The organism is Paenibacillus sp. NPDC058177, assembly GCF_042883835.1.
Classification (GTDB): domain Bacteria; phylum Bacillota; class Bacilli; order Paenibacillales; family Paenibacillaceae; genus Paenibacillus_AQ; species Paenibacillus_AQ agri.
Genome location: NZ_JBHVVB010000007.1, coordinates 39,131 through 96,801, shown reverse-complemented (window position 1 = coordinate 96,801; position 57,671 = coordinate 39,131). Strand labels below are relative to the sequence as shown.

Below are 57,671 nucleotides of genomic sequence, written 5' to 3'. Positions count from 1 at the left end.
TGGGAGGTTCCAAGTTCCAGATTGGCGGTCCGACAGGAGCATTTATTCCAATTTTGTTCGCTATCGGGATGCAGTATGGATATGAGAACCTGCTGATTGCCGGGATGATGGCAGGCGTTATTCTTGTTCTTATGGGAATCCTCCGGCTAGGCGTTCTGATCAAGTTTATTCCGAAGCCGGTAACGATAGGTTTTACGGCAGGCATTGCTGTCATTATCTTCAGCGGGCAGATTGGCAGCTTCCTAGGGCTGCAAGGCATGAAGAGGCACGAAGGCTTTGTAGACAACATGAGAGAGATCGGCCAGCACCTCTCGACGGCTAACATGTACAGTATCTTGACTGCAGTCGTATGTCTTGCAGCGGTTCTTCTGACTCTCCATTTTGCTCCGAAGGTTCCGGGCTCTTTGATCGGCCTCCTGTGCGCAACGGTTATGGCTGTTCTTTTTTTCAACGGCAAGGTGGCAACTATCGGCTCGGCGTACGGGGAGATCCCAGGTACATTACCGAGCTTCCACATCCCCCTTATAACCTGGGAGCGCATCAAGTCGCTTATCCGTCCAGCGTTCGTTATCGCCATGCTTGGCGCCATCGAATCGCTGCTATCAGCGGTGGTAGCGGATGGCATGACGGGGGAACGCCATAATAGTAACCGTGAGTTGATTGGACAGGGGATTGCGAATATCGCAGCGCCGCTGTTCGGAGGCATCCCAGCAACAGGGGCCATTGCCAGAACGGCAACCAATATTAAGAATGGCGCCGTCTCTCCTGTGTCGGGTATTGTCCACGGTGTGGTCGTATTTCTGATTCTGCTGCTGCTGGCGCCATATGCTTCAACCATTCCGCTTGCAGCCATGGCTCCGATCCTGATGGTTGTGGCCTGGAACATGAGTGAGCGCAAAGAATTCCTGCATTTGCTGAAGACCAGAACGGGGGACTCCCTCGTTCTGGTCACTACCTTTCTATTGACCGTGTTTGCTGACTTGACCCTTGCCGTAGAGGTGGGGCTGGTGCTGGCTGTGGTTCTCTTCGTGAAGCGGATGGGTGAGGTTCATCGGGTCTCCAAGGTATTACCTGACCCGTCTTCGGTAAAGGTAGAAGCTCATATGGTATCGGAGCACCATGACTGTCCGCAGATCGGCATCTACAATGTGGAAGGGCCGTTGTTTTTTGGCGCAGCATACCGATTTGACAATACCCTGCCGGAACCCGGTGCGGGACAGCCCGGGATTATTCTGCTGCGGATGGGCAAGGTTCCTTTGATGGACACTACAGGAGAAGCGAACCTCGTGACGCTAGTGAAACAGCTTCACGCTTCGGGAGGAACCCTAATGATTTCCGGCATCCAGTCCCAGCCTCTCGAGTTGCTGAAGCGAACCGGACTTTATGATCAGATCGGTGAGGAACAGTTCTACGAACATACAGGAGAAGCCATCAATCAAGCACTTGGGGCGATCGATTATGGCAAATGCGCCGGCTGTCGGCATGCAGCTTTCAGGGAATGCAGCGCATTCTCCCTTCCGATAGAAATTCGGCAGCAGCGGGTAGTCGCCGGACAAATAAAGCGCGGCGGGCTTGAAGTCTGACAGGGAAGAATGTCCCCATTAACATACAAAAAGGACTGTTTCAAGCCACTTTGGCCTCGGGAGCAGTCCTTTTTGGCATAGACTACCCCGTGCCAAATCTGTACAATGTAGGGTAATTGAACATTCGATCTAGAAGATAAGGAGATTGTGCCTTATGAAGGAACTGAATTATTCAAAAGTATTCTTGCTGTTGGCAGGTCTGTCAGTGGCTACACTTGGGGTATACCGTGTGGTATCGCTTCAGACCGACTCGTTCTATGCTTTTCTGATCTGGAATCTGTTCCTGGCCTGGATTCCCTTCTTGTTCTCGATGACTGCCCATGAGCTGGATAAGCGGAGGATCGGGGGAATATTGCTGCTTCCGCTGGGAGTGGCCTGGCTGCTGTTTTTCCCGAATGCGCCTTATTTGATGACTGATCTTGTACACTTGACGGCCCAGAAGGGAAGATATATTGTCCACGGAGTGATTCAGAATCGGTATTGGTATGATATGGTCATGCTGCTGCTGTTCACCTGGAGTGGCTGGCTGACAGGCTTCTTCTCACTATATCAATTCCAGGCGGTAATCTACCGCAAAAGCAATTTGCTGATGTCCTGGATATTCGTTCTCGCGGCCTGTGTGCTGGGCGGATACGGAGTTCTGCTCGGCAGGGTGTACCGGCTCAACAGCTGGGATGTGCTTACCGATAGGCACCAGCTTTATCAACTCGTGCTCGATAGCCTGAACCGACAATCGGTCTTTTTCAGTCTGTTCATAGCGCTGGCGCTACTGGTGATTTATGCGACAATGTATTGTTTGCTGAATGTGCTAGGGAATGGGGCAGGACAGCAGCGTTCCAGAGGCCGGGGTTAATCCTGAATCTCCACAGGCTGGTATTGAAACTGCTCAAGGTTGATGACACCTTTAATGTCGAACAGGATGCCTTCATCCTCCAGATAAAGTCGCTGCATCGTGCCAGCCTCATCTTCGGTGAGGGCAATCATACCCTTGGCATTAACCACTCGATGCCAGGGTAGCTTATATTTGCGGCTCATGGAATGGAGGATGCGGACGACCTGTCTCGCAGCTCTAGGGCTGCCAGCAGCGCGAGCTACCCCTCCATAGGTCATGACCTTGCCCTCAGGGATGGACTGTATAACTTCTATGACCTGTTTGGTGAATGGTGTCATTATCAAAACTCCTTCAATGTAATAATACATAATTAATATTTATTATATTTTATTAGATCATATTGCTATGGTCGAGGGGTCGCTGCGGCGGCTTTTTTTTGTGGAAATCCGGGTTTGGCTGTTCTATGAAAGTATAATTTTGGTGCATAGGATAAAGAGCCTCAGGGGATAATTTCAACAAAAGCACACTGACAGGAGTGACTGGCGTGAAGAGCTCGAAATCCGATGACAACTGTAACTCAGCGTTGCCCCATTCTTCGACTACTGCTGTGTCCGAACAGGAACTAGGCCAGTCGCTCGACGAGACATTGGCTCGGCTGCGGCAGATATTCAGCAATGACGGAACCCTCCGTATCAGAGTGATGGAGAACAAGCAATTTGGAAGAGTCCGATTCGGACTTGTATATATTGACGGTATGATTGACCGTGAACTGATTCAGGATGGAATTATCAGACCCGTAACAGAAGCGCTTTTTACTGGGGCTGAGCATTATAGTCCGGAGCATCTGATGGAGAATATCCGAACACAGGTTATACAGATCAGTGATGTAGTTGTTGCATTGAAGCTGGATGAGCTAATTAGTGCAATTGTAGCAGGCAAGACGCTTTTTCTGTTGGATGGTTGTGCAGGTGCACTTAATATTAATGCTCAAGGGTGGGAGACCCGGGCGATTACCGAGCCGCTGACGGAGAAGGGGGTAAGGGGGCCGCGGGAAGGCTTTACAGAGTCGCTGCTGGTGAACCTGACACTGATTCGAAGAAGGGTGCAGAATGCGGATTTGAAATTTATATTTTGTGAGATCGGAACACGCTCCAAAACACAGACCTGTCTCTGCTATATGGAAAGTCTGGCTTCGCCAGATATTCTTAAGGAGCTTCAAGAGAGGCTTGCCCGTGTAGAGATTGACCATATCCTGGACACAGGCTATCTCGCAGAGTTAATCAGGGATGAGCCGTATTCTCCATTCGAGATGCTTGGCAGCACCGAACGCCCGGATGCCGTAGTCAGCAAAATTATGGAGGGACGGTTCGCGATAATGATAGAGGGCAGCCCGTTCGCCCTGACCCTGCCCTATGTATTTGTAGAGAACTTTCAGGCAAGTGAGGATTATTATCTCAATTATTATTTCACCTCGTTTAACCGGATTCTGCGGATATTGGGTGCTTTTATGTCCATCAGTATCCCGGCAGTATATGTAGCTTTGGTTACGTTCAGTCAGGAGATGCTGCCCACACAATTGCTTCTTAGTATTGCTACTGCACGATTGTCCGTTCCTTTTCCCAGCATTGTTGAGGCGCTGATTATGTTGACGATATTCGAGATTCTGCGTGAGGCAGGAGCCAGAATTCCCACTTCCATTGGACAGGCAGTCAGCATTGTAGGAGCGCTGGTGCTGGGTCAGGCAGCGGTAGATGCCCGAATTGTGAGTGCACCGATGGTTATTGTAGTGGGTCTGACCGGCATAACGACACTATTGAATCCCAGGCTCACCGGGCCGCTAATCGTGGTCAGAGTAGTGCTGCTGCTGATGTCCTTTTTTCTGGGGATATACGGTTATTTCTTCGGGTTGCTTGGTCTTGTGATCCACCTAATGAGCATGCGTTCCTTCGGAGTGTCCTATATGCTCGGGGTAGGCTCGATCCGGGCGCAAGACATTAAAGATACCATTATTCGGGCGCCGTGGTGGGATATGTACCTGCGTCCGGCTATGATCGGGGCACGTAATATGCGCAGAAAGCCAATGGACAAAAAAGGAAAAAGGTCATGATCAGACTTGGACGTGTGCTGTTTATTCTGTTGTCGCTCTTGCCTCTTCTCAGTCTCTTCGGCTGCTGGAACTACAAGGAAGTGGATGACATGTCTATCGTTGCGGGCGTAGCTCTGGACAAGGATGAGAAGAGCGGAAAACTGCTGCTTACAGTAGAGATGGTGGACACAAAGGGCGGACTTCAACAGACACAGGCAGGTTTCAAAATTCTTACGCTTGCCGGAGATACGATGTTCGACATTGTCAGGAATATGATCAGCATGACTGGTAAAAAGCTGTTCTGGAGCCATGCCAAGGTCATTATTCTCAGTGAGGAGATTGCCCGGGAAGGGATGGTCAAGGTGATTGACTGGTACAGCAGAGATACGGGAACAAGGTCTGATGTATACATATTCGTCTCGAAAGAGAAGACAGCCCGGGAAATTCTGATGATGAATAGTACCTCGGAGTCGATCATGTCGTTCGAGCTTGCGCAGATGATGCTGGATGAGCGAAACAGCAGTACAGCTCCAGTAGTTGAAATTTGGGACTTCATCGACAAGTTGGAGTCCTCCGGGAAAAGTGCGATGGCACCGCTCATCTATGTTCACAGGGCGGATGGGCGGGAAAATGAGCGAGTCAGCGGAACAGCTGTGTTTTCCAAGGACAAGATGGTAGGCATGCTTAGTGGAACGGAGAGCAAATACATGCTGTTTGCCCAGGACAAGGTGAAGGGTGGTGTTCTCCCGGTAGATGCCGGTGATGGACATCCGGTTTACTCTCTTGAGATTCAGTCCAGCAGAACGAAGGTCCGCCCCTCCTGGATTCATGACAAACTGCAGATACAGGTCGACATGGAGACCCAAATGAATTTGGATGAAGTGATGACTTCAAATGGATTCACCCATTTTGACGCCAAGAAAGCTATTGAAGAACGTGCGGAGGAGATCCTGCAGGAGAACATTACGAATCTAATTCACAAAGTTCAGAAAGAATATCATGCCGATGTGTTTGGTTTCGGGGAGAAAATCCATGAGAATATGCCTTCCACCTGGAAAAAGATAAATAAGGATTGGAGCAATGAATTCAGTAAGCTTGCGGTCGTTGTCCGGTCTCAGGTTACCATCAACAGCAGCGCCAAAACTACAAGATCTATAAAGATAGGGGATTAATATGGGGGCTTTTGTTGTATTAGCGTATGCGGTTATTGTGCTACTCGATCCATATGGACTCTTGAAGCGGGGGATGAAACGTGATTTCTATGTGTGCTCTGCCTTATGTCTGGTATCCTTCTGCATTGCGTTTGCGCTGTCCATGCACTGGAAGGTTCCTAGTCCTTCCCCTGTGATTGTGAACTTGGTCAGTCATTTTTATTAATTGAATTGCCGGGAAAAAGGAGGGGGGCGATAGGTATGAATAAAGAGATTTTGCCGTCAGGACAGTCTATCAGTATCGCGGTTCTGTTTATTATCGGCAGCTCATTATTTATGGGGGTGACGGGGAGATCGGGTAACAGTGCCTGGATTTCCCTGTTGATCGCTATGAGCCTATCAGTCCCTCTAATGTTTGTGTATGCAAGGCTCCATGTTCTTTTTCCGGGTAAGAATCTGTTCGACATGCTGATTGCCATGTTTGGCGGCATTACCGGGCGAATTATTTCCTGTACATATATATGGTATGCTCTGCATTTGGGATCGCTGGTGCTGCGGAATTTTGGCGAATTCAGTGAGACGGTGGCCCTGACAGAAACTCCGATGATTGCACCGATGCTCTGTATCGGACTACTGTGCGTCTGGACGGTTTATTCGGGGATTGAGGTGTTGGGACGAAGTGCCAAGTTTCTGCTGCTATTTACAATTATGATCCTTTTACTTCTGCAAATTCTGGCCATACCTAAATTCGAATATCACCATCTGAAGCCTGTCCTTGATTCGGGTTGGAGTCCAATCCTGGCTGATGCTATGGGCCTGTTCACGTTTCCGTTCGGTGAGATTGTGATTTTTCTCGGTGTATTGCGGGCACTGCCGGGAAAGGGTTCGGCGAAAAAAGTGTTTTTCAGCGGACTGCTCATGGGCGGAGGAGTTATCATGGTGGTCATCTTCCGTAATCTTCTGATACTGGGTCCGGATATTTTATCCAGCCTGTATTTTCCGGCTTACGTGGCGGTCAGCCGGATCAATGTGGGTGATTTCCTGACCCGGATCGAGGGCTCCTCAGCGATTCTCTTTGTCACGGCGCTGTATATCAAAGTGAGTCTGTGCCTTTATGTAGCCAGTGTAGGCGTTGCCAAAGTGTTCAAGCTGAAGAGCTATCGGTCTGTTGTGCTGCAATTGGGACTTCTTATGGTCTATCTGGCTGATTTCATCTATCAGGATATTATGCAGATGCAGAATTTTGCCTACCATACTTATAAAATATACGCGCTCCCGTTCCAGGTTTTCTTTCCCCTTCTATTATGGATTGTTGCTGAGATCGTCGCCAGTAAAGGCAAGCAGAAGGAATCAGCACCATAGTAAAAGAACTCAGCATAGGAGTAGTAAGGAAGGTGAATAGCGACCACAGGATCACCCCACTTCCTTTGGTTTTGACGAATCGCAAATAGTGAACAACAGTATAGAGAGCATTGACTTTGGTCATGTTCGATTGAAAAAGAGGATTCTTTTTTCGTATTTCCAATGTTTATGTAAAATAGCTATACTTATAGACAAGTATGATGTGAAAGATTTCTATACAGTGGAAAGGAGTCTTTATATATTGAATACATATATTCTTATCTATGACAGCTACGTGCAGTTTGAGATTGTGCTGGCTGCTTATTTTATGAAAACGCAAGGTGAGGTTTACACGTTAGGTCTTGGGTCTTCACCAGTGAATTCCTGCGAGGGCTTCTCCGTGAATCCGGCAAAGACGCTTCAAGAGGTAAACGTCCAAGATATTGATCTTTTGATTATCCCTGGTGGCGAGACAGAGGAGATTGTCAAAGAAGAAACCTTACTTAAACTGCTCCGTGATCTGGACGCGGCCGGGAAGGCCATTGGCGGCATTTGCGGTGGTGTATCGGTACTCAAGGCCGCAGGCATTTTGAACAACAGGTCATTTGTTACGAATGCTGGTGTGGAAGAGGAAAACTCTGGAGCGACTTCGGGAGCGAATGTAATGGTAGATAGGAATATAGTGACAGCCCTGCCTAATGGATATGTGGATTTTGCCCTTGAACTGGGTAAGCTCATGAACATCTACAAGGATAAGGCGGATTATAAGGAGACGATAGATTTCTTCAAATATTTCAAAACCGTGTGAGCGTATTGCTGACAGGAGGGAGCGTCATCTATGAGTGTTAACAGCGTTGTAATGCCCTCATATTGGGGCAGGGAGGTACGGCACAAGCATATTACGCGAGGGTCTAAGGTACTGGCGGTTATTTTTCCCGGCAAAAATTATTCGGCAGAACGCCCGCTGCTGGAATATGCCGCCAAGGTAGCTGCGGAGTATAACTGTGACATCCTTCAGCTCGAATATGGCTATCAGAGCGCCAGAGTAGAGATGAAGCGGGAGGATATTGGCATCATTGTGGAAGAGTGTACGAATGCCATCACCTCTGTGCCTAAGTATGAGAAGATATTGTTCATCAGTAAAAGTATTGGTACGGTCATTGCCGGCAAAACCGCCGCTACTCTGAAGGCCAGCCAACAGATTGAGCATCTGTATCTAACCCCGATCCCGGATGCACTGCCATTAATTGAACAAAGCCGGGGGAGTGTGATCTACGGCAGCGCCGATCCATTGTTCAGTGAGCCACATTCCCGTGAACTGGCCGGACTGCGTAATATTAAGGTATACCGGATTGACGATGCCAATCACTCTCTGGAAGTTGGGAACGTCAAAGAGTCATTGGCCATACTTATTGTCATTATTAATATGTATCATGAATTTTTCCAGCGTTGTCTAAAGCAGTAATCCATAGTCACGTGCTGAACCATTAGGAAATGGGGGAAACGGCATGAAGAGAAAGCTGGTTGGAGAGGGCAGAACAGCGGAGATTTGGGAGTATGGGGATCGTAAGGTGCTGAAATTGTACCGGGAAGGGATTCCGGCAGATCAGGTAACGAGGGAATATAGTATCAGCGTGTACGCACATACCCAAGGGATTCGGACTCCACAGCCCTTCGAGCTGACAGAGGCCGAGGGGCGGAGCGGCATTGTGTTTCAGCAGATTGAGGGTTCGTCAGTATTGACCTTACTTGGCAAAAGCCCATGGAAGGTTGGTCAATATGCCCGCAAGCTGGCAAAGCTGCATTATGATCTACATACGCTAGATGCAGGTGAAGACCTCGGAGTGCAAAAGGAGAGGCTGAAGTGGAGCATACACGAAGCACCCCTGCTAAATGAATCGGAGAAGCAAGCCATTCTCTCCTATCTGGATACTCTTCCGGTGGGCGGCAAGCTGTGTCATGGCGATTTTCACCCGGATAATATACTTATGGATGGGCAGGTATGGATTATCGATTGGATGAACGGTCTTGCCGGAGATCCAGCCGGAGATGCTGCAAGGTCTGTTGTCATGTTCAGCATGGGGGTAGTGCCTGAGGGGACACCCGCCATTGCCAAATTGGTGATCGGCTTTATTAGAAAACGCCTGACAAAGGAGTATTTACGGGAATATCTGAAGCTCTCGGGGCAAACTAGAGAAGAGATCGAGCGCTGGATTCTTCCAGTCGCCGCAGCTAGGTTAACAGAGTGGCTTCCAGCGGCTGAGAAAGAGCAATTGGTACAGGAAATCCGTAGACGTCTGGCAACGCTCACCGCTGGTTAACTTCAAATTCAGTAAGGAAGTGTACGAGATGCCAATCTATATTGCGTTGCTCCGGGGGATTAATGTCGGGGGTAACAAAATCATTAAGATGCAGGATTTGAAGGCGATGTTCCAATCCCTAGGCTATGAGGATGTCAGGACGTATATTCAGAGCGGCAACGTTGTTTTCGAGAGCAGCGAAACGTCATATAGTGCAGTGGGCGAAGATATCGAGCGGCAGATCGAGAGTGTATTTGGCTTTGAGGTCTCAGTTATTATACGGACACAGGAGGAATTGGAGCGGGTTATCACAGATAACCCGTTTGATCTGAGCGAGCCGGAGGACTTCAAGCGGCTGTACGTTTCTTTTCTGGCAGCGGAGCCTTCGGCGGAGGCGTTGGAGAAGCTGCTTCCTTATGGAGATGGCCCAGACAAAATCCGTTTTGTCGGCAGGGAGATGTACACATTGTATGAGATCAGTGTGAGCAAGTCGGCGCTTTTTAAAGTCCCTGTGGATAAAATCCTTGGCATGCCTATCACGGCGCGCAACTGGAATACAGTCAACAAGCTGGCTGCTCTGTGTAGGGCTTGAGATGTTTTAAATAGAATTTCAAGAAAAATTGTTCCTCTCTCTGAGTATGAATCATTAACATTGATCGTGGATCCAAACTGCATGTTAGCCAAGGAAAATACTATATCGAGCGCATTTAAAATAACAAACATAGCCAGGAAAAAAGAAGGTTTATATAAGAAGTGTAATTAACGGCATTTTCGTACCTTAAATCCTCTTTAGCTAAGGGTTCGTGGAGATTAAGTGCAATATTGTACCTTAAATCTTCCAGAATACCCCGTCTGGCGTGCTTTTTCGGAAAATAAGATACAATAATGCCCTTATTTCCTTGTTTTGCCCAAATAAAAGAAAAATAAGGTACAAAAATGCCGTTAGTTAGGAGGTGCCCCCTCTTTTTCATTGTTAAGACGATCGAAGGTGAAGGGGATACACTGCTTCTAGTGGTTTAAATTTGTCGACAGTATATGTTCTGGTACTAGCTTACCTATGGAAAGCTTTCAGGCGGACGCTTTGCGCCTTATTGTGCTGGGATCGTTCAAACGGAGTTTGCGACAGTTCTTATAAAAAGCTTTCAGGCGGGCGCTTTGCGCCTACAGTTCCAAACTTACCTCTTCGCTAATCTTCGCTTTTTGTTAATTTCTTTTGCTTGGCTTATAGAGGAATAAAAATATTAGAAGGAAGCTCCGCTCGCCCGGAAAAGGGCAGGGGGGCTTTTTGCGTTGTGCTATTGAAACGACTGAAACGACTGAAACGACTGAAACGACTGAAACCATTGCAACTATTGTAGTCATTGCAGTGTGCAGCCAATATAGTCATTCAGATAGTTGCCACCGTTGCAACGTCCCTGAAAATGTTATTCAGCAAACATTCAGCGGGCACTCATTGTCCATTAAGGTACGGATGCGATACTACATCTGCGGAACATGGATCATCGAAACGAAGTAGCGGCATACCGCAAAATAAGTTCAAGAGAGATGGGAGTGTGGGGGACGTATGTCAACGATCAAAAAGCAGGGGCCGGATCTTATTTTACCTTTTATTCTGCTCCTTGCAGCATTTCTGTATGGCTATGGCATTTGGAATGACCACTATGTTAATACCTATTACACAACAGCTGTAGGGAGTATGCTGCAGAGCTTTCATAATTTCTTTTTTGCTTCCCTGGATTCGGCAGGTTCGGTAACGGTGGATAAGCCGCCGGTAACGTTCTGGATTCAGAGCCTCTTTGCCCTGATTTTCGGGCTACATGGCTGGAGTGTGATTTTACCGCAGGCGCTGGCTGGAGTGGGTTCAGTTTTGCTAGTATATCTGCTGGTTAAACCAACCTACGGTAGAAGCGCTGCACGCATTGCCGCACTGGTGATGGCTTCGACTCCGGTAGCTGCGGCGGTTAGCCGCACGAATAACATTGATGCGATGCTGGTATTCACGTTGCTGCTGGCAGTCTGGTTTCTTTTTAGAGGGACTAAGAGTAATCGTATAGGCAGTCTGCTTGCCGGCTTCGCACTGATTGGAGTCGGGTTCAATGAAAAGATGCTGCAGGCTTACATGGTGCTTCCGGCATTCTATCTGTTTTATATCCTGGCAGCCAAGGTGGGCTGGAAGCGAAAAGCAGCTGTACTGGCAGCAAGCACAGCAGTCATGCTGGTAGTTTCATTGTCATGGGCGGTAGTTGTCGACTCTATACCGGCGGATAAGCGTCCCTTTATAGGAAGCAGTGGCACCAATTCAGTGCTCAATCTGGCTTTTGGGTATAACGGAGTCTCACGGTTAACGGGAGACCGCAGCACGGGTGCCGAGTTTGGCGGTGGTGGCATGCCTAATATGAACGGGATGCCTGCATGGAATGGCGAAGCACCGGATGGAGGCAATGGTAACGCGTCCGGAATGGACGGAGTAAATAGCAACGCGTCCGGGATAGATGGCGGCAGATCCGGGATGGGAGGAATGGCTGGACGGGGCGCAAATGGCGCCCGAGGCATGGGCGGCAGAAGCAGCGGCATGGCTGCGGGCACTGGTGCTGCGGACGGTCAGCAAGGCGTAGTCAACGACGGGCAAGGAGCGGGGCAGGGAGGACGGCAAGGCGCAGTAAACGACGGGCAAGGAGCAGGACAGGGAGGACAGCCAGGCGGAGGTTCTACCGGTGGCCAGATGAACGGAGGGGTACAGGGATTTCCTCCGGGGAATGGCATGAACTCCGATGGGCGACAACGGGACTGGGGCCAGGGAGGTCAAGGCGGATTCGGCGGTGCTGGTGGAATGTTCCACACAGGCACACCCGGACCGCTGCGGCTCTTTCAGTCCGACCTGTCTGGTCAGGCTAGCTGGCTGCTACCACTCGTAGCTTTTGCTTGCATCGGGCTGTTCGCCAGTCTGCGCAGAAGAAACTTCACGCAGAAGCATAAAGAGGCAATATTCTGGTTGGCATGGCTGGTTCCGGTAATGGGCTTCTTTAGCATCGCCGGGTTCTTCCACCAGTATTATCTAATCATGATGGCTCCACCGATTGCCGCGCTGGCTGGTGCAGGCTGGATACAGTTGTGGAGTCAGTATCGTGAGCGCTCCGGCTGGCGTTCCTGGCTGCTCCCGGCAGCTATATTGGCCACGGTGGTCTTGCAGTGGTATATTTTACACCCTTATAACAGCACTATTGGCAGCGGATGGTCCATCGGGATTTTGGCTGCGGGCATTGCAGCGACCCTGCTGCTCGTTATTTTCAAGGGTAAAGAGCAATCATTCGTGCATGTAACGGCGGTTGCCGGGCTGCTGGTGTTATTGATCGGCCCCCTCTACTGGGCGGTAACGCCGATTGCCTATGGTTCCAACAGTATGACCCCGGCTGCGGGACCTGACAGCAACACTGGCCCGGGCGGCGGTCTGCGCATGAATACTGGTCTCAATGCCAGTGGCAAAGATCCAAATGCACTAGGCGGCGGGGCTAACTTTGGTGGTGGCACTGGTAACTTCGGTGGAGGTGCGGGCAACTCTGGTGGCAGTGCGGGCAACTCTGGTGGCAACGCGGATGACTTGGGAGACAGTACGGGCAGCTTTGGTGGTGGCACTGGTAACTTCGGTGGAGGTGCAGGCAACTTTGCTGGCGGTAGGGGCGGCTTCGGCGGGCGCGGCAGCGAAGGGGTTAACGAAGCTCTACTGACTTATCTGGAGGAGCATAATTCCGGCGAACAATACTTGTTCGCAGCCATGGATTATGGGACTGCCGGACCTTATATCATCGACAACAATGCGTCCGTAGTGATTCTTAACGGATTTAATGCTTCTGACCGGGTATACACGCCTGACTCTCTGAAAGCATTGGTGGAGAGTGGAAAAGTGAAATATTTCCTCATTTCCGGCGGTGGAATGGGCGGTGGTCGCGGTGGAAACAGTGAACTGACAACCTGGATTACCGAGAATGGAACCGAAATTCCGGCGGCAGATTGGCAGGGAGCAGGTACAACTGCCAACAGCGGCACCCTATATGAGGTTACTTTGAAATAACGGATGACTTTGACCGTAACAAGCAAGCACGCTGCGGCCCGAGAGGTGCCGGGCGTGCTTGATCATTCCCTTTAAAGGAGGTAGCGACCATGAGTACAACCATACGCTATTCCATTATCATACCGATGTTCAACGAGGAAGCAGTCATTCAGGAGACATACCGGCGGATCAAAAAAGTAATGGGCACAACAGGCGAGCCGTACGAGCTTCTTTTCGTCAATGACGGCAGCACCGACCATTGCGCAGAGATGATCGAGGAGTACAGCCACTGGGATGAGAGTGTCCGCTTGATCGACCTCTCCCGTAACTTCGGGCATCAGGTGGCGATCACGGCAGGCATGGATTATGCCCAAGGCGATGCGATTGTCATTATTGACGCCGATCTTCAAGACCCGCCTGAGCTGATTCTGGAAATGATAGAAGAGTGGAAAGTAGGCTTTGAAGTGGTATATGCCAAACGGGTGAAGCGACGCGGGGAATCGTTGTTCAAAAAATGGACGGCAAGCCTCTTTTACCGGGTACTGCGCTATTCCACGGATATATCAATCCCGGTAGATACGGGCGATTTCCGTCTTATCGACCGTAAAGTTTGTGACCAGCTAAAGCGCCTGCCTGAGAAAAACCGCTTTGTACGCGGGCTCGTCAGCTGGGTTGGTTTTCGGCAAAAAGCCATTGAATATGAACGCGACGAACGCCTCGCTGGTGAGACCAAATATCCGCTGAAGCGCATGATCAAACTTTCTCTGGATGGTATCACATCTTTCTCGTACAAGCCGTTGAAGCTGGCAGGGTATCTTGGCGGGGTACTGTCAGCTGCTGGTTTTCTCTACCTGATGTATGTGCTGTATCTGGCTATTTTCACGGATTCTGTGGTAAAAGGCTGGGCATCGATGATCGGCATCACCCTGACATTCAACGGATTCGTGCTGGTCATGCTCGGCATTCTCGGAGAGTATGTCGGCCGTATTTACGACGAGACCAAAGGACGTCCGCTGTATATCGTGCAGGAGGTATACGGAGGCCAGCCGCAGGTGGTTCAGGAGAAGCGCAAGATTCAGCTGAACAAATAACGGTAAAGAAGGAAAGAAGTAAGTAAAGAAGTGAGGGAAGAAGTGAAGAAAGAAGGAAGTACGTAAGGAAGTGCGTGAGGAAGTACGTAAGGAAGTACGTAAGGAAGTAGGTAAGGAAGTAGGTAAGGAAGTGCGTGAGGAAGGGACCAAGAAAGCAAGTAAGGGACTAAGGAAGGAAGCGAGTAGTGAAGCGATTAAGGAAGTATATAGAAGTATATATATGTAAGTAAGTATTTATGCGAAAAAGCTTCGCCCGGGGTGTTGGATTAGAAGAGCTTTGTTGCTCTTTGTTCGTTTTACTAAAATAGGAGATGCCTTTGCAGCGAATGTTTGCGCTGCGAGCATCTCCGTTTCAGTAACAGGATTTTCTCCAGTTAATCCGGAGGAAAATCCTGTTTTTTATTATTTAGCTGGAAATTCTCCCGTTAATCATCTGTAATTTAGCAGATATAACCTCTTAAGGCCATAATAACTGGAGAAATTCCGGTTATTGCAGTGAGCTTTCGGGTATGAGGTGGAATTAGCGGGAGAAAATCCAGTTATAGGCGGTGAATCAGACTAAACCTTGAGTGCAGCCAGTCACTAGTCAGTCTCAAGCAGTACTCAACCGGTCTTCAGTAGTCTCAAACGAGTCTCAAACGAGTCTCAAACGAGTCTCAAACGAGTCTCAAACGAGTCTCAAACGAGTCTCAAACCAGTCCAACCAGTCCCAAACCGTTCCCTAGCCAGTCTTCGACCGGCCTCCAACTGCCCCCCAACCGTAAGACCAGTTTGTTTATAACAGTTTTTGAAACGCAACGTTGTCAAACCGATCTCCTTGCACAAGCCATTTGCCATCCACAAGCAATAAAGTCAAAATCCCTTCTAACGGAACCCGCACACTCTCCTTATTCTCTTGATCCAATAAGACAAGGTCAGCCGTATACTTTAAATCGGTCCAATCATCCGTCTGATCTAATACTGTGAATTTAAGATTCTCTGATGTAACCGACGCCTGATGGGTATGAGCTACACTTACGGGTAAGGTTGTATAGCGGGTAGCAATTGCTTTTTCAGAAAAGTTTTCTGTAAAAAAGGGCTTCATTTCCTCATTCCGCTTTTCAATGGATTCGATAGAGAGCAGGTTATCTGAGGCTGCCACGTTGTATTCTTTATTTTTGTAGGTTTCAGCAGCTTGAATCGCTGCATTCTCCGCTTTATTGGTATTGCATCCCGTGATTAAGATAGTCGCCAGTGCTGTTAAACATAATATCCATAGAAGCTTCTTCATACTGTGAATTCACCTCTCTTAAGAATAACCTTTAGTGTTAACCCCTGCCTAATCACCCCGAACCTTCAACGCAGTAAAACAGCTCCGAGAGCATATGCTAAGTTTGACGAAGCTTAAACGCCTTGAACCCTCAACGCAGTAAAACTACATCGAAGCATGTGCCTATATTTACAAATCCTAGCTGTGCGTAAAATATACCGGTGGCTCCCAGCTCTTTCTATAACCTTGCCCAGGCAACAAAAATAGCAAGCTCCGGCGTATCTCCGTTACTTGCTATTATAACTTGAATAGTCATTATTTGGCTATTACTTCCAGACAAGGGAGGGATATCTTGAAGACTGTTTCTACACCAGGAATGCTGGTGACGCTGATGTCCCCGCCGTGGGCTTCGACGATCGACTTCGAGATCGACAGGCCCAGCCCGGACCCTCCGTATTTGCGGGTCCGGGAGGAGTCGCTGCGGTAGAAGCGGTCAAAGACGCGGGGCAGATGCTCGGCAGTGATGCCGGAGCCATTGTCGCTCACGGTCAGCTCCGCCCGCGGCCCCCGGGCATGCAGCGCGATGCGGATGACGCCCTCCCGGTCATCCGTGTGCTGCACTGCATTGTGGAACAGGTTCAGAATCACCTGTTTGATTTTGTCGGCATCATAGAGACCATGGATGCCGTAGGCAATATCGAAGCTGATCCGGCGGTTCCCGGCCAGCAGCAACAGACCTGGCGTCATCTCTTTCAGGATGCCGCCGAGTTCAAGATCGGCCAGGCGCAGCTGCGGTGCGCCGTCCATACGGGCCAACAGCAGCAGGTCCTCCACCAGCTTGTTGATCCGCTTCGATTCGCCGTGCATGCTGTTAAGGGCGCTGTATAGCTGCTCGCTGTTGTCGGCAGCACCGCGAAGCAGGACCTCCAGAAAGCCGTGGATGGAGGTCAAGGGAGTCCGCAGCTCATGAGATGCATCAGCGGCGAAGCGCCGCATCTGCTCTTTGGCTTCCCGCTCGTTGCGGAAAGAGACCTCCAGACGCTCAAGCATCGCGTTGAACGATTGGGACAGCTTGTCGATCTCCATCTGTCCTTGAAACACCGGGAACCGCACATCCAGGTTGCCGGCATCAATACGCTGGGCGGCGTCCCCCATATTGGACAGGGGGACGAGCGTCTTTCGCAGTGCAGGCAGATACAAGAACAAGCCTGCGAGAAGGGCTGCCAGGGACAAGGCAGCGAAGATGAGCAGCTGCTGCAGGATGATATCCTTCAGCGGACCGGTTTCCACCGTCATTTGCAGCAGCAGCCTTGAATTTCCCGGCCTGCCCAGATTCATGAAGACAGCAAGATGCTCGCTACCGTCTTCGGCGGTGATCAGCTTATATTTACCTGTGGCCCGATCGGGTGTCCGCTTCATCAGTTCCTGATATTCTTCATTGGTTAATCTGGGAGCAGCCGTCGTAGACAGCGTATCCTGCTGAAAATCCTTGAAGGTGCCATCCGAGCTGTAAATGGCAAGGGTCGCGTGAGCGTCCAGCAATAGTGGCCGTCCTGTACCGTTGCGGAAGTTGCCGGGCACTATGCTTCCGGCCGGATTATCGAAGCGGCTACCGTTCCCGCCGCTGCCTAGATTCTCATTAGGTTTGCTTGTACCTGCATCATCCCTCAAGGAATAATTTAAGAAGTTAAAGAAGAACTCACGAGGAACAGACCGCAGTTGAGCTTCCATAGCCTCCGCTCTGTTCGTATAGGTGAAGTTGCGCATCAGGATATATTGCAATATACCAATGAGCAGCAGCAGCATGGACAGGATCAGCAGCGAGATGGACAACAGCTGTTTGCGGAGGGAGCGGGGAGCAAAACGATCCCATACCGTGCGAAGTCTATTTCGTCTACTCGCCGTCACTCCAATGTTGCCCTCCTTACGCGATGGCCCGGTCATTCCAGATCCACCCGGTAGCCGGCACCGCGCAGAGTCCGGATAATACGATGTTCTTTATCGCCCAGCTTTTCGCGCAGGGAACGGATATACACCTCTACGATATTTTCCTCTCCGCCGAAATCATAGCCCCATACCTTGTCCAGAATCATGGGTTTGCTAAGAACGAGACCATGGTTCATTACAAGATACTGGAGCAGCTCATATTCGGTGGGCGACAGCTCCAGCACCTCACCCCGGAAACGGATTTCCTTGCCTCTCCCGTCAATGCGGAAGGGACCGAGGCGTACCTCGCCCAGCAGACCGGGGAACTGGTTGCGCAGCCGTGCTTGTATTCTTGCCAGCAGCTCTTCAAAGCTGAACGGCTTGATCATATAGTCGTCTGCACCAATTGACAGACCTTTGACCCGGTCATCGACCTCGTCTTTGGCGGTCAGCATAATCACTGCGATATCGTTCTCTTCTGAACGGAGATAATGACACACTTCGAAACCGTCCATTCCTGGCATCATGACATCCAAAATGGCGACATGCGGCTTGAAATCGGCGGCCTCGGCAATAGCGGTCAGCCCGTCGGGAGCCGTTCTTACTTCAAAACCTTCATTGACCAAACCCAGTTCCAGAAACTGCAGAATATGCGGCTCATCATCAACAAGCAGCAGCCTGACGCCTTGGGTAGCTTTCATTCCGATCCCTCCAAAGTTCTGATACCCTATTATGCCACAACTTTTTGAACGTTTGCTGAAGATCGGCATGCACTGCTGTGCCCTGGAAAAACGACTTTCTTCAACATGCTGCGCAGTGGTTAATCAATAGGATAAGAGATTCATGTGCTTAATAGGCAATAGGGTTATATTTTCTTATTTTTCATTCCTGTGAGAAAGGGTTTTGACGGCGGCTAGCGAACAATTTACAATAAGAATAACTTACCCGGTATGGAGAGCCCTCTCCAGTCAAGGTAGGTCATTAGAACGACCCCGTTTCCCCGTTTGTAACCTTGTCTAAGTTTCCTATCTCAACTCATTTCTTTGCGTTTCACTTCTTTCTGGAATTTTGATTTCAGGCGTCATTCTATCCATTCCACTTCTTAATCACTCAACCTTATTTACTGCAGAAGCTTTGATACCCATAAGTCAAGGGAGGCTCTTCCATGAAGAAAAAAGAAATGGTAGCCATGCTATTGGCAGGAGGCCAAGGGAAAAGGTTGAAGGGATTGACCAAATCACTTGCCAAGCCAGCTGTTTATTTTGGGGGGACCTATCGCATTATTGATTTTCCTTTGAGTAACTGCTCCAATTCGGGAATTGACACGGTGGGGGTACTCACGCAATATGAACCGCTTGTACTGCACTCATACATTGGCGTAGGCAGTGATTGGGATTTGAACCGCAAGAACGGTGGGGTATTCGTGCTGCCGCCGCATGAGCGGGAGAACGGAAGCAGTTGGTACAGGGGAACGGCGGATGCGATTTACCGCAATCTCAAATTTGTGGATCAATTTGACCCGGAACACGTGCTGATTCTCTCGGGTGACCATATTTATAAAATGGACTACAACGCTATGCTTCAATATCACAAGGAGCGGGGGGCCGATTGCACGATCTCGGTGATCGACGTTCCGCTGGAGGAAGCCAGCCGTTTTGGCATACTTAACACGGAGGACGACTTTAAGATTTACGAGTTTGAGGAAAAGCCTGCGAAGCCCAAAAGCACACTTGCTTCAATGGGCGTATATATTTTCAAATGGGAAGTGCTTCGGCGGCATCTGCTGGAGGATGGGGAGAACGCTGATTCCTCTCATGATTTCGGCAAGGATATCATCCCCCTGATGCTGGCGGACGGCCAATCGCTCTACGCGTATCCGTTTGAAGGCTACTGGCGGGATGTGGGCACAGTGACCAGTCTCTGGGAAGCAAACATGGACCTGCTCAGCGACGAGCCGCCGCTCAATCTCAATGATCCCGGCTGGCGCATCTTTACCCGTAATCCGAACCAACCTGCCCAATATGTAGCTCCCGGAGCTAATGTCTCCGGCAGCATTATTAACGAGGGCTGCATCGTCTCCGGTGAGGTTAAGCACTCGGTGCTCTTTTACGGCGTGGAGATCGGTGAGGGCAGTCTAATCACGGATTCGGTGATCATGCCCAAGGTCAAGATCGGCAAGAATGTACGGATACACAAGGCAATCATCAGCGAGAACACGGTGATTGAGGATTATATGGAGATTGGCACCCAGCGGGAGAATGAGGAAGAAATTCTGCTGGTCGACGATAGAAGCAAAAAGCGTATTTCCGTTGCAGCCAAAACCATATAACCATGTAGAGGACGGTGGAATCCGATGAAGCAACTGATGGGTGTAATCAATTTGGATCATGAACTCGACAAGCTGAATGAGCTAACCTATTTCCGCTGCGGCGCAGCCGTGCCTTTTGCCAGCCGTTACCGCCTGATTGACTTTGTGCTCTCCAATATGATGCGTGCAGATCTGGAGAGTGTGGGGCTATTCGTCCGCCGCAAATACCGGTCGCTGATGGACCATCTGGGAGACGGGAAGTCATGGGATATGAACCGCAAGCATGGCGGACTGTTTATTTTGCCTCCGGACTGGAACGACCCGACCGACACCTCACAAGGAGACCTCCAGCACTACCACAACAATCTCGATTTCTTTAAGCGGGCTTCCGCCAAATACATCGTGTTCTCGGGCAGCCAGCACGTCAATACGATCGACCTTCAGGATCTCTATCGCTATCACCTCGACAAGGGCGCCGATGTTACGCTCGTCTATAAGAAAATCGAGCATCTCCAGCCGGAGCATGATCTGTGCCGGCGCATCGAATGCGATGAAGATCAACAGGTCACCGAAATTCACCACGAGAAGGACCACCCCAACCTCTATCTTGATATTTTTATTATGGAAAAAGAACTGTTTCTGGAGAAGGTCGAATACTGCATCGCCCATGGGGAGAGTTATTTCTTCCGGGATGTCATCCAGAAGCAGCGCCACAAGCTCAAAATTGCCGCCTATGAATACCATGGTTATCATGCTGTTATCAATTCTTTGGAGAGCTATTATAAGAACAGCCTGGAATTGCTCCGGCAGGACAATTACTTCAGCCTGTTCCGGGAGAATCCGGTGCAGACGAAGATCAAATATGAAGCGCCAACCCGTTATCTGGAGAGCGCGAATGTCAGCAACTCGCTGGTGGCCAACGGCTGCATTATCGGCGGCACGGTGGAGAATAGCATTATTTTCCGCGGAGTACAGGTCCGAAAGGGTGCAAGGATTATCAACTCGGTCATTATGCAGAAATGTGTGATTGAAGAGGATGCTGTCATCGAGAATGTCATTATGGATAAGGACGTCCATCTCAGCAGGGAACGCATCCTTGTCGGAGATCATAAACGTCCATTCGTCATCGCCAAGAGCAGCAAGATTTAGCAGGAGGAACCCGGGTAATCCGGTTGTTGTCTGTCGGTTGTTTTACTAAAAAAGCATTGTTAGGAGGAACCATCTGTTGTTTAACGATAAAGAAACCTTCAAACAAGTGTTCCGCGAGAGACTCATCGGAAATTTGGGTAAACCGCTCGCAGAAGCTTCGAACGCCGATGTCTACAATATTTTGGGAAGCATGATCCGCGAACGCGCTGGAAGTAATTGGGCGGATACGAACCAGAAGTACAAGGCTGATAAGGATAAGCAGGTATACTATTTTTCAATGGAGTTTCTGATCGGCAGGCTTCTCGGCAATAACCTGTTGAATATGGGTGTGCTGGAACTTGTGCGTGAGGGACTGACTGACCTTGGCTTTACCCTTCAGGATGTTGAAGAGGAGGAAGCGGATGCGGGACTCGGCAATGGCGGTCTCGGGCGTCTGGCGGCTTGCTTCCTGGACTCGCTGGCTTCCTTGCAATATGCGGGACATGGGTGCGGGATACGATACAAATACGGTCTGTTCGAGCAGAAGATTGTTGACGGGTATCAGGTGGAGCTGCCTGATTACTGGCTGCAGAAGGATAACGTATGGGAAGTACGCCGTGAAGACAAGGCCGTGGAGGTGCGTTTCTGGGGACGGGTGGAGACGGATGCCAAGGATGGAGAATTGATCTTTACGCATAAAGATTACGAGGCTGTGCGGGCGGTGCCTTACGACATTCCCATTATTGGGGCTGATCACAGGCATGTGAACACGCTGCGTAACTGGAGCGCGGAGTCGATTACGCAGCCGTCCCGGACGCTTGGCGTGTTGGGCGGAACAGATTATCACAAATATTTGGAATACAAACGATCCGTTGAATCCATCTCGGAGTTCCTCTACCCGGATGATACAGAGTATGAAGGCAAGCTGCTGCGGCTGAAGCAGCAATACTTCCTGTGCAGCGCAGGGCTGCAAAGTATTTTGCGAACCTTCGGGAAGCTGGGTCTGCCCTATGAGGAGCTGCCGAATAAAGTAGCCCTGCATATAAACGATACACATCCTACGCTGGTAATCCCTGAGCTGATGCGGATTCTGATGGATGAGAAGGGATTTGGCTGGGATCAGGCCTGGGATATCACGACCCGGATGGTTTCTTATACGAACCATACCATTCTGAGCGAGGCATTGGAGAAGTGGCCGCTGCAGATGGTAAAAGAATTGCTGCCGCGTATCTTCCTTATTATTGAGGAGATCAATGCCCGCTTCTGTGGTGAGCTGATGAGCCGTTATCCTGGCGATCAGGACCGCATCGCGCAGATGGCGATTATTCATGACGATCAAGTGCGGATGGCGCATCTGGCGATTGTCGCCAGCCACAGTGTGAACGGAGTGGCGGCGCTGCACACGGATATTTTGAAAAAGCGTGAGATGCGGCTGTTCAACGAGATGTACCCGCATCGTTTTAACAATAAGACGAACGGAATTACTCACCGGCGTTGGCTGCTGCACGCTAATCCTGAATTGGCTGGCTTGATCAATGACTCCATCGGCACCCGTTGGAAGCATCATCCGCAAGAGATGATCGGGCTGATCAAATACTGTGAAGATGCGTCTTTTCAGGAGCAAATCGCTGGTATCAAACGCCGCAACAAGCTCCGGCTGGCTGAATATATCAACAGCAAGCATGGGGTATGGGTAGATCCAGATTCCATCTTTGACGTTCAGGTCAAGCGGCTGCATGCCTATAAACGTCAACTGCTGAATATCTTGCATATCATCCATCTCTACAATCAGATCAAAGATAATCCGTCGATGGATATGGTGCCGCGTACCTTCATCTTCGGGGCCAAGGCTGCGCCTAGCTATCATCTGGCGAAGCGGATCATCAAGCTCATTAATACCGTGGCCGATGTCGTCAACAATGATCCTGATATCAAAGGCAAGGTGAAGATTTTCTTTCTGGAAAATTACTCGGTTTCCCTGGCTGAGAAGATCATTCCCGCTGCGGATGTCAGCGAGCAGATTTCTACAGCAAGTAAAGAAGCGTCCGGCACCGGCAACATGAAATTCATGATGAATGGTGCGTTAACGATCGGTACGATGGACGGGGCCAACGTGGAGATGCATGAAATGGTGGGCGACAACAACATGTTCCTGTTCGGCCTGCGGGCGGAGCAGGTGCTCGATTATTACCAGCATGGCGGTTATAACGCCCGGGATGTCTATAATGGTGACGGCAGGGTTAAAGAGGTGCTGGACCAGTTGATTACACCAGGGCCAATCTGTAGTCACACTCAGGAATTTGAGACTATCTATCACTCGCTGCTGGATAACAATGATGAGTTCTTCGTCCTCAAGGATTTTGCCAGTTATGTCGAGACCCAGGTCGAGATTGATCTCGCTTACCGCAATCGTAAGGAGTGGATCAAGAAATCAATTATCAACATCGGTCATTCCGGCAAATTCTCCAGTGACAATACCATTAGCCGTTATGCGTCCGAGATTTGGAACATCCACCCTGTGCTGCTCTAGTGGCAATAGATAAGTACACAAAAGAACGGCTGCGCCTCTCACTATAGAGAGGGCAGCCGTTCTTTTGTGTTTTTAATGAGACGATAGAACTTAGATAGCTTCCACGATAATCGCTGCGAAGCGTTCCAGAAAACGGCGCTCTTCGTCGTCAAAACGATCCTTGAGCGGACTGTCGATATCCAGAACGCCGAGCAGTTCCCCACCTCTGATCAGTGGAACCACAATCTCGCTGTTAGAAGCGGCGTCACAGGCGATATGCCCTGGGAAGGTATGGACATCGTCCACGACCAGTGTGCGGCGCTCAGTTGCAGCTGTACCGCATACCCCGCGGCCCAGTGGAATACGGATGCAGGCGGGCAAGCCCTGGAAGGGTCCCAATACCAGCTCGTTGCCATCGAATAAGTAGAAACCGGCCCAATTCGTGTCCGGCAGAGCGTGTTTAAGCAGTGCTGAGGCATTGGCCAGATTGGCCATTGCGCTCGGTTCGTCCTTGATGAGTGCCACGAGCTGAGTCAGAACCGTCTCGAATCGCTCGCTGCGTGTTCCATCATAAGGCATAGCCTGAAACATAAAGTATCACCTTCCTGTACCTTTGAGTCAGTATAATTCCTTAACTGTATCTACCAACATAGTACAGCCCGGAAGGTACGTCAAGCCTTAAGCGGATGAAGCATGAAAACTTGATCAAGCCGGTATCCATAGACTGGAAAATGCAGGTCAATGTTTCCGCTGGCAGACCTAAGGGTAATGCATTAATAAATACCGAAGGCTCATGGCCGGAAGGAGTGGAATATGCGCGCCGATGTACAGAACTTGTTCATAGGAATTCACATGCTCTATTTTGCACATGAGAAGGATCTAACGATTGCGGGGATGCAGCCTGAACTGGAGAAACTAGGGTACCGGGTGGCTGAACGCGAAGTGAAGCAGGAACTGGAAAGGCTGACCCAGGAGAATTTCCTGACCGCCCATGATGATGCCTACAGCCTCACGGGCACAGGCATTGAAGAATTCAAGGCTATACAGGACAAGCTGGGGGTTCTCTGCACGGAAGTGCTGAAGCCGGTCAAGGCGGCAGGAACTACAGGGTAATCTGGTAAAGATAAATAAACATAAGCGTCTATAGTCGGGCATTAGTTGCAGCCCGATTACAGACGCTGTTTTTGTGTGCAGAACAGCATTTTCATGGATATGCCCTCTCTTCTGCAAGAGAAGTCTGCAAATTGATGTATAATAAGTAAAGTTGAGGAGGCGAGAGCGTGGAGTCACACAATGAGGATATGCCTGAGCTTGTAGGAACCCGAGTGAGGCTGCGGGCGTTATCGATGGATGACACGGCTGCACTGCATATCATCTGGAGTGATCACAGTGTTGCCCGCTGGCTGGGGGCTCCACCGCTGGTCTCCGTGGAGGAGACTCAGGAACTGGTGGCGCTCCTTCTGCAAATGGCGCTGGAGGAAGAGAGCAAGCGCTGGAGCATCGTGTTGCCCGGCGGACAGCTTATCGGTAGCTGCGGCTTCAATTACTGGCAATTTGACGGTGCGTACCGCGGTGAGATCGGCTGTGAACTGGCGCCTGCCTTTTGGGGACAAGGTTATATGACAGAAGCGCTAAAGCTGCTGCTGGATTACGGGTTCGGGCAGATGGGGCTGAACCGGATTGAGGCACTGTGTCATCCGGTCAACACGAGAGCTGCACGTCTGATGTCTTCGCTTGGCTTCGAACGCGAGGGCCTGCTGCGGCAGTACCGTCAAACCCCCTCAGGTTATGAAGATTCCGTTCTGTACGCCTTGCTCCGTCAAGACTTTCGGAGAGATTACTTAGAGAGAGAAGGTTCGGATTAAATTGAGCAACATGGGAGAGAAAGAACGCCGGCTTATTTTGATTGGTGTCCTGCTGGCTACCTTTTTGGCTGCGATTGAGGGTACTGTAACTGGCCCGGCCGGCCCGGCGATCGTCGGTGATTTTCAGGGCATTCAATGGCTGAGCTGGATATTCACTGCTTATCTGCTGGCTATGGCCGTCAGCACGCCAATCTTCGGCAAAATCAGCGACCTGTTCGGCCGCAAGCCTGTCTTTATCGGCGGTACCGCGGTCTTTTTGCTGGGCTCGTTGTTATGCGGGATTTCGCAAAGTATGGAACAACTGATTGTGTTCAGGGCCATTCAGGGGATTGGCGCTGGGGCGCTGATTCCGATGACCTTTACGATTATGGGCGATATCTACAACCTTGAAGAGCGAGCCAAGAAACAAGGACTACTAAGTTCTGTCTGGGGGATTTCCTCGTTGATTGGCCCGCTCCTTGGCGGGTATGTCGTCGATTATTTAAGCTGGCGCTGGGTATTTGTATTCAATCTGCCCTTTGGCCTGCTATCTATTGTATTCATCGCGCGTTATCTGAAGGAAGGAAAAGTGCGCCGGAAAGCACATATTGATGTCGCAGGCGTGTTGCTGTTTGCCGCCGGGATGAGTGCGCTGCTCTTTGGGCTTACTGTCGGCGGTCAAAATCTGCCTTGGTCTTCGCCGCTGCTGCTCTCCATCTTAGGGGCATCTATAATCCTGCTATTTGTGTTCGTCATGGTAGAACGACGTGTGGCTGAGCCGATGCTTCCGCTGGAGCTATTCCGGATCCGGAACATTTCCGTATCCACAGTGGCTAATGTACTGGTCAGTATGCTTATTATCGGGCTCTCTACGTATATCCCGCTTTGGGTACAGGGTGTGAAGGGCCAAAGTGCAACGATTTCGGGGGTAGTGCTGGCACCTCTGTCCGTAGCCTGGGTATTTGGTTCTTTCGCAGGCGGTCGAATGATTCTCCGCGCGGGTGCCCGCCGAGCAGGTCTCATCGGCACCTTTTTCATAGCTGTAGGCGTAGTTGGGTTAATCTTCCTTGCGGGGCATTCATCGCAGGCACTGCTATTAATTCTGATGACGGTAGCCGGGGTTGGTTTCGGCTTTGCTTCGATCGTGTTCACTATCATTGCCCAGTCCTCAGTAGGGCATGAACAGCGCGGAGCTTCTACAGCCTTGAACACATTTACCCGTTCGTTGGGTCAGACGGTCGGTGTGGCGATTTTTGGTTCGTGGCTTAATTTGAAGATTAACGGCCTGCTGTCGAAACAGCCGGGTGGGGAGAACGCCGGAGGCGATATTAACCAATTACTGAACCCTCATGGCGGGAGCTCCCTATCAGGAGAAGCCTGGACTACTCTCCGTGGCGCACTTGAAGGGGGTCTTCACTCCCTGTTTATCGTGATGGCCGTGATTTCCGTCTTATCCTTGATCTTCAGCTTTGGGCTCCGCAGCGGGGTGCCTTCTGCTTCAGAGGAAGATCTGTCTTTGAAGAAGGCGTAAGGTGTCATGCGTAAAGCTTGTCCCGATAGTTTATTTGAGACAGATGGTGCAAAACGTGAAGTTACCGTGGTTTTGTAATCAAAGGTGATAAGGTATCTTATAGTTCCAAAGATCCGCTCATTTGGAGATCAAATACGGGATCGTACATTAATTTTCATGGGAAGAGCTAATTAGGGTCAGGGGTGCAATTAACGACATTTTTGTATCTTAATTATCCTTCAGTCAAGGGGAAGTGGGGATTAGAGGCAAAAATGTATCTTAATTCTTCCGAAATAGTACTTTCAGCGTAGTTTTTCGAAAATAAGATACAATAATGACCTTATTCTCCTATTTAATCTATATTTTGAGAATATAAGGTACAAAAATGCTCTTAGTTGAGGAAATTGATCATTTTCTCACTGTTAAGAAGACAGTTCAAGGGTGAGATTGTACCCTACAGTGCTAACTTCACCAGAATCACGCCAGGTCTTCTATTTGAATTTACATTCGATTAATATAGTGCCCTTATTAACTATACACAGCTGAATGATGGAAGCGGAGCGGAATTCATACTTAATTCATCCTTGTTTATTACCCTTAAAAACTAACTTTAAAGCTTGGCAAAAGGCTCTCATCCTTCGCAAACGGTGGAAGGATGAGAGCCTTTTGTTCTGTACTCGGAGGTACATTTTATTTAGTACACTTTGACGAGAATCCCATCGTGGCCGAGTGCAGCTATACTGCTCAATTCCCTTACTTGCGAGGGAGTGGAGACAGTTTCTCAGCCTGTAGGCCCATCTTCTTGAGCAGCACAATCATCTGCTCCTTCTCTTCGTCGCTCAGCCCGCTGAACGCAAGATGCAGTCTCTCCGAATACTTCGGATACATCTCGTTCATCAGGCGTTCGCCTTCCGCCGTTAACTCGGCAAAGATCACCCGCCGGTCACTTGGGCAAGGCTTGCGCTGCAGATAGCCACGCTCCTCTAGCTTGTCGATGACGTAGGTGACGTTGCCGCTTTGCAGCAGAAGCTTGGCCCCGATCTGCTGGATTGGCTGCGGCCCTTTATAGTACAGAACCTCCATAACAGCGAAGGCTGTCGGATTGAAGCCTTCGATCTTGCTACCAGTAACGGCGTGCTCGTTGATGCTCTTGAAAGACTTGGCGAATACCCGGTACAAATGCAGTGTTAATTGAGTATCACGTTCATAAGATTGTATCATGTCTCTCCACCCTCTATAAGTTAATCGTGTGAACGCGTCGCACGGTTCGATGTCAATGCCTGTATTGCTAGGGTCACCTGTGCAGCGATCCTGAGATAACTTTACAATACGTTAAAGAAACGCAGAAGAACATGTGATTTGTCACAATGAGCACACTTTTAATTATTAAAAATCAAACAATTTTTTGAACCGGTCCATTTTCGCTTCTTTTTCCGCAATGAAGCAAAGATTTTTTGGTTGTTCTGCAGGCTTCGGACGGTATAATGGAGGGGATATACGGAAGTTTCACTTGTGACACACTTGAGTCATCAGCTTGGCTTGCGGGCAGAAAAAGGGAGTGTTGTCTTGCTTCGTTCAAACCGAACCTATTTCAATTTCCGGTCGCTGCGGGGACGGCTGGCCTTCGTGCTGGTACTGGCGGCCATCTTTCCGATTGTCGTCATTGGTTTTATTTCTTACCGCTGGATTTACACCGTACAGACGCAGAAGATCGATCAGGATTTGCAGAATAGCGTGATATGGCAAAAAGAAGAGCTGGAACGGAAAATCGAGGAAATGGAACGGGTATCCCAGCTCCTCGACATAGAGGGCGGTATTGGCCGTGATGTCGTACGCTTTTTGGATAGCACGGCCCCTTATGAACGTTCTACGCTATATAGGAATATCTCATCGTCCATGGCCAATGTAAACTTCTCTAATCCCAATCTGGGTGCCATGTTCTTTTATTCTCCGGATTCCAGTCAGAAAGTGATGTTTCCGAATTCACCTGATCTTGCCGGATTCGAACCAGAGCGCTTGAAATTGTTATTTCAGCAGCGTAATTTCTCCTATTATGGGCCTGACCGCACGCTTACCCGAACGGATAACAATCTTGTATTTTCATTGATGCGAAAGCTGGAGAATTCTCCGAGGCCGCCGCTCTATGTATATATTGAGATTAAGGTGGTTGGCTTCAGCGATCAATTTGCCGATACCTCTGGCCGTTCTCCCGGGGATCATCTCTATTACACACTGATGAATGACAGCGGCGAATTGTTATTCAGCAACTTGCCGGAAATCTCATCAGCGGCCATTAACGGGGCGCATCCGCTGCCCGCTGGCTATAAAGCTTTTGAAGCGAAGGGACAACATGGGTGGAAGCTGTATCAGTTCGTGCCTATGAAGGATTACAAGCATGAAATCAACAAATGGATTTCGCAGTTTATTCTGTTCTCGCTTTTGTCGCTTTTGTTTGGGGTGTCTCTGGCTTGGGGCGTCTGGCGCATGGTCTATCGGCCGCTGCGTATGGTAAATCATGAGATTTTGAATTTCAGGCAGCAGCGCGTTGCTGAGCCTCCTACCGATACCGGGCTGGTTGAATTTAACCATATTCTTTACAATATTACAGAGATGCGAAACCGCATACATGAGCTGATTACAGACGTAGAGGAAAAAGAGAAACGGCGCGGCAAGCTCGAGGTGGAGAAATTGCTGGTGCAGATCAACCCGCATTTTTTGCATAACACCTTGAATACGATTCAATGGCTAGCCCGTATGCAGGGTCAGACCAACATAGCGCAGCTAGTGACGATTTTTACAAGAGTGCTGCATTATAATCTCGGCAAACAGAATATTATAGTCGAATTAAGGGCGGAAATTGTCGCCTTGAAAGATTATATTGAATTGCAAAATATACGCTATGACCATATATTTAACGTGGACATTCAAGTTCCGGATGAGCTTCTGGACATACAGGTGCCGAGATTTATTCTGCAGCCCCTTGTTGAAAACGCTCTATATCATGCTTTTAATCAAGATGAGGGTGAGATTACCGTGCTTGCTGTGCTGGAAAATTCGGATACGCTTATGATTGAGGTGTGCGATAACGGCTCCGGGATACCGGCGGCGAAGCTGACGGAGATGTTAAGTGAAGAACGAATTGATCAAGGGTCCGGCTTAGGGATCGGTCTGCGATATGTACGTAAAATGCTTGAGGTTTACTACGGTGATTCTGCAGAATGGATTGTGGAAAGTCATCCTGATGCGGGGACCTCTATTGTAATGAAGCTGCCTACTGTGATCAGGGAGGAGAGGGTACAGAATGATTGAAGCTCTCATAGTCGATGATGAAGGTCTGGTCCGTAAAGGCTTGCGGGTTATGCTTCCCTGGGAGCAGCATGGCATTCGAATTGTCGGGGAAGCAGCCAGTGCCGAGAAGGCTTTGGAGTTCATGCACACCCATTCTATTCGCCTGCTGGTAACGGATATTACGATGCCGGGGATGTCGGGACTTGAACTCATCGAACATCTGAATGAGATCCATTCGCCAGTCAAGGCGGTTATTCTAACCTGCCACCAGGATTTTAACTATATTCAGCAAGCACTCCGCCTCGGCGCTATCGATTATATTGTCAAAACACAGCTGGAGGACCAAGACCTGAATGCTCTACTGGGCCGGATTGCTGCAGCTGTCAATCAGGCAGAGGTGGAACCAGCGGCTTCAGGAGCAGCGCCTGAGATGACGACGGCGATGTTGGATCAAGAAATGCACAAACTTGCATGGGTGTTTCCAGATGAGGAATTTGAGCGTCTAATGGATTTCATGCAAGCGAAGAATAATGGACTTGACCTGCAGACGGTGATCGGGAATTGGTATGATTTTGTCCATCAGGCATTCCCCCGATTTGAAAAGAACGATCTTTTACCGGAGAGTGGTTCAGGTAACCACAACGTATCCCGGTTAGTGATCCAGCGCCAACGCTTGCAAAAGTGGCTGCGGGCTTCCGGCTACAATGAGGAGGTTCTGGTATCGATTATCCGTGCCATCAGTCTGATCCTGGAAGACCGGGAGGAACCGCTGAAGCAGTCCGGTCTGGCCAGAGAAGTGAACTTAAGCCAGAGCTATTTTAGTATATCCTTTAAAGAAGTCATGCGGATGTCATTCACGTCCTATATGCAATGGGTCAGCATTGAGCGAGCCAAGCAACTGCTCCGTTACACGAACCAGCCCATTTACTGGATTGCTGAACAATGCGGGTTTACGGATCAGCGGTACTTCAGCCGGATTTTTAAAGACGCGACAGGGATGCTGCCCAGTGAGTTCAAACAAACATCTACTTCGTAAACTTATTATTTCAGCCTATATTTTGCACATCTCATCAAAACCATGGTCTCTTACGTGGTTTTTTTCTTTTTTTAGGTGGATGATTTTTAGGAGGAATGTGTAGAGTTTATTGCACAAAAAATTCATACAAGTCGAGAATGATAACCTGTCACTCATTTTTGTAAACGCTTGCTATAATCACAGTGTACTTATCATAAACAAAAAGGGGATGTCCGTGTGGGGAAAGCAAAACTGCTTGTAACCGGAATTACAGTGATGGCATTAATGTTCGGGGCTACGGCATGTGCGGGCAATAATAACGAAGCCAAAAGCATTAACAATGCGCCCGAAGAGTCAAAGCCGCAAGCCGGGAATATGGATCCAATGGGTAAATATGATCCTGCTATTACCGTTACAGCTGTCCGCGCAATCTCGGATGGCATGACCTTTAGTGAAGGGGAGTCGCTTCAGAACAACGTTTGGAGCCGTGCCTATGAGAAGGAACTGGGGATCAAAATCAACTATGACTGGACAACGCCGACAGCCCAATATGATCAAAAGCTGAATATCGCCATCGCATCAGACCAGCTGCCCGATATTATGAAAGTGAATGCGGCCCAGCTAAAGCGCCTGGTAGAAGATGAACAAATAGAAGAATTGACTTCATTCTATTCCAGTACCGCTTCTGAATTTACCCAGAAGATTCTCTCGGAGGACGGAGGCAATGCGCTGAAATCAGCTACCTTCCAAGATAAGCTGTATGCCCTTCCGATGATGGGTTCAGGTCTTGGTCAAGCTGATGTGCTGTGGATTCGGGCCGATTGGCTGAAGAATCTTGGACTCGATGTACCGAAGACGATGGACGATCTGATGTCTGTGGCGAAAGCCTTCACATTTAACGATCCTGATCAGAACGGTAAGCAGGATACGTACGGGCTTGGACTTAACAAGGATATCGCTGATAAGGATGCCGGGGCTTATTATGCCGCAGCAGAAGGATTCTTTAACGGGTACGGTGCTTATCCGAATATTTGGGTCGACAAGGATGGAGAGCTTGCTTATGGCAGCATTCAGCCGGAGATCAAGATTGCACTGGCAGCCCTTCAGAGCATGTACAAGGATGGCTTGCTCGATAAGGAGTTCGGTACCAAGGATCCTAGCAAAGTAAATCAGGATGCCGTGGCAGGCAAGGTCGGCATGCTGTACGGTTACTTCTGGAATACAGGAGCCGGTTGGCTTCAGGATAGCAAAATCGCCGATCCGAAAGCGGATTGGATTGCCGTACCGCTTCCGTCTGCGACGGGGGAGCCGGCGAAAGCACAGGTGCCTTTTGCGATTAATTCGTACTACGTCGTGAAGAAGGGTGCGGAGCATCCGGAAGCTGCGGTCAAACTGTTGAATCTGGCACTTGAGAAACTCTGGGGTGAAACTGCAGAGCCGGATATCTACAACACGGATGCTGAGAAAGGGACTGCATTGTTCAACTACGCCCTGTTATACGGAGAAGCCCCGCGCAAGAATCTGGATGCCTATCTACATGTCACTGACGCCTTGAAGACCAAGGATCCTTCCAAGCTGAACCCGGAGGAGAAGGGATACTACGATAGCTCGGTTAAGGCGCTTGACGGTGACAATAATTACTTTGGTGTTCTGAATATGTATGGTGAGAAGGGCTCGCTCTCTGTACTCGAAGGTTATTCGAAGAATAACACGCTGCAAAACGATCTGTTCTTCGGCGCACCTACGGACGGGATGACTGAGCATAATGCTACCCTGCAAAAGCAGCAGCTCGAAACCTTCACGCAAATTGTCATGGGTGGAGACCTCAATCAATTTGACCGCTTTGCGGAGAACTGGAAGGCTCTTGGCGGCAGCGCCATTACAAAAGAGGTGAATGAATGGAACAAGTCGCGGTAGGAAAAACCGGGAAACCGCAAGTACCGGGATCTAAATTACGTAGGTCCAACTGGCGAGAGCTACCCTATCATCTGATGATTCTCCCAGGATTTCTGCTGGTGTTCATTTACAGCTATATTCCGATGGCCGGGATTATGATGGCTTTTCAACGCTATCGTCCGGCCAAAGGGATTCTTCATTCGCCTTGGGTGGGCTGGAGCAATTTTGAATACATGCTGAATATTCCTGGCATTTATCAGGTGCTATGGAACACGGTATTTATCGCGTTAATGAAGATTATTGCGGGAATCTTGGTACCGGTAATAGTAACGCTGTTGCTGAACGAGGTGAGGGTCCGCTGGTTTCAGCGCGGCATTCAGACGATCATCTATTTCCCTCACTTTCTGAGCTGGATCATTCTGAGCGGTATTCTGATTGATATTTTGTCGCCTTCAACAGGAGTAATCAACAGCCTGCTTAGCTTCTTTCACATCAAGCCTGTGTTCTTTCTGGGCGATGTAAAATGGTTCCCGTACACCATGGTGCTGACGGATACCTGGAAGGAATTCGGTTATGGAACGATCGTGTTCCTTGCGGCACTAACGGGTATTAATCCGGCTTTATACGAAGCCGCCTCGATAGATGGGGCTGGCCGCTGGAAGCAGACGCTTTATGTGACGCTACCTGGTATGCTCCCGATCATTATTCTGATGACTGTGCTGAGCCTTGGCAACGTGCTGAATGCGGGGTTTGACCAAATCTTCAATCTGTACAGCGCCCAAGTGTACCCTAGCGGAGACATCATTGATACGCTGGTGTTCAGAATCGGGATGCAGGATGCCAATTATGGTGTCGCTACTGCAGTGGGACTGTTCAAATCCGTTGTGTCACTGATCATGATAGGAGCCTCCTATCTGCTGGCCTATCGCTTTGCCGGGTACAAGATTTTTTAAAGAAGGAGGAGACCTGTGAATAGACATAATAGCCCTGGACGGCGCGTCTTTCTCATTCTGAATTACACTTTTCTGATTCTGCTTGGGCTGGCCTGTCTGCTGCCACTAATTAATGTGCTGGCGATTTCGTTCAGTTCAAGCACGGCGGTAAATGCCGGAAAGGTTAGTCTGTGGCCGGTGGAGTTCAATTTGGATTCGTATCGGTTTGTGGTCGGGAAGCCGGAATTCGTAGAGTCCTTTCTGGTTTCGGTGAAAAGAGTGCTGGTCGGCGTCCCGGTCAATATGGTGCTGACCATACTCGTCGCCTACCCGTTGTCCAAGGAGCGCGGCACATTCCGCTTCCGCAATTATTACGTATGGTATTTCATTATCACGATGCTGTTCAGCGGGGGATTGATTCCCTGGTATATGACGATTCGGGCGACAGGTATCCTGGATACGTTCTGGGCACTTATATTGCCTGCGGCAGTGCCAATTTTCAACGTCATACTGCTGCTCAACTTCTTCAAGAACATCCCGCCGGAGATTGAAGAAGCCGCGCGGATTGACGGTAGTGGAGTGTGGCAGTCGCTTTGGAGAATAGCGGTGCCATTATCTGCCCCGGCGATTGCAACATTAACCCTATTTTGCATCGTAACACATTGGAACTCCTGGTTCGACGGTCTGATCCTCATGAACAATCCTGCACATTATCCGCTGCAGACGTATCTGCAGACGATTATCGTCAATCGGGATATGAGCCTGATTAATGTGGCTGATTTGACCCAATGGGCAGCCATTTCAGACCGGACCTCGCGGGCGGCCCAAGTATTTGTAGCGATGCTGCCTGTCATGCTCGTCTATCCTTTCCTGCAGAAATATTTCAGCCAGGGCATTGTGATGGGAAGCGTGAAGGGGTAGCAGTGAACTAAGTTTACTCTTATAAAAATCAGATTTACTCAAATTTATAAACAGAAAGTAGAGGAAGACCTCATGACTAAAATTGCCTTCATTGGTGCAGGAAGCACTATTTTTAGCAAAAACGTACTGGGTGACTGTATGACTACGCCGGCTCTAGCTGATGCGGAAATTGCCTTGCATGATATTGACCATGAGAAGCTGTTCAATTCCGAGAAAATGCTGAAGAACCTCAGCCGCAATCTGGGCGGACGCGCTCAAGTGACTGCTTATACAGACCGTAGAGAAGCGCTGCGGGGGGCAGACTATGTCATTAATGCGATCTCTGTTGGGCAGTATGAGCCTACGATTAAGAGTGATTTTGAGATTCCGCATAAATATGGACTGAAGCAGACCGTTGCGGATACGCTTGGGGTGGGTGGAATTCTTCGCGGTCTGCGGGCTGCATACGCTATGCTGGAATTCACACGGGATATGGAGGAGCTGTGTCCGAACGCCTGGTTCCTTAACTATACGAACCCAATGGCTATCGTAACGGGAGCGGTACTGCGTGGTTCGAAGATCAAGAGTGTAGGATTATGCCACAGTGTACAGGTATGTGCCAAAGAGCTGCTGGAAGGACTAGACTTGCCTACGGACAATGTCCGCTACCGAATTGCCGGGATCAACCACCAGGCCTGGCTGCTGGAAATTACGCGTAATGGTGAGGATTTGTATCCCGAGATTCGCCGCCGTGCTGCAGAGCGTCCAGTCCCGCATGATGATATGGTGCGATATGAGATCATGAAATCCTTTGGTTACTATGTGACGGAATCCAGCATGCACAGTGCGGAATACATGCCGTACTTTATCAAAAGTGGCCAGCCGGAGCTGCTTGAACAGTACAATATCACGACAGACTGGTATCTGACGTGGGGAGACAGCAAGACGGAGTATTGGCAGGAGGTTATGGATTCCCTCGTTAATAACCCGGATGTATCCCATTCACGGACCCATGAGTACGCTTCTTATATTATCGAGGCTATGGAGACCGATGTGCCGTTTAAAATCGCTGGTAATGTGCTCAACACTGGAGGCCTGATCGGCAATCTTCCTCAAGATGCGGTTGTAGAGGTGCCTTGCCTGGTGGATAGCCAAGGCGTCACTCCTTGCAAAGTAGAGGATCTGCCGCCGCAATGCGCTGGCCTCAACCGGACCAATGTCAATATGCAATTGCTGGCCGTTGAAGCGATCCTGACCCGTAAACGCGAACATATTTACCACGCGGCGATGCTTGACCCGCATACTGCCGCCGAGCTCTCGCTGGATCAGATTCGGTCGCTGATTGATGAAATGCTGGAAGCAAGCGCAGAATTCCTTCCGGAATTCATATAGAAAGCAATTCTTCATCAAGCTGTGATTAATTATTGAAGTGAAAGGCCTTCTTCTGCAGATGTTCTGCGGGGGAAGGCTTTTTTTACTTATTCATGAAACGTTAAATGGAAATTTCCGTAAGTCTAAGATGATAGGAATAAAAGTTAAGAAATGGCAGGGGAGCTATGAACCTAAAATCAGAATTGAAAAAAATAATGGAGAATGATTACCGGGTGCCAGAGCACTACAACTATATGCTAATCTCGGAGCTGATGCTGGAGAACATAGGCTCGGCAGACAGTGAATTAAGGGATACGTTGATTTACTCTACGTTCTCACGATGGATATTGCAGAATACCTTTACGCCAGTTCAACTGCGTACTCTGCTTTACAGCGCCTGGGATGAACAGCATATGTTTTACAAGATTGGTGAAACAGGAACAGATTCTGTGTTTACACGTTCTTTTTCTGTATTATTACTTCCTTTAATTTTGACGGCCAACCGGACCTCATCTTTCCTGACTACAACTGAAATCAAAACGATCCAAGAGAAGCTGGTCCAATTTCTAAATGATGAAAAAGATTACCGGGGTTATGTAGCAGGCAAGGGCTGGGCTCATGCGGTAGCTCATGCTGCTGATGCCATAGAAGAAATCTCTCAGCAAGTCTTATCTACCGATGATATGATTGCATTACTAGTTTCTATCCGAAATGTGCTATGTACCAAGGCTACAGTCTTCACGAATATGGAGGAGGAGCGTCTTACTTCTGCGGTTGTGACTCTTGTGGAATATCAAGAGCTGGAAGGGGCTGTGTTCGAGGAGTGGCTGACCGGTTTCCTGCAATGGGTTAGAACGAAAGAACTGCAGGAAGAGTATAAGATCATCTCTAATGTTAAAAATTTTCTCGCCGCGCTTTATTTCCGTTTGGAAGTGCGTTCCTCTCCAATCTTTGCTGAAGCGGTCAGACGGGTCAGACAAGAGCTTATGAAGCCATATGTTTAAGAAATGAATTTTAGTTGCAGAGGGATTTAGAGTTCAATAACCCAAATGTAGGAGATGGGCAGGATGGAAGAGATCGGGGCTGCACAGGTAAGGGAAACGAAGGACATTACAGAGACAGACGACATTGTATTGGACGTTGACATCGTAGAGGCAGGTTATGAGGCAGGCGATCCCCGGATCTTCGATATTTCCTTTCAGGTCCGGCGTGGGCAGCTACTGGGTCTGATTGGGCCGAACGGGGCGGGTAAAAGTACAACTATCAAGACACTGCTCGGCCTGTTGAAGCATGCCAAGTCCAAGGTTGAGATCGGCGGAGCGAACAAATCGTATGCCTACGTGCCGGAGCAGCCGGTTTTCTATGAGGATCTGACACTGTGGGAGCATCTGGATTTGGCTGCCGCTGCCTACGGACTGGAATACGGGCAGTTTCAGGAGACGGCGGAAAGACTGCTAAAGCAGTTCGGCATGGAGCCTGTGCGCAATGACTTGCCGGCGGGATTCTCTAAGGGGATGAAGCAGAAAATGATGCTAATGCTCGGGTTCCTGGTACAGCCGGACATCTATATTGTGGACGAGCCGTTCATCGGGCTGGACCCAAGGGCTACGAAAGACTTTCTGCGGCTACTGGAAGCGGAGCGGGTACGTGGTGCGGGAGTGTTAATGTCTACGCATGTCCTGGATACTGCGGAGAAAATCTGCGATGATTTCGTGCTGATCTCCGGCGGTAAAATAGCAGCAACCGGAACACTGGAGGACATCCGCGCTCAGGCCGGATTACCGGAGGCGTCGTTGTTTGATTGCTTCGACGAATTGGCATGAGTGGGCAAAGTCGTTCCGCCTACGCTTTCCCGACGGCACAGCGGATCTTCCGCAGAAGGCTGCTCTCGCATTGGCGGGAGCAATGGACGATTATTCGTACCGCTGCTGATTGGACGGTACTGCTCTATATCATTATTCCCGGCCTCTTACTTGGAGGGCGGATCTATTACGGGTATTGGGTCGAGCCTCTTCCCGCTTGGAGTACAGCAATGCCTTATCTATTCGTGCCTGCGCTACTGGCGATATTGATTAGCCAGGGGGGCTTGCTGCTGTTTCTGCAGGAGGGCGATCTGCTATTTCTGCGTCAGCGTCAGCGTTGGGTCAACGCCATAATGTGGCGCGGCCTGCTGTATAGTCTAGGTGTGACCACACTGAAGATAGGAGCAGTTTATCTGGTCATGCTGCCCTTTATCATACGCAGTTATCATGTGCCTGTATCAGCAGCTGTTGTACTACTGATCCTGACGGTAGTCACGAGTTGGTGCGTCAAGCTGCTGGGACATCTGGTCCGGGTGCAGCGGCAAGGGTGGCGGAAATGGCTGTGGCAGATTCCGGCTATTATCATTCCCTGCGGATTCTACCTGCGGATGGCTATTCTGTGGTACGACAGTCCAGGCCTCCTGCTGACGGTTGCCGGAGTTTTTGCGGCTGCCACGACTACAGCCATCCAGCGGCGCTTCCTGTTGCGTGGCACGTTCATGAACGATGTGCGCGAGGATTACAAGCAGCGTATGAATATAGCGAGCTTGCTGCTGCGCGGTGTGGTGGATAAGCCGCGCCCGACCCGGCACAAGCCGTGGATCTTCCGCAGGTCTCAGCCGCTGCTGCGATCAAAGCAGGCTGAGAGCCGCTTCGCAGCCGCTGCGGTTAAAGCACTGGTACGGAATCCGGCGCATATGAAGCTGTACCTGTCGTTCGCCGGGGTAACAGGAGTGGCCATATTTATCGTCCCCTCTATTCTGAAGTGGCTGGTATTTATCGTGCTGAATTCGCTGATGGCCTATTGGCTGCATTCCTTCTGGTCTTTATTTTCGGGTGATGATTTTGTAGGGATATTACCCTTTACCAAGGAGCAGAAGAATAGAGCCGGTGCAAAGGCAGTTCCTATTCTGCTCATTCCATTTTCCGTATTCTGTGCGGGTGTGATCTGCTTGCAGCTCTATGCGTGGTGGGGGCTGCTGCTATTCATCCCTGTTGGCTGCCTGGGTGGTATCATGATTGCAAGAATATTCAGCACCTTTCGACTCAGTTCGTGAGAAGGAATGGACGCTAGAACATAACTGAGATGCTAAAGCATTAGTAAGAGCAGAAGCATTAGCAAAAAGCAGAAACAGAGTGAAAGTAGAGCAACTGCAAATCAAAAAGCTCGTACAATAAAACCAGCGTAACGGATATTGCTCCGTTACGCTGGTTTTGTGGTAGCAGCCCTATAATTTAGGTTCTACAGTTTAAGCTTGATAGTTTAGGATCTCTAGTCCATGTCCTTATTATCACCATAGAGGTGCTGCTTGTAGCTCTACTTGTGGTCGGCCAGCTTTAGTTATTGCGGGCCTCAGCGGCATGCTTCCCGGCTGTATAGCCCGTTGAGAACGCAGCAGTAATATTATAGCCGCCTGTATAACCGTGGATATCCAGTACTTCGCCGCAGAAGAACAAGCCCGGCATTACCCGGGATTCCATCGTTTTGGGTTCAATCTCCTTCAGATTGACGCCGCCTCCGGTCACGAAGGCTTCCTCTATGGAACGAGTGCCATGTACCAAGATTGGCACCCGTTTTAGGAGGGAGGCCAATGACAGCAGGCCATTCTTAGGCAGGCTGTGGCCGGTAATATCCTCATCCAGTCCCGCTTTGGACAGCAGCAGCGGAATCATGCGCTCAGGCAGTAATCCCTTGAGCGAATTGCGGATCGCTTTTTTCGGCTCTTGTTCCAGCTTGTCCTGAATCAGAGATTCCAGTTCCTGCGGGTGAAGATCCGGGAACAGATCGATGGACAATTCCACCGCATCCACCCCGAATTTGTTCTTCACCTGGCGCAGAAACTGGCTGCAGCGCAGGGCAATGGGGCCGGACAGACCAAAATGGGTGAAGATCATATCCCCGCGATGGGCGATAACCTTCTTCCCTTTGGGATTCCAGACCGTCAGGTTTACATCACGCAGGGACAAGCCCTGTAGGTCACCGGATTTGATCCATTCCTCCCGTGAGAGGATCGGCACCTCTGTCGGAAATAGCTCCGTAATGGTGTGTCCGGCTGCTATAGCCCAGGGATATCCGTCCCCGGTGGAACCTGTCTGGGGCACGGACTTACCGCCGGTAGCGACGATCACAGCTGAAGAATGATGCACTGCGCCGGACATCAGACGGACGCCTTTAACCGTCCCGTTCTCATATAGCACCTCACGAACCGGGCTGTCGGTCAGGATCTGTACACCGAGGCTCTTGACCTTGCTGATTAGCGCCGAGACAACGCTTGAAGCTTTATCGGAAACGGGGAACATTCGCCCGTTGTCTTCTTCTTTTAAAGGAATGCCAAGGCCTTCAAAGAAAGCGATGATATCCCGGTTGTTAAAATGATCGAAGGCGCTGTACAGAAAACGTCCGTTACCCGGAATATGGGCGATCAGATCAGCATTCTCCTTAATATTGGTCACGTTGCAGCGCCCACCGCCTGAAATACCAAGCTTTCGGCCCAGTTTGGAGCCTTTATCAACCAGCAGGACGGATGCTCCGTGCTCGGCTGCAGCCACGCTGGCCATCAGCCCGGAAGAGCCGCCACCAATCACTATTACATCGTAGTTACGCATGAATTTACTCCTTTACATGTCAAAGCAGAGGTTGTGTCTACCGTTCTTCTATCGGCATCATACCATTTTCGACTCTGAAGTCACAGTCCTGACATCATTTGTCGATTTACAATTGTCAGAAAAGCGCGGGTATGCTTTAATCTAAGGGTGAAGGATTATTTGTCCAACTTGGGGAGTGATTTCAATTACTGGTGCGGTTAAGGATATTTTATTGCAAATATCGGCTGCGAGCTCCTTTTTGTTTCTCTTTCAATGGTGGCTGGATCAGAACCATTGCAAACGCAGGAACAGCAAATTGGATAACCAGTCCTTTTTGATGATAGCATGTGCGCTGAGTGTTACGCTATGCTCGTTAATGTCCACGTCCTTATTCGGAATTACCTATCTCAATCTAGGAATTTTACCAGCCTTTATTGGTATATTATACGGCAGCTTCCGTTCAGGATTTTGTCTGTCCCTCATATTCCTCTTCTGCAACATTCTCTTCTCCAAGACGGAAGGTCTGAGTACGCTATTGCTGAATTCGTCTGTATTGCTCTACCCGTTGTTGTTTGGTATGTCCAACCGTTTTAAGAAGGGTACGGTCGTAGAGAAAATCGGCCTGCTCTGGATGGTGCTGCTCCCAAGCATGTTATTCGTGGCACTAGTACCGATTTTGGGCGGACAAGACAAATATGAGCGGCACTTTGGCAATTCAGGAGATGCTATGGAAGCGCTTATTCTTACCCTATATGTGTTTATTGCCATCGTTCTTGGGGCGGTATTCATTTATTTTGTAGAAGTGACTTGGGGGAGAGTTCATCTCAAAGAACGAATGAAGGATTTCACCGAAAAGTTTCAGTGGGAATCGGAGAAGCTTCAGCAGATTACCGACATCATGCCGCTCAGCATTATGTCGCTGGATGAGAATGGAGCGATCACGGGGATCAACGATTATATGCTGGAACTGATCCGCAGCCATTATCCTAATGTCACTAAAGTCGATATTATGTCGCAACCTGTCTGTCGTTTGTTCAGGGAGGATGTAGACGAAGAGATTTTCACACGCATGCGTGCCAGCATCAGGACCAAAGAGCGTTCCAGTGAGAAAGTCATTCATAAAGCAAGGGTGTATCACATATTCATAGCCCCACTCCCTCCCCGGATGCCGGGACTGTCCGGCGGATCCCTGCTGATCGTCCAGGATTTGACCGAGGAAGAGAAAATGCGGAGTGAACTGGACAATGTAGAGCGGCTTACCCTGGTAGGTCAAATGGCAGCGGGCATCACCCATGAAATCCGCAATCCCATGGCAGTGGTGCGTGGTTTTCTCCAGCTTATGAGGGAGAAGAGCGGACCAGATCTAGAATCCTATTATCATATCGTGATGGAGGAGTTGGACCGTGCTAACAGTATCATCAATGACTTTCTGTCGCTTGCCCAGAGTCGTATTTCGCACAAGGAGAATGTCCTCCTGCATGAAATTATTGATGATCTCAGTCCCTTGCTATGGGCAGATGCCAATCTGCGTGGGCAAAGCGTTGAAGTGAAGCTGAGTTCCTCACTGCCTTCGCTGGATTTGAATGTCCGGGAGATCAAGCAATTGATCCTCAACCTTGGTCGTAACGGGATGGAGGCCATGGGTCCCAAGGGGGTATTGACACTGGAAACGCGAACCGTGAAGGATCATGTGGAACTGATCATACGAGATACAGGGAGTGGAATTTCGGAAAGCCAGCGGGAGAAGCTGTTTGTTCCGTTTTTTACGACAAAAAGTCAGGGGACAGGTCTTGGGCTGTCGCTGTGCCTTAGCATTGTCGAGCGGCATAACGGCACGATTGCCGTCGATTCGGAGGAAGGCAAGGGAACAGTGTTTACGATATCCTTTCCTGCTGTGCACGCAGAGATGTCGGAGTATGTGATTGCAGAGACCAAGGAAGTATCTGCAAGATGAAGAGTGCCGAAGGGCCTTGTTCATCCCTTGCTTTCACAGAGTATGGATGTATAATAAAGTTAGTAAGTGCTGTTGTGATATTGTCTGACAAGCAGCTAAAGTGCAAAGGAGAGTGCTGAGAAATGTCCATGTCTTTTAGCCAATATATGAGAGATTCAATCCAGCCTATGCGTGACGATCTGACAGGCATCGGATTCGAGGAGCTGTTGACCCCAGAAGCGGTAGAAGCTGCGCTTCCAAATGCAAAGGGTACAGCGCTTGTAGTTGTTAATTCCGTATGCGGATGCGCTGCTGGCCAATGCCGTCCGGGCGTAGCCCAAGCGTTGCAAAATGAGATTGTGCCGGATCACCTGTTCACAGTATTCGCCGGTCAGGAGAAGGAAGCTACAGCCAAAGCGCGTGAGTATTTCGCTCCATATGCGCCGTCTTCGCCTTCCATCGCACTGATGAAGGATGGAGAACTGGTTCACTTCATCGAGCGTCACTCTGTTGAAGACCGTTCCGCAGCTGAAATTGCTGCTGAATTGAAGGAAGTATTCAACCGTCTCTGCCAATAAAATCATAGCTATTCCATATAATCTCGCTGCGCCGGATATTCCGGCTGCATGCGGGATTTTTCAAAATAGAAATACATACTTTCGGGCTTGATGTTCCCTCCATGTTTGGGACAGAATAGGTTTGGAAGTGTTCAGATCCCATTATTATGGTGATATGATGATGATGGAATCATTTCAGACTGATGAAACGGGGTGTAGTTTGTGAGTTTGCAGGAAGAGATTATCGCCGACCTCGGTGTCAAACCAACAATTGATGCAGAGGCAGAGGTTCAGAAGCGAGTCGATTTTCTAAAAAAATACGTGCTTCAAGCAGGCGCCAAAGGGCTGCTAATCGCCATTAGTGGCGGAGTAGACAGCGCGGTGGCCGCGGGTCTGTGCAAACGGGCAACGGACGAGCTGTCGGAGCAGGAAGGCAAAGAGTATGTGACTCTTGGTGTATTCCAGCCTTACGGGGAACAGGAAGATATTGACCACAGTTATGCTGTAGCCAAGGCTTTTGACTTGAAGCATACAGTAGAGACTAATATCGAGGAAGCCGTGAACGAAATCGCTCTTGAAGTAGAGCACGGCATGAAGGCACTTGGTGATCACCGTCATATGACCCATCAGGGTAAGGGGAACGTGAAGGCCAGAACACGGATGGTGATGCAATACGCACTTTCCTTTGAGAAGAATCTGCTTGTAGTTGGCACGGATCATGCTTCCGAGGCGATTACCGGGTTCTATACCAAATGGGGTGACGGGGCTGTCGATATTACACCTCTCTCTACCCTGAACAAACGTCAGGTGCGGCAAGTGGCTGGCTATATCGGTGTGCCAGAAGAAGTAGTCACTAAAGCGCCTACGGCCGGACTTTGGCCTGGACAGACGGACGAGACGGAGCTTGGCATTAGCTATGATGATAACAGCGATTATCTGGAAGGCAAGCAGGTTCGTCCTGAAGTCGCAGAGAAGCTGGAGAGCTACTACCGTAGAACAGCGCACAAGCGTAATGTCATTCCGGGTATTTAATAAAGCAAAAGCATACCTGATCTCGGGAACCGCCGCGGGCATCTCTGTGAAACAGCGCAGAGTCCGCGGCGGTTCTTGGCGTTTTGTGGGGGGAGCTGGGAGCGTACAGCATAAAGGGGCAACTGCGATCCGTCCGGCAGAGTAAGGGGAAGCGATAGTTATTTTCCAGGCAGGCTAGCAAGTGTACGGTCTATAAAAGCTTCAGAGACCGCAATAGCCTGCTCCAGTTGTGGGGTGGTTCCTGCAAAAGGATGTACGGTTCCAAAGGTATGATTTCCTTCCGGAATTTGTACCCAGTCGATATCCGGACGGATCTCGGTCAACTCTGCTGAACCGCGCCGCAAATGCTCGCCATCACGTGTGCCCTGAATCAAGACAGTGGGAAAAGTAGCTTCCTTCATCCGCTTTAGGATATGATACCGCTCTTGGTGCTGCTTGAGATCTTCCAGAAGCACTGCATCCAGTGGCATTTGCTGGCCTGTGCGGCCATTAAGGATATAAGCCCGGCCTTGCTGTAGCATATCTCGTTTCTGATCCGGCGAGTACAAATGCTCAGGATGGGTCACTCCATTCCAGGAGATGACTCCTGTGACTCCTTCCGGATGATCCAACGCGTATAACAGTGCGTCTGCCCCGCCCCGGCTATGTCCCAGGAGAAAGACGGGCAGGCTGCCCAAATCAGGGTGCTGGTTCAGATAAGAGAGTAGAATCTCCATGTCTTTGAGCTCGCGGCTGAAGGTGTTGCGCGCAAATTTATCGAGTTCGGTAAAATTGTGCAAATCTTCTCCAATCCCTGAATGTGAGAAGTTGAAGGTGACGACTTCATGCTCGCGGCTGAGTGCATTGGCGAGATAGGGGAACATTCCCCAATCCTTGAACCCTTTGTAACCGTGAATAATGATAACGAGGCTCTTCGGTGTGTCGTGGGCAGGAAAGCGAGAGCAACGGAGCAGGGCATCATTTCCGGCTGGAATTTCGAAGCTGCGATTCATAGGGCGGTCCCTCTTTTCTATACAGAGTGGCGTTTATCGTAAGGCGGTTATAGTCAATGGACAGGTGCAGAATAGACTTCCGCCCGATTTTCTTTTAAGATACAGAAGGGTTTAGTATAGGCAGTAAAATTAGGTTCACTTCTATTATATCGGTATATGTTCAACAAAGGTTCTACAAGAAGTTCTTACCATTAATAATACCATTAAATGAAGCAATCGGGGATACACGTCTACAAGGAGCGTGAAATATTGATATACGGTATCGGACATGATCTTCTGGAGATTGAGCGAATCACGGCAATGATGCAAAAGGGTATAGGTGCGAAGTTGTTACAGCGGATCTTGACGGAGAAGGAGCGGCTTCTGGCGAAGGGGCGGGGCGGCAAGGCTGGGGAATTTGCAGCCGGTCGCTTCGCAGCCAAGGAAGCTGTCGTTAAGGCTCTGGGCTGCGGAATCGGCAGTCAGGTGGGTTTTCAGGATATCGAGATCCTGCCGGACGGGCTGGGCAAGCCGGTGGTTACACTATCTGCGGAGGCCTGGGCAAGACTAGCCTTGCCGGAAGGCACGGGCTACACTATACATCTGACGATCACCCATACCCGTGAATTGGCCTCGGCTTTTGCGGTAGTGGAGTCTCCATAAGAGGACTATGAATACACAAGAATAAGGGGAATAGAAGATGATACAGCAAGAGCAACAACAGCAGGAGGCTAAGGTGTTTTTCAGCCGCCATTTGCTGGAGTGGTATCAGAGGGAAAAACGGGATCTGCCGTGGCGTCGTCACCGCAATCCGTATTATATCTGGATTTCTGAGATCATGCTGCAGCAGACGCGGGTCGATACGGTGATTCCTTATTTCCACCGTTTTATTGAACGGTTTCCGACGGTGGAATCGCTAGCCGATGCGCCCGAAGAAGATGTGCTGAAATGCTGGGAAGGGCTCGGTTATTATTCCCGTGCCCGCAATATCCAGCATGCGGCCAAGCAGGTGAAAGAGCTTTATGGCGGACAGGTGCCAGACGACCGCGATGCGGTGTTCGGACTGAAGGGTGTGGGCCCTTATACTGCAGGGGCTATTCTCAGTATTGCCTTTAACCGGCCGGAGCCGGCTGTCGACGGCAATGTTATGCGTGTATTGTCCCGTTATTTTCTGATTCGGGATGATATTGCCAAAGGACCCACTCGGGTGAAAATGGAGGGACTGGTCAGAGAGCTGATTCCGGAAGGAGAAGCCTCTAGCTTCAACCAGGCGCTCATGGAGCTGGGCGCACTGGTCTGCACCCCGAAATCCCCGCGCTGCCTTACCTGCCCGGTGATGGAACATTGCGCCGGGCGTCTCGCGGGCTGCGAGACCGAGCTGCCCGTGAAGACCAAGGCCAAGCCGCCGCGCCCGGAAGAGCGGCTGGCGGCTCTGGTGGAGGGCCGCGGTGCCCACGCGGGCCGGGTGCTCATCCGGCAGCGGCCATCCAGCGGGCTTCTCGCCCGCATGTGGGAGCTGCCGCACTGGCCTGCGCCGCCTGCGGAGGGCGGCGCACCCCGCACGCCGCTGCCGGAGGCCGCGGCGCAGGACCGGCTGCGCCGGTCCCTGCAGTCGGCCGGGATCTCAGCCCGGCCGGAAGGGCACTGGATGGCTGCGGAACATGTGTTCAGCCATATCGTCTGGACCCTGCAGGTGTACCGCTGCAGGGAGGAAGAGGCCCTGCAGCTCGCCGCAGAGGGCAGGGCGGTGTACGGCGCCGCAGCTGCAGCAGCCGCTGCGGGTGGTGCGCTGCTGCCGGATGGCAGCGCACCTGTGGAGCTGTTTGACGACGGCAGCGGCGATCCCGCTGACCGGGGGGCAGTCCGCTGGATCAACCGTGCGGACATGGCGAATTATGCTTTTCCGAACGTGTTCCTGAAGCTGCTTAACAGCTATTTTGATGAGCAGGAGCAGGCGGGACAAGAGTAGTGATAGGCAGGATATAAAGATGCCTGACCCTGCTTACCAAGTCAGGTCGAGAAGTTTAGCCGCTCAAATGCGAACAGCCCGATCCGTCTCGACCTGGCCGCCTATTCACTCAGCCATAATGGCAACAGATCTGCCATCCGCAGCCTGTTGCCATTAGTTTGTTTGCGGATAGCACAGTATTAATTACCGAATATCAACACAAAGAAGGTATCTCCCTGGCCCTGAAGCCGAAGGAGATACCTTCTTTTGCTGTTTATATAGTAGAAAACGGATGCTGCCGTTCAAAAGGCAGCGAAGTCAAAGCGTCTTACTTAGCGCTTTCGTAGCGTTTGCCAACTTCTTCCCAGTTAACTACGTTCCAGAACGCTTTGATATAATCTGGGCGTTTGTTTTGGTAGTTCAGGTAGTAAGCATGCTCCCATACATCCAGACCGAGGATTGGAGTTGCACCTTCGCTGATCGGGTTGTCTTGGTTAGGCGTGCTTGTAACTGCCAGCTTGCCGTCTTTTACAACAAGCCAAGCCCAGCCGCTGCCGAAGCGAGTAGTTGCTGCCGCTGCGAAATCTTCTTTGAACTTGTCGAAACCGCCAAGCTCGCTGTCGATTGCGGAAGCTAGTGCGCCAGTTGGAGCGCCGCCGCCGTTTGGTCCGATAACTTCCCAGAACAAAGTATGGTTAGCATGTCCGCCGCCATTGTTGCGAACAGCAGTACGGATGCCTTCAGGAATAGCGTTCAGGTCGGTCAGAAGCTCTTCGATGCTTTTGCCTTCCAGTTCAGGTGCCTTTTCCAAAGCAGCGTTCAGGTTCGTCACATAAGTGTTATGGTGCCGGTCGTGGTGAATCTCCATCGTCAAAGCGTCGATGTGTGGTTCGAGTGCGTTGTTCGCGTAAGGAAGTGCCGGTAATTGAAATGCCATGGAAAAATCCCTCCTGATATTAGTTGTTTTTTTATAGGTTATCCCAATATAACCTATGGGGATATGTACCCGTCTAACTACTATCATTAAACAGCATCTGGAACAATAATGCAATACTAAATAAACAAAAATGTTTACAAAGTATCCGCGTTTGAACATCCCATTTTTCAATTGTAAACGCTGTGTCAAAGGAATAGGATTCCGCAGTGATGCGCTCTTTATTCATGATTTATTTCCTTAATAAAGAAGTAATGTAAACTAATACTTTGTAAACGCTTCAAATCAAGCGCTTTCAAAAGAAAAGTGATGATATAGCGAGAAATATGTGCTTTAATAGATTTAAAAGCAGGTATTCCTCGGTTTTTGTTGCTTTTTTCGTCTCCACACTGTTATGGGAACTCCTTCTTTTTGTAAAATCATAAGCCATAGAAAAGGGAGATTTTAAAGAATGCACGTTCGTTCCTTTCAATTAAGCGACGTAAGCCCAGTAACTGAACTGCTGCAGACCGCGCTATCGGATGAGTGTTTTGAGAACACCATTGAGCCTTTCTCCAGACAGCTTTCATGGGATTCCGATCTCATTGTAGTTGCTGAAGACGAAGGAGAGATTGTGGGCGCTCTTATTGGCACGATCGAGAAGAATCACGGCTGTTATTTCCGTATAGCTGTACATCCCGATTATCGCCGTAGAGGAGTCGGCAGAAGTTTGGTAACGGCTATGGAGCACCGGTTTCAGGCACGCAAAGTCAGCGGTATTTTTGTAGCTGTAGACGAGCATAATTCGTTTGCGTTGCCATTGTATGAAGCTATGGGCTATGGTGAGAATCAAATCTTCAAATCCGTACGGAAGCTGAGTATTGTCGGTTAATCGGCTTGATTTCGGCTACTACGTAAGCGGAAACATTTTCCTAGAATAGAGAACGATAGTTGTTTCATTATACTGAAGCATATCTTCGAGGGTCCTTTGCAAAGGACTGGGAGATATGCTTTTCTATTGTTATAATGGTCTGAAGGCGCGAATGATTACGAATGTTGCCGGACCCTGGTACCAAGGACTTTGTCGATAATTGGGGACAGCAGCTCCCTTTTTAAAAATAGATCAAAGGAGGATGCGGATATGCACAAAATGCCGGAAACCTCATATGCCCCACCGCCCTCCAAGTGGGAAGAGCTTAAGGCAGAGATCAAGGAGGCCGCGTCATCACTTGGAATTGACGATGTGGGGTTCACCACCGCAGAGCCTTTTCTCTACTTGAAAAATATACTTCAGCAGCACCGGGAGAAGGGTTTCGAGTCCGGGTTCGAAGAGCCTGATCTTGATAAAAGAACGATTCCGGCACTGCAATCTGGCGATAAGCCGGAATCGATTATTTCCATTTCAGTTGCGTATCCTTCCAAAATGGAGAACCCGCCAAAGTCGGAGCCGGGTGCTCGCCGGGGTATCCTGGCCCGCGCCTCTTGGGGACAAGATTACCACCACGTGCTGCGAGAGGCGCTGGCGAACCTCGAAGAGTTCATCCGCGAGCGGGTACCGAATGCTGTGATGGACAGTATGGTCGATACCGGTGTGCTGGTGGATCGCGCGGTGGCGGAGCGCGCCGGGATTGGTTTCAGCGGAAAAAACTGTTCGATTATCTCGCCCAAGTGGGGGTCGTGGATTTTTCTTGGAGAAATGGTCACGAATATTCCCTTCCCTCCAGATGAACCGGTACAGGAAGGGTGCGGGGAATGCACCAAATGTATTGATGCTTGTCCTACTGGAGCGCTTGTTGGCCCTGGCCAGCTCAACGCACAGGCCTGCATTTCTTTTCTGACACAAACCAAGGGCTTCCTGAGCGATGACTACATGACCAAGATTGGAAACCGGCTGTACGGCTGTGATACGTGCCAGATCGTCTGTCCGAAAAACCGCGGCAAGAACTGGAACCACCGTCCGCAGCTCCAGCCCGATCCTGAGGTCGTTAAACCGCTGCTCATGCCGATTCTGGATCTCAGCAACAGAGAGTTCAAGGAGAAATTCGGCAGTAGCTCAGCGGCGTGGCGGGGCAAGAAGCCGATGCAGCGCAACGCGATCATCGCGCTAGGGAACTTCAAGGAGACCGCAGCTGTTCCGAAGCTGTGTGAGATTCTGCTGCGGGAGCCGCGGCCGGAGATGCGCGGAACCGCCGCTTGGGCGCTGTCGCGCATTGGCGGGGAAGAGGCGCTGGCGGCTGTGAATCAGGCGCTGGAGACTGAGCAGCATGAGACGGTGCTTGAGATGCTGGGCCGGGCCCAGGAGAAGCTGCAGGGTGGACTGGAACAACGTGAAGATGAGACGTAAATATGGATTTTTCCAATTGCTGTCCACTTGTTGAAATGCTATGATATACTCGCGTGCCTAGTGGCGTAGACAAAAGCAATAGAGGTGGACTTGGGATGAGTGTTGCATTACCAATTATTACGTTAGTCGTAGGTCTGATCGGTGGATTCTTCATCGGTGTATACTATCTGCGCAGACAAATGACAACGATGCAGAATGATCCGGAAATGTTGCAAAAGGTAGCCAAACAAATGGGGTACAATCTGAACAGCAAGCAAATGCAGCGGGCTCAGCAGATGATGAAGGGCAATAACCCGCAGGCGGGACGTCCTGCTCCTGGCAGAGGCGGAAATCGCAAGGGCAGATAACCGTAGTCCGGTATAGATAGATTTTCGCGCGGGTGCGGAAGGGAGAGGTTGTGCATGGGGGGCATCAAGGACTACGTAAACAGCAATGTATCGAAACACCGTGAGCAAATAGAGTATCACGTTGAAAAAATATTGGAATTAATCGGGGAAGATACGGCCCGTGAGGGTTTGCTGGAAACCCCGGCGCGTGTTACACGGATGTATGAGGAGATCTTCGGCGGATACTCAGTGGATCCCCGTGAGGCGCTCGGCGTTAGCTTTGACGAGTCACATGAAGAACTCGTCATCGTCAAAGATATCGTCTACTACAGCCAGTGTGAGCATCACATGGCCCCTTTCTTCGGTAAAGTGCATATCGGATATGTGCCGAGCGGGAGAATAGCAGGACTTAGCAAGCTGGCCCGGCTCGTTGAAGCCGTGAGCCGCCGCTTGCAGGTGCAGGAACGCATTACAGCACAGATCGCGGACATTATGACCGAGGTGCTAAATCCCCACGGCGTGATGGTTGTGGTGGAGGGTGAACATTTGTGCATGTGTGCCCGCGGCGTGAAGAAGCCGGGAAGCAAGACGGTAACGATGGCAACACGGGGAACCTTCCGTGAGGATGCCGCAGCCCGTGCTGAGTTTCTGGCTTTGATCAAGGAATAATACAGCGATCAAAAAAGGACCTACCAGCCATTTCGATGGCGGGCAGGTCCTTTTTTGATCGCTGGCGTGCCTAGAGGTACGTACTATCTAGGTGGTGAAGGTGTTGTCAGTGGATGCCAAGATAGCAGTTGGGTGCTTAAAGGCACGCATTTTCTTGCTATATATTATGAACTTGAAAATCTAACGTTTTGCTGGGGCGGTTTGGGCTTCTGGGGCTGCTGAGCTATCTTGCGTAATCCTCCGTAGCCGATCATTTATAATTCAGTGATAGAGATGCATTAACTTCTAAGAAATTGAGGAGTAACAGCAACCGCAGTCCAATAGTGATTCCGTCAGTAGCGGCGAGCGAACGCGGAACAGCCTAAACCAGGGGGCTTGCCTCCCCGAGCCGTCATTCAAGGTTATGCGGGGTATGAATAGCGGGAAAATATACCGTTAATTATTTGATCTCGCCTGTTTTCCCATTCATAACTGGAATTTCTCCCGTTAAAACCTCTTTTTATTCATAACACCCTAATTATGAGGGGATTAACAGGAGTTTTTCCAGTTATCTTTAGAAAAGAAGGGGATTGAATCAAAATAACAGGAGCTATTCCTGTTATTCCTATACCCTGTAGTAGGCTCCAAGTCTTGGTGCATAACTTATTTTACGCCATCGGAGAGAGTGAAGCTTCATGTGAAGAAATCTAGCAGGTTTGAATTGAACATGGATATCTCGCTCTCCAAGACAGTTTAGGACGCAACCACCTTTATTTCTTAATAAGGTTGCCAAGCCAGCTTGCTAGCGGCATTGTAGCGCTCGGATACGTAAGGCCAGTTCACCACGTTCCACCAATCCTTGATATAGTCGTCACGCTTATTTTGGTGCTTCAGATAGTATGCATGCTCCCATACGTCCAAAGCGAGCAGCGGAATGACATCCCATTGGGACAGGTTTTGGTGCTTCTCAGCGGTTAAAATCTCCAGTCTGTGGCTACGCGGACTCCATACCAGAATCGCCCATCCACCACCTTCTACCTTGTTTGCTGCTTCACTGAACTGCTGCTTGAAGCTGTCGTAGCTACCAAAGCTTTGTTCAATGGCATCCAGTAATGGTCCGGTTGGACGCCCGCCGCCCTGTGGAGACATTTCGTTCCAGAAGATGGTGTGCAGGTAATGTCCGGCCCCGTTAAAGGCAAGCTCCCGTTCCCAATGCTTCACCAAGTCGAAATTACCGCTTTTGCGGGCTTCGGCTAGTTTGATTTCGGCATTGTTCAGGCCATCCACGTAGCTTTGATGGTGCTTGTCGTGGTGAATGCGCATAGTCTTCTCATCAATATAGGGTTCCAGCGCGTTGTATGCATAAGGGAGGGGCGGCAGACGGTGGCCGCCAATCGGAACAGCAGATAGTTCGCGGGACTCTTGTAGCAAATACGGATGATCTTGTTCTGCAAAATAGCTTTGTTCCGCTGAATAATGCTGCTGTGTTGACCGTTCCACCGAATCTGGCGAGCCGTTCTTCAGCGTATATCCGCTTTGTTCTGCTATATAGTCACTTTCCGCTGTAAAAGCCTGCTCTCTTGGCCATTCGTTCGCATCTGCTGAGTCGTTCAACGCATATCCACTTTGTTCTGCTGTATAGTCGCTTTCCGCTGAATAAAGCTGCTCTCTTGGCCGTTCATTCGAGTATGCTGAGCCGTTCAACGCATATCCACTTTGTTCTGCTGTATAGTCACTTTCCGCCACATAATCCTGTTCTGCAGACCGCTCCTCCGGATCTGCCAAGCCGCTCAGCGAATACTCGCGCATCAGTCCCCCTAGCTGCCCTGGGGTATTCAATGTCTGCAGGACGGCCAGGAAGTATTCCGATTCACGGATGATATGCAGCAGGACGATGGTTGCCAGCGGCACGGCTTTGATTGCAGCACTGCCCTCCATGATGGCATATAGCTGTCTTATAAATTCGGTAGATTGTGCGCTGGCTACACGCAGTAGCTGTTCAGTCTCGTTGATTAGGGCCCATTGATCCCCATGAGCCGGGGCAGAAAGAGCAGACTCAAGCAGATGTCTAGCAGCTTCCTCAGTAGCACCGAAGACGACAGCCCATTCATCCAGTAGTTTCACATAGGGCTGTTCCAGCTTGGGAACGATGGCCTTGATAACCTCGGTATGCTCCTTCTCCTGAGTCTTCCAAAATACGATTTCTTCCAGAATGCGTACTGGCAGCATCGGTCCGTATACATATAGCATTACCTGTTCAAACCTCCCGTGATATGACTTCACAAATACATTTATATGAGCAGAACAGGTGGCTTATGAGCTTGGTGAGGCGGCAAAAATATTAAGGAAGCAAACAGGGGATTTTAGAAAATGGGTTAGAAAAAGCTTAAAGAACAGTCTAGAGAAGAGCGGATAACAGAGTCTTAGAGAAGAACTTAGAGAAGAACTTAGAGAAGAACTTAGAGAAGAACCTTAGAGTAGAATATTGAGGAGAAGGTAGAGGAATGGTTAGAGACAAGGTGATCTGAATTAATCTGAATTAATCTGAACTGATTTGAACTGATTTGAACTGATTTGAACTGATTTGAACTGATTTGAATTGATCTACTTCTCTTGAACCTCAGAATTTGAGTATCCTGCAAAGTGGTGGTTCTATAATAATACGAGTGATTTATGGCTAGCCTCACAGAAAAGAAAAGTCTCCTACCGGTGCATTTCTGCATATCCGGAAGGAGACTTGTGTGCAATTATAGATGAATTACAGAAAATTTATATCATGACTAAAATATACTATGAAATATTAATGCTATGAAGCAGACACCTGCTTAATGCTGGAAATAATCTGATCTATGATAGTGACTAAGGTTTTACTGCGGTGGACTGCTCGATTTCCTTCGTTTCTGCCAGCTGTACATTACCCAGGAATGCAGAGACCCGGCGCAAGTATTCGCGCGGATGCTCCCGGAATAGCAATTCATGGTGGCTGCCCTCTACAATCCAGGATTCAGAGTAAGGGTTGCTCTGGTTTGCTGCAAGCTCCTCGGCAATTGGATAAGGCGCCTTGTCATCCTTGGTTCCGTGCAGGAACAGGATCGGGAATGGATAATCCTCTGATTTTACCTTGGCGTATGGAATCTGATTCAGTCCAGTTCCGTTAAGCAACGGGAACAGTAGCTCCATAATCTCCAGAGAGGGCTGGCGCGGCAGATCGATGTTCTGTTTGATATTATGGTACAGCGTGTCCGGTTCCAGCAGGAAGGTGCTATCGAGAATCATGGCATCTACATCCTTGGTGACCAGTCCTGCCTGAAGCGCGGTTCCAGCACCCATAGAGAAGCCCCAGACGACAATCTGCTGCGCGCCTTTCTCCTTAGCGAACTGGATGGCACCTAGAAGCTGCTGGGATTCTTTTTTGCCGCCTGTAGCGATATCCTTATTGATCTGTGAAGCAAAACCATAATCGAACATCACGACATTAAAATTCAGGCGATGGGCGTAATGCGCAAGATCATACATAGGTACCCAGGATTCCTCGCGATTAGCGCCATATCCATGGCTAAATACGATAGTCTTCGTAGATCCTTCAGCGGGAATGTACCAGCCTTGCATAGTGCGACTGCCGTCCAATGCCGGGAAGGTCACATCCTCATACTTGAGACCCTTGGCAATTGAAGGGTTGGAATATAGAGGGGCAACTGTTGGATTGGACAACACCCAGGCAATATAGCCATGCAGAGAGATGAAGCAGAACACGAAAAAGAAGAATACCGAAAGCAGCAATGCTACAATGATATGCTTGAAGCGAATCATGCCCAGGGACAATGGCGGCGGCGTATCAGGCTTGCGTTCTATAGGTTGGCGGGAGACCGGCGTGCCGGTGCGAGTTGTAGCCAAATCCATGATGGTCACCCTCCTAATCTTTTTGACAGATACAAGTGTGAAAAGTCTTACGTATTAGCGTCTTTCTACTTATATATATCGTATGATCATGACTTATCAAAGTCAATGAAATCAACGGTTTTGTAATGCAACTGTAAAGTGGAGCCCAGCCTTTTCCGTGTGCCGAATGTGCTGGATTTCCGCAGGGATTTGCTCTAAGATAGAATTGATTATATTTAATAATGTAACCGAGTTTCATTTGATGAAACAAAAGGGGAGATCAGGGTGGAGGACCGTAAACTGACGGTACGCGCTGTAGAACGGGCGCTTGATATATTATTGTGTTTTACGAAGGACAACGAGCTCGGGTTGACGGAGATTGCCGGGCAGATTGGTCTACATAAAAGTACGGTGCATCGGCTGTTAACAACGTTGGAGGAAAAAGGCTTCCTGACTCGCAATGCGGCGACGGAGAAATACCGTCTAGGCATTCGAGTCTGGGAGCTGTCGACGCATCTGCCAGCTTACGATGAGTCGGCAGCTCTGCTGCTGCCGGCTATGGAGCGGCTGCGCGACCGGCTGGGCGAGACCGTCAGCTTGTATCTGCGCGATGGACTGGAGCGTGTGCGCATTCAGGCTGTACAAAGCCAGCAGGCTATCCGCCGGGTGGCGCAGATTGGTGCTCGACTGCCGCTGTCGGTCGGAGCTTCCAGTAAGGTGCTGGCGGCTTATGCGCCGCCGGAGGTGCTGCAGTCGTTGCTGGAGGGCCCCGGCTGGCCCGACTATGTGGAGCGCGATGCCTATAAGCATCAGCTCCAGGACATTATGAAGCTGGGCTACGCGACGAGCTTCGAGGAGCGCGAGCCTGGCGCGGCGGCGGTAGCCGTGCCAGTGGTGGGACGCAGCGGCACTGTCGTAGCCGCGCTGTCCGTGTCCGGGCCAGTCAGCCGTCTCTCCCAGGAGACGCTGCTGGCGTATGCCGCCGTCCTCCATGAGACGGCGGCTGAGATGGGCTTGATGCTGCCGTAAGCACGGGCGGCAGCATCAAGCCCTGCGCTGCTAGCCGCGCCCTCGGAGCCTCGGAGGCGGCTGGCAGCGTGAAGCTGGCACGCTGCCCGTATAGGCACGGCCAGCACTTAAAGTTCGGGCCAGCCTTGTTGCACCGCGGCTGGCCCAGGCACTGCAATCTGCCGCGTCCGATATCCGCGGCAGGGCATGAAAAGGTTGTTCCAAGTGTTTTGGAACAACCTTTTTTCTCTTGTGAGCAAATACCTTCGGCTTGGAAAGCAGAAAGCAGGAAGCAGAAAGCAGAAAGCAGAAAGTATACAAGCCGAACAAAAGAAGTTAACCAAAACAAAGATAAGCGAACGAGGAAGTTTGGAATTGTAGGAGCAAAGCGTTCGCCCTGAAAGCTTTCCATAGGAAAGCTAGCACCGGAACATAGACTGATGACAGATTTCAACCACAAGAAGCGGTGAATTTCCCCTTCACCAATCATCTAACATTGAAAAAGAGGGGCCATCTCCCCAACTAACAGCATTTTTGTACCTTATTTTTCTTTAATATAGGGAAATAAAGCAAATAAGGGCATTATTGTATCTTATTTTCGGGAAAAGCACGCTGAACAGGGTATTCTGGAAGATTTAAGGTACAATATTGCACTTAATCTCCACTAACCCTTAGCTGCAGAGGATTTAAGGTGCAAAAATGCCGTTAATTACACTGCGATCCTTTTTATATGTGTTCTTAATTAAGGTGCAGAAATGTCGTTATTTTCGAACCACGAGCTACAGTCCACTAACCATGATCCACGAATTACGGAACCACGAGCTACGGTCCACTAACCACGATCCACGAACTATGGAACAACATAACCATATAACCACATAAGCACAGAACCACGGAACCACGAGCTGCGGTCCACTAGCCACGATCCACGAACTATGGAACAAAATAACCATATAATCACATAACCACAGAAGCACATAACCACGGAACCACGAGTTACGGTCCACTAGCCACAATCCACGAACTATGGAATCACATAACCACGGAGCCACGAGCACGGTCTACTAACCAAGATCCATGAACTACGAACGACGGAACCCCAACCCCAACCCCAACCCCAACCCCAACCCCAACCCCAACCCCAACCCCAACCCCAACCCCAACCCCAACCCCAACCCCAACCCCAACCCCAACCCC

At 49.8% G+C, this 57,671-nt stretch carries 48 protein-coding genes and 1 pseudogene (1 of these 49 cut by a window edge); 38 read left to right on the top strand and 11 right to left on the bottom strand.

What is annotated here, in order from left to right; all coding sequences use genetic code 11:
- Together ACFVU8_RS23965 and ACFVU8_RS23960 are read left to right on the top strand one after the other, a co-directional pair.
- Positions 1 to 1,583, top strand: the 3' portion of a protein-coding gene (locus tag ACFVU8_RS23965) for a SulP family inorganic anion transporter (RefSeq protein WP_387430634.1). 181 nt of this gene lie to the left of the window's left edge; the window shows 1,583 of its 1,764 coding nt (coding positions 182-1,764); its start codon lies off the left edge, out of view; the stop codon is at positions 1,581 to 1,583.
- 154 nt (positions 1,584 to 1,737) lie between these two features.
- Positions 1,738 to 2,436, top strand: a complete 699-nt coding sequence (locus tag ACFVU8_RS23960; RefSeq protein WP_387430632.1) for a DUF1361 domain-containing protein — start codon at positions 1,738 to 1,740, stop codon at positions 2,434 to 2,436.
- Here the strand turns inward: ACFVU8_RS23960 and ACFVU8_RS23955 are convergent.
- Positions 2,433 to 2,753 carry an MGMT family protein gene (locus ACFVU8_RS23955; RefSeq protein WP_387430630.1) on the bottom strand — a complete coding sequence of 107 codons (321 nt, stop codon included), beginning with the start codon at positions 2,751 to 2,753 and terminating at the stop codon, positions 2,433 to 2,435. The two genes, ACFVU8_RS23960 and ACFVU8_RS23955, sit on opposite strands and share 4 nt — an antisense overlap.
- A 206-nt stretch (positions 2,754 to 2,959) precedes the next feature.
- Here ACFVU8_RS23955 and ACFVU8_RS23950 point away from each other — a divergent pair, with 206 nt between their 5' ends.
- The 11 genes from ACFVU8_RS23950 to ACFVU8_RS23900 all read left to right on the top strand — a co-directional run bounded on the left by ACFVU8_RS23950 (position 2,960) and on the right by ACFVU8_RS23900 (position 14,658).
- Positions 2,960 to 4,522, top strand: a complete 1,563-nt coding sequence (locus ACFVU8_RS23950) for a spore germination protein (protein WP_387430628.1) — start codon at positions 2,960 to 2,962, stop codon at positions 4,520 to 4,522.
- Positions 4,519 to 5,673 (top strand): Ger(x)C family spore germination protein, encoded by a 1,155-nt coding sequence (locus tag ACFVU8_RS23945; protein WP_379468458.1) that lies wholly within the window; start codon positions 4,519 to 4,521, stop codon positions 5,671 to 5,673. Before ACFVU8_RS23950 ends, ACFVU8_RS23945 begins: the two co-directional genes overlap by 4 nt.
- Before the next feature lies 1 nt (position 5,674).
- Entirely contained in the window at positions 5,675 to 5,878 is a 204-nt protein-coding gene (locus ACFVU8_RS23940) for a hypothetical protein (RefSeq protein ID WP_175372183.1), read from the top strand.
- Between the two features lie 35 nt (positions 5,879 to 5,913).
- Entirely contained in the window at positions 5,914 to 7,014 is a 1,101-nt protein-coding gene (locus ACFVU8_RS23935; protein WP_387430626.1) for a GerAB/ArcD/ProY family transporter, read from the top strand.
- A 241-nt stretch (positions 7,015 to 7,255) separates the two neighbouring features.
- Positions 7,256 to 7,801, top strand: coding sequence for a DJ-1/PfpI family protein (locus ACFVU8_RS23930; protein ID WP_387430624.1), 546 nt, complete (start codon positions 7,256 to 7,258; stop codon positions 7,799 to 7,801).
- Between the two features lie 30 nt (positions 7,802 to 7,831).
- Positions 7,832 to 8,458: an alpha/beta hydrolase gene (locus tag ACFVU8_RS23925; RefSeq protein WP_175372180.1), complete on the top strand. Its 627-nt coding sequence runs from the start codon at positions 7,832 to 7,834 to the stop codon at positions 8,456 to 8,458.
- 43 nt (positions 8,459 to 8,501) lie between these two features.
- Positions 8,502 to 9,314, top strand: coding sequence for a phosphotransferase family protein (locus tag ACFVU8_RS23920; protein WP_387430621.1), 813 nt, complete (start codon positions 8,502 to 8,504; stop codon positions 9,312 to 9,314).
- A 28-nt stretch (positions 9,315 to 9,342) separates the two neighbouring features.
- Positions 9,343 to 9,885 carry a DUF1697 domain-containing protein gene (locus ACFVU8_RS23915; RefSeq protein ID WP_387430619.1) on the top strand — a complete coding sequence of 181 codons (543 nt, stop codon included), beginning with the start codon at positions 9,343 to 9,345 and terminating at the stop codon, positions 9,883 to 9,885.
- Between the two features lie 972 nt (positions 9,886 to 10,857).
- Complete coding sequence (locus ACFVU8_RS23910) at positions 10,858 to 13,362, top strand: glycosyltransferase family 39 protein (protein WP_387430617.1); 2,505 nt, start codon at positions 10,858 to 10,860, stop codon at positions 13,360 to 13,362.
- An 89-nt stretch (positions 13,363 to 13,451) separates the two neighbouring features.
- A complete protein-coding gene (locus tag ACFVU8_RS23905) occupies positions 13,452 to 14,432 on the top strand; it encodes a glycosyltransferase family 2 protein (protein WP_387430615.1) in 981 nt (326 codons plus the stop codon).
- Positions 14,433 to 14,502: 70 nt separating this feature from the next.
- A complete protein-coding gene (locus tag ACFVU8_RS23900; protein ID WP_387430613.1) occupies positions 14,503 to 14,658 on the top strand; it encodes a hypothetical protein in 156 nt (51 codons plus the stop codon).
- Positions 14,659 to 15,207: 549 nt separating this feature from the next.
- Here ACFVU8_RS23900 and ACFVU8_RS23895 read toward each other — a convergent pair.
- The 3 genes from ACFVU8_RS23895 to ACFVU8_RS23885 form a co-directional block, all read right to left on the bottom strand.
- Positions 15,208 to 15,702: a hypothetical protein gene (locus ACFVU8_RS23895; protein ID WP_387430611.1), complete on the bottom strand. Its 495-nt coding sequence runs from the start codon at positions 15,700 to 15,702 to the stop codon at positions 15,208 to 15,210.
- A 294-nt stretch (positions 15,703 to 15,996) separates the two neighbouring features.
- Complete coding sequence (locus ACFVU8_RS23890) at positions 15,997 to 17,625, bottom strand: sensor histidine kinase (protein WP_387430609.1); 1,629 nt, start codon at positions 17,623 to 17,625, stop codon at positions 15,997 to 15,999.
- Entirely contained in the window at positions 17,622 to 18,308 is a 687-nt protein-coding gene (locus ACFVU8_RS23885; RefSeq protein ID WP_387430607.1) for a response regulator transcription factor, read from the bottom strand. Before ACFVU8_RS23885 ends, ACFVU8_RS23890 begins: the two co-directional genes overlap by 4 nt.
- A gap of 464 nt (positions 18,309 to 18,772) precedes the next feature.
- Between ACFVU8_RS23885 and ACFVU8_RS23880 the strand changes: the two genes are divergently transcribed.
- From ACFVU8_RS23880 to ACFVU8_RS23870, 3 genes are all read left to right on the top strand, one after another.
- Positions 18,773 to 19,936 carry a glucose-1-phosphate adenylyltransferase gene (locus ACFVU8_RS23880; protein WP_379468438.1) on the top strand — a complete coding sequence of 388 codons (1,164 nt, stop codon included), beginning with the start codon at positions 18,773 to 18,775 and terminating at the stop codon, positions 19,934 to 19,936.
- A gap of 24 nt (positions 19,937 to 19,960) precedes the next feature.
- On the top strand, positions 19,961 to 21,064 hold the full coding sequence (glgD, locus tag ACFVU8_RS23875; RefSeq protein WP_066374518.1) for a glucose-1-phosphate adenylyltransferase subunit GlgD: 1,104 nt from the start codon (positions 19,961 to 19,963) through the stop codon (positions 21,062 to 21,064).
- 76 nt (positions 21,065 to 21,140) lie between these two features.
- Complete coding sequence (locus ACFVU8_RS23870; RefSeq protein ID WP_387430605.1) at positions 21,141 to 23,573, top strand: glycogen/starch/alpha-glucan phosphorylase; 2,433 nt, start codon at positions 21,141 to 21,143, stop codon at positions 23,571 to 23,573.
- A gap of 90 nt (positions 23,574 to 23,663) precedes the next feature.
- Here the strand turns inward: ACFVU8_RS23870 and ACFVU8_RS23865 are convergent, their stop codons facing one another.
- Positions 23,664 to 24,143 (bottom strand): GAF domain-containing protein, encoded by a 480-nt coding sequence (locus tag ACFVU8_RS23865; RefSeq protein ID WP_387430603.1) that lies wholly within the window; start codon positions 24,141 to 24,143, stop codon positions 23,664 to 23,666.
- Between the two features lie 222 nt (positions 24,144 to 24,365).
- On the opposite strand from ACFVU8_RS23865, the gene ACFVU8_RS23860 reads away from it, so the two are divergent.
- The 3 genes from ACFVU8_RS23860 (at position 24,366) to ACFVU8_RS23850 (ending at position 26,927) form a co-directional block, all read left to right on the top strand.
- Positions 24,366 to 24,665 carry a hypothetical protein gene (locus ACFVU8_RS23860; protein WP_175372167.1) on the top strand — a complete coding sequence of 100 codons (300 nt, stop codon included), beginning with the start codon at positions 24,366 to 24,368 and terminating at the stop codon, positions 24,663 to 24,665.
- A gap of 167 nt (positions 24,666 to 24,832) precedes the next feature.
- The gene (locus tag ACFVU8_RS23855; protein WP_387430601.1) at positions 24,833 to 25,417 is read left to right on the top strand and encodes a GNAT family N-acetyltransferase; all 585 of its coding nucleotides are present in this window, start codon (positions 24,833 to 24,835) and stop codon (positions 25,415 to 25,417) included.
- A 10-nt stretch (positions 25,418 to 25,427) separates the two neighbouring features.
- On the top strand, positions 25,428 to 26,927 hold the full coding sequence (locus tag ACFVU8_RS23850) for an MDR family MFS transporter (protein ID WP_387430874.1): 1,500 nt from the start codon (positions 25,428 to 25,430) through the stop codon (positions 26,925 to 26,927).
- Between the two features lie 732 nt (positions 26,928 to 27,659).
- Here ACFVU8_RS23850 and ACFVU8_RS23845 read toward each other — a convergent pair.
- Positions 27,660 to 28,127: a MarR family winged helix-turn-helix transcriptional regulator gene (locus ACFVU8_RS23845; protein WP_066374506.1), complete on the bottom strand. Its 468-nt coding sequence runs from the start codon at positions 28,125 to 28,127 to the stop codon at positions 27,660 to 27,662.
- Positions 28,128 to 28,418: 291 nt separating this feature from the next.
- Between ACFVU8_RS23845 and ACFVU8_RS23840 the strand changes: the two genes are divergently transcribed.
- From ACFVU8_RS23840 to ACFVU8_RS23800, 9 genes are all read left to right on the top strand, one after another.
- Positions 28,419 to 30,215 (top strand): sensor histidine kinase, encoded by a 1,797-nt coding sequence (locus tag ACFVU8_RS23840; protein ID WP_387430599.1) that lies wholly within the window; start codon positions 28,419 to 28,421, stop codon positions 30,213 to 30,215.
- Positions 30,208 to 31,230 (top strand): response regulator, encoded by a 1,023-nt coding sequence (locus ACFVU8_RS23835; protein WP_387430597.1) that lies wholly within the window; start codon positions 30,208 to 30,210, stop codon positions 31,228 to 31,230. Before ACFVU8_RS23840 ends, ACFVU8_RS23835 begins: the two co-directional genes overlap by 8 nt.
- Positions 31,231 to 31,446: 216 nt before the next feature.
- Positions 31,447 to 33,126 carry an extracellular solute-binding protein gene (locus tag ACFVU8_RS23830; RefSeq protein ID WP_387430595.1) on the top strand — a complete coding sequence of 560 codons (1,680 nt, stop codon included), beginning with the start codon at positions 31,447 to 31,449 and terminating at the stop codon, positions 33,124 to 33,126.
- A complete protein-coding gene (locus ACFVU8_RS23825) occupies positions 33,108 to 34,058 on the top strand; it encodes an ABC transporter permease (protein ID WP_387430593.1) in 951 nt (316 codons plus the stop codon). Before ACFVU8_RS23830 ends, ACFVU8_RS23825 begins: the two co-directional genes overlap by 19 nt.
- A gap of 15 nt (positions 34,059 to 34,073) precedes the next feature.
- Positions 34,074 to 34,958, top strand: coding sequence for a carbohydrate ABC transporter permease (locus ACFVU8_RS23820; protein WP_379468421.1), 885 nt, complete (start codon positions 34,074 to 34,076; stop codon positions 34,956 to 34,958).
- A 72-nt stretch (positions 34,959 to 35,030) separates the two neighbouring features.
- Positions 35,031 to 36,329, top strand: a complete 1,299-nt coding sequence (gene melA, locus ACFVU8_RS23815; RefSeq protein WP_387430591.1) for an alpha-glucosidase/alpha-galactosidase — start codon at positions 35,031 to 35,033, stop codon at positions 36,327 to 36,329.
- 164 nt (positions 36,330 to 36,493) lie between these two features.
- The gene (locus tag ACFVU8_RS23810) at positions 36,494 to 37,312 is read left to right on the top strand and encodes a DUF2785 domain-containing protein (protein WP_387430590.1); all 819 of its coding nucleotides are present in this window, start codon (positions 36,494 to 36,496) and stop codon (positions 37,310 to 37,312) included.
- A gap of 63 nt (positions 37,313 to 37,375) precedes the next feature.
- Positions 37,376 to 38,131 (top strand): ABC transporter ATP-binding protein, encoded by a 756-nt coding sequence (locus tag ACFVU8_RS23805; RefSeq protein ID WP_066374490.1) that lies wholly within the window; start codon positions 37,376 to 37,378, stop codon positions 38,129 to 38,131.
- Entirely contained in the window at positions 38,110 to 39,387 is a 1,278-nt protein-coding gene (locus ACFVU8_RS23800; protein ID WP_387430588.1) for an ABC transporter permease, read from the top strand. Before ACFVU8_RS23805 ends, ACFVU8_RS23800 begins: the two co-directional genes overlap by 22 nt.
- A gap of 280 nt (positions 39,388 to 39,667) precedes the next feature.
- Here the strand turns inward: ACFVU8_RS23800 and ACFVU8_RS23795 are convergent, their stop codons facing one another.
- Entirely contained in the window at positions 39,668 to 40,936 is a 1,269-nt protein-coding gene (locus ACFVU8_RS23795; protein ID WP_387430586.1) for a BaiN/RdsA family NAD(P)/FAD-dependent oxidoreductase, read from the bottom strand.
- A gap of 175 nt (positions 40,937 to 41,111) precedes the next feature.
- Here ACFVU8_RS23795 and ACFVU8_RS23790 point away from each other — a divergent pair, with 175 nt between their 5' ends.
- The 3 genes from ACFVU8_RS23790 (at position 41,112) to nadE (ending at position 44,437) form a co-directional block, all read left to right on the top strand.
- Positions 41,112 to 42,869, top strand: coding sequence for a two-component system sensor histidine kinase NtrB (locus ACFVU8_RS23790; RefSeq protein WP_387430584.1), 1,758 nt, complete (start codon positions 41,112 to 41,114; stop codon positions 42,867 to 42,869).
- A 122-nt stretch (positions 42,870 to 42,991) separates the two neighbouring features.
- Positions 42,992 to 43,426 carry a BrxA/BrxB family bacilliredoxin gene (locus tag ACFVU8_RS23785; protein WP_066374486.1) on the top strand — a complete coding sequence of 145 codons (435 nt, stop codon included), beginning with the start codon at positions 42,992 to 42,994 and terminating at the stop codon, positions 43,424 to 43,426.
- A gap of 201 nt (positions 43,427 to 43,627) precedes the next feature.
- Positions 43,628 to 44,437 (top strand): ammonia-dependent NAD(+) synthetase, encoded by an 810-nt coding sequence (gene nadE, locus ACFVU8_RS23780; protein WP_387430582.1) that lies wholly within the window; start codon positions 43,628 to 43,630, stop codon positions 44,435 to 44,437.
- A gap of 158 nt (positions 44,438 to 44,595) precedes the next feature.
- Here nadE and ACFVU8_RS23775 read toward each other — a convergent pair whose 3' ends face one another.
- Entirely contained in the window at positions 44,596 to 45,429 is an 834-nt protein-coding gene (locus ACFVU8_RS23775; protein WP_387430580.1) for an alpha/beta fold hydrolase, read from the bottom strand.
- Positions 45,430 to 45,678: 249 nt separating this feature from the next.
- On the opposite strand from ACFVU8_RS23775, the gene acpS reads away from it, so the two are divergent.
- Together acpS and mutY are read left to right on the top strand one after the other, a co-directional pair.
- Positions 45,679 to 46,071 (top strand): holo-ACP synthase, encoded by a 393-nt coding sequence (gene acpS, locus ACFVU8_RS23770; RefSeq protein WP_379468402.1) that lies wholly within the window; start codon positions 45,679 to 45,681, stop codon positions 46,069 to 46,071.
- Positions 46,072 to 46,108: 37 nt separating this feature from the next.
- Positions 46,109 to 47,377 (top strand): A/G-specific adenine glycosylase, encoded by a 1,269-nt coding sequence (gene mutY, locus ACFVU8_RS23765; RefSeq protein WP_387430578.1) that lies wholly within the window; start codon positions 46,109 to 46,111, stop codon positions 47,375 to 47,377.
- A gap of 307 nt (positions 47,378 to 47,684) precedes the next feature.
- Here the strand turns inward: mutY and ACFVU8_RS23760 are convergent, their stop codons facing one another.
- Complete coding sequence (locus tag ACFVU8_RS23760) at positions 47,685 to 48,293, bottom strand: superoxide dismutase (RefSeq protein WP_175372152.1); 609 nt, start codon at positions 48,291 to 48,293, stop codon at positions 47,685 to 47,687.
- A gap of 448 nt (positions 48,294 to 48,741) precedes the next feature.
- Between ACFVU8_RS23760 and ACFVU8_RS23755 the strand changes: the two genes are divergently transcribed.
- From ACFVU8_RS23755 to folE, 4 genes and pseudogenes are all read left to right on the top strand, one after another.
- Positions 48,742 to 49,161: a GNAT family N-acetyltransferase gene (locus tag ACFVU8_RS23755; RefSeq protein WP_066374477.1), complete on the top strand. Its 420-nt coding sequence runs from the start codon at positions 48,742 to 48,744 to the stop codon at positions 49,159 to 49,161.
- Positions 49,162 to 49,419: 258 nt separating this feature from the next.
- Positions 49,420 to 50,592 (top strand): annotated as a pseudogene (queG, locus tag ACFVU8_RS23750) (tRNA epoxyqueuosine(34) reductase QueG); the annotation flags it as partial.
- Between the two features lie 116 nt (positions 50,593 to 50,708).
- Positions 50,709 to 50,960 (top strand): YneF family protein, encoded by a 252-nt coding sequence (locus tag ACFVU8_RS23745; RefSeq protein WP_379468397.1) that lies wholly within the window; start codon positions 50,709 to 50,711, stop codon positions 50,958 to 50,960.
- Positions 50,961 to 51,014: 54 nt separating this feature from the next.
- Positions 51,015 to 51,608, top strand: coding sequence for a GTP cyclohydrolase I FolE (gene folE, locus ACFVU8_RS23740; protein ID WP_066374474.1), 594 nt, complete (start codon positions 51,015 to 51,017; stop codon positions 51,606 to 51,608).
- Positions 51,609 to 52,364: 756 nt separating this feature from the next.
- Here folE and ACFVU8_RS23735 read toward each other — a convergent pair.
- Together ACFVU8_RS23735 and ACFVU8_RS23730 are read right to left on the bottom strand one after the other, a co-directional pair.
- On the bottom strand, positions 52,365 to 53,837 hold the full coding sequence (locus ACFVU8_RS23735; protein WP_387430576.1) for a Fe-Mn family superoxide dismutase: 1,473 nt from the start codon (positions 53,835 to 53,837) through the stop codon (positions 52,365 to 52,367).
- Positions 53,838 to 54,446: 609 nt separating this feature from the next.
- The gene (locus ACFVU8_RS23730) at positions 54,447 to 55,487 is read right to left on the bottom strand and encodes an alpha/beta hydrolase (protein ID WP_379468393.1); all 1,041 of its coding nucleotides are present in this window, start codon (positions 55,485 to 55,487) and stop codon (positions 54,447 to 54,449) included.
- 264 nt (positions 55,488 to 55,751) lie between these two features.
- Between ACFVU8_RS23730 and ACFVU8_RS23725 the strand changes: the two genes are divergently transcribed.
- On the top strand, positions 55,752 to 56,495 hold the full coding sequence (locus tag ACFVU8_RS23725; RefSeq protein ID WP_379468391.1) for an IclR family transcriptional regulator: 744 nt from the start codon (positions 55,752 to 55,754) through the stop codon (positions 56,493 to 56,495).
- The last annotated feature ends 1,176 nt before the right edge of the window (positions 56,496 to 57,671 follow it).

Excerpts from the sequence above, each read along its gene's own strand:
- ACFVU8_RS23960 (WP_387430632.1), top strand. The coding sequence starts at position 1,738 with ATGAAGGAACTGAATTATTCAAAAGTATTCTTGCTGTTGGCAGGTCTG.
- ACFVU8_RS23955 (WP_387430630.1), bottom strand. The coding sequence starts at position 2,753 with ATGACACCATTCACCAAACAGGTCATAGAAGTTATACAGTCCATCCCT.
- ACFVU8_RS23945 (WP_379468458.1), top strand. The coding sequence starts at position 4,519 with ATGATCAGACTTGGACGTGTGCTGTTTATTCTGTTGTCGCTCTTGCCT.
- ACFVU8_RS23940 (WP_175372183.1), top strand. The coding sequence starts at position 5,675 with ATGGGGGCTTTTGTTGTATTAGCGTATGCGGTTATTGTGCTACTCGAT.
- ACFVU8_RS23935 (WP_387430626.1), top strand. The coding sequence starts at position 5,914 with ATGAATAAAGAGATTTTGCCGTCAGGACAGTCTATCAGTATCGCGGTT.
- ACFVU8_RS23925 (WP_175372180.1), top strand. The coding sequence starts at position 7,832 with ATGAGTGTTAACAGCGTTGTAATGCCCTCATATTGGGGCAGGGAGGTA.
- ACFVU8_RS23920 (WP_387430621.1), top strand. The coding sequence starts at position 8,502 with ATGAAGAGAAAGCTGGTTGGAGAGGGCAGAACAGCGGAGATTTGGGAG.
- ACFVU8_RS23915 (WP_387430619.1), top strand. The coding sequence starts at position 9,343 with ATGCCAATCTATATTGCGTTGCTCCGGGGGATTAATGTCGGGGGTAAC.
- ACFVU8_RS23910 (WP_387430617.1), top strand. The coding sequence starts at position 10,858 with ATGTCAACGATCAAAAAGCAGGGGCCGGATCTTATTTTACCTTTTATT.
- ACFVU8_RS23905 (WP_387430615.1), top strand. The coding sequence starts at position 13,452 with ATGAGTACAACCATACGCTATTCCATTATCATACCGATGTTCAACGAG.
- ACFVU8_RS23895 (WP_387430611.1), bottom strand. The coding sequence starts at position 15,702 with ATGAAGAAGCTTCTATGGATATTATGTTTAACAGCACTGGCGACTATC.
- ACFVU8_RS23890 (WP_387430609.1), bottom strand. The coding sequence starts at position 17,625 with ATGACCGGGCCATCGCGTAAGGAGGGCAACATTGGAGTGACGGCGAGT.
- ACFVU8_RS23885 (WP_387430607.1), bottom strand. The coding sequence starts at position 18,308 with ATGAAAGCTACCCAAGGCGTCAGGCTGCTGCTTGTTGATGATGAGCCG.
- ACFVU8_RS23880 (WP_379468438.1), top strand. The coding sequence starts at position 18,773 with ATGAAGAAAAAAGAAATGGTAGCCATGCTATTGGCAGGAGGCCAAGGG.
- glgD (WP_066374518.1), top strand. The coding sequence starts at position 19,961 with ATGAAGCAACTGATGGGTGTAATCAATTTGGATCATGAACTCGACAAG.
- ACFVU8_RS23865 (WP_387430603.1), bottom strand. The coding sequence starts at position 24,143 with ATGTTTCAGGCTATGCCTTATGATGGAACACGCAGCGAGCGATTCGAG.
- ACFVU8_RS23860 (WP_175372167.1), top strand. The coding sequence starts at position 24,366 with ATGCGCGCCGATGTACAGAACTTGTTCATAGGAATTCACATGCTCTAT.
- ACFVU8_RS23850 (WP_387430874.1), top strand. The coding sequence starts at position 25,428 with ATGGGAGAGAAAGAACGCCGGCTTATTTTGATTGGTGTCCTGCTGGCT.
- ACFVU8_RS23845 (WP_066374506.1), bottom strand. The coding sequence starts at position 28,127 with ATGATACAATCTTATGAACGTGATACTCAATTAACACTGCATTTGTAC.
- ACFVU8_RS23835 (WP_387430597.1), top strand. The coding sequence starts at position 30,208 with ATGATTGAAGCTCTCATAGTCGATGATGAAGGTCTGGTCCGTAAAGGC.
- ACFVU8_RS23825 (WP_387430593.1), top strand. The coding sequence starts at position 33,108 with ATGGAACAAGTCGCGGTAGGAAAAACCGGGAAACCGCAAGTACCGGGA.
- melA (WP_387430591.1), top strand. The coding sequence starts at position 35,031 with ATGACTAAAATTGCCTTCATTGGTGCAGGAAGCACTATTTTTAGCAAA.
- ACFVU8_RS23810 (WP_387430590.1), top strand. The coding sequence starts at position 36,494 with ATGAACCTAAAATCAGAATTGAAAAAAATAATGGAGAATGATTACCGG.
- ACFVU8_RS23805 (WP_066374490.1), top strand. The coding sequence starts at position 37,376 with ATGGAAGAGATCGGGGCTGCACAGGTAAGGGAAACGAAGGACATTACA.
- ACFVU8_RS23795 (WP_387430586.1), bottom strand. The coding sequence starts at position 40,936 with ATGCGTAACTACGATGTAATAGTGATTGGTGGCGGCTCTTCCGGGCTG.
- ACFVU8_RS23785 (WP_066374486.1), top strand. The coding sequence starts at position 42,992 with ATGTCCATGTCTTTTAGCCAATATATGAGAGATTCAATCCAGCCTATG.
- ACFVU8_RS23775 (WP_387430580.1), bottom strand. The coding sequence starts at position 45,429 with ATGAATCGCAGCTTCGAAATTCCAGCCGGAAATGATGCCCTGCTCCGT.
- mutY (WP_387430578.1), top strand. The coding sequence starts at position 46,109 with ATGATACAGCAAGAGCAACAACAGCAGGAGGCTAAGGTGTTTTTCAGC.
- ACFVU8_RS23760 (WP_175372152.1), bottom strand. The coding sequence starts at position 48,293 with ATGGCATTTCAATTACCGGCACTTCCTTACGCGAACAACGCACTCGAA.
- ACFVU8_RS23755 (WP_066374477.1), top strand. The coding sequence starts at position 48,742 with ATGCACGTTCGTTCCTTTCAATTAAGCGACGTAAGCCCAGTAACTGAA.
- ACFVU8_RS23745 (WP_379468397.1), top strand. The coding sequence starts at position 50,709 with ATGAGTGTTGCATTACCAATTATTACGTTAGTCGTAGGTCTGATCGGT.
- folE (WP_066374474.1), top strand. The coding sequence starts at position 51,015 with ATGGGGGGCATCAAGGACTACGTAAACAGCAATGTATCGAAACACCGT.
- ACFVU8_RS23735 (WP_387430576.1), bottom strand. The coding sequence starts at position 53,837 with ATGCTATATGTATACGGACCGATGCTGCCAGTACGCATTCTGGAAGAA.
- ACFVU8_RS23730 (WP_379468393.1), bottom strand. The coding sequence starts at position 55,487 with ATGGATTTGGCTACAACTCGCACCGGCACGCCGGTCTCCCGCCAACCT.